Source organism: Segatella asaccharophila (assembly GCF_054687055.1).
Genome location: NZ_BAACAN010000017.1, coordinates 1 through 57,671, shown reverse-complemented (window position 1 = coordinate 57,671; position 57,671 = coordinate 1). Strand labels below are relative to the sequence as shown.

At 43.8% G+C, this 57,671-nt stretch carries 40 protein-coding genes and 2 pseudogenes (1 of these 42 running past the window's edge); 21 read left to right on the top strand and 21 right to left on the bottom strand.

Features of this window, described 5'->3' with window-relative positions:
- The 3 genes from ACYRYG_RS09915 to ACYRYG_RS09905 all read right to left on the bottom strand — a co-directional run.
- Positions 1 to 781, bottom strand: partial view of a glycoside hydrolase family 3 C-terminal domain-containing protein gene (locus tag ACYRYG_RS09915; RefSeq protein ID WP_460198065.1) — the 5' end (the start) only. 1,454 nt of this gene lie to the left of the window's left edge; 781 of the gene's 2,235 nt are visible here — the first part of the coding sequence; its start codon is at positions 779 to 781; its stop codon lies beyond the left edge, outside the window.
- A 155-nt stretch (positions 782 to 936) separates the two neighbouring features.
- Positions 937 to 2,076, bottom strand: a complete 1,140-nt coding sequence (locus ACYRYG_RS09910) for an aldose epimerase family protein (RefSeq protein ID WP_293424374.1) — start codon at positions 2,074 to 2,076, stop codon at positions 937 to 939.
- Between the two features lie 114 nt (positions 2,077 to 2,190).
- Positions 2,191 to 3,258 carry a glycoside hydrolase family 2 TIM barrel-domain containing protein gene (locus tag ACYRYG_RS09905; protein WP_460198064.1) on the bottom strand — a complete coding sequence of 356 codons (1,068 nt, stop codon included), beginning with the start codon at positions 3,256 to 3,258 and terminating at the stop codon, positions 2,191 to 2,193.
- 85 nt (positions 3,259 to 3,343) lie between these two features.
- Here ACYRYG_RS09905 and ACYRYG_RS09900 point away from each other — a divergent pair.
- Positions 3,344 to 3,619: pseudogene (locus tag ACYRYG_RS09900) on the top strand (transposase); the annotation flags it as partial.
- Positions 3,620 to 3,767: 148 nt separating this feature from the next.
- Here ACYRYG_RS09900 and ACYRYG_RS09895 read toward each other — a convergent pair.
- From ACYRYG_RS09895 to ACYRYG_RS09880, 4 genes are all read right to left on the bottom strand, one after another.
- Positions 3,768 to 4,535: a glycerophosphodiester phosphodiesterase family protein gene (locus tag ACYRYG_RS09895; RefSeq protein WP_293424372.1), complete on the bottom strand. Its 768-nt coding sequence runs from the start codon at positions 4,533 to 4,535 to the stop codon at positions 3,768 to 3,770.
- Positions 4,536 to 4,790: 255 nt separating this feature from the next.
- Entirely contained in the window at positions 4,791 to 6,695 is a 1,905-nt protein-coding gene (locus tag ACYRYG_RS09890) for a RagB/SusD family nutrient uptake outer membrane protein (RefSeq protein WP_293424370.1), read from the bottom strand.
- Between the two features lie 11 nt (positions 6,696 to 6,706).
- On the bottom strand, positions 6,707 to 9,865 hold the full coding sequence (locus ACYRYG_RS09885) for a SusC/RagA family TonB-linked outer membrane protein (RefSeq protein WP_293424368.1): 3,159 nt from the start codon (positions 9,863 to 9,865) through the stop codon (positions 6,707 to 6,709).
- A 93-nt stretch (positions 9,866 to 9,958) separates the two neighbouring features.
- Complete coding sequence (locus ACYRYG_RS09880) at positions 9,959 to 10,276, bottom strand: carboxypeptidase-like regulatory domain-containing protein (RefSeq protein WP_460198063.1); 318 nt, start codon at positions 10,274 to 10,276, stop codon at positions 9,959 to 9,961.
- Positions 10,277 to 10,800: 524 nt separating this feature from the next.
- Here ACYRYG_RS09880 and ACYRYG_RS09875 point away from each other — a divergent pair.
- The 4 genes from ACYRYG_RS09875 to ybeY all read left to right on the top strand — a co-directional run bounded on the left by ACYRYG_RS09875 (position 10,801) and on the right by ybeY (position 15,163).
- Positions 10,801 to 12,507 carry a DUF6377 domain-containing protein gene (locus ACYRYG_RS09875; RefSeq protein WP_460198062.1) on the top strand — a complete coding sequence of 569 codons (1,707 nt, stop codon included), beginning with the start codon at positions 10,801 to 10,803 and terminating at the stop codon, positions 12,505 to 12,507.
- A gap of 652 nt (positions 12,508 to 13,159) precedes the next feature.
- Complete coding sequence (gene ruvB / locus ACYRYG_RS09870; RefSeq protein ID WP_293416273.1) at positions 13,160 to 14,191, top strand: Holliday junction branch migration DNA helicase RuvB; 1,032 nt, start codon at positions 13,160 to 13,162, stop codon at positions 14,189 to 14,191.
- A 63-nt stretch (positions 14,192 to 14,254) separates the two neighbouring features.
- A complete protein-coding gene (gene coaD, locus ACYRYG_RS09865) occupies positions 14,255 to 14,710 on the top strand; it encodes a pantetheine-phosphate adenylyltransferase (RefSeq protein ID WP_293416275.1) in 456 nt (151 codons plus the stop codon).
- 42 nt (positions 14,711 to 14,752) lie between these two features.
- On the top strand, positions 14,753 to 15,163 hold the full coding sequence (ybeY, locus tag ACYRYG_RS09860; protein ID WP_293416277.1) for an rRNA maturation RNase YbeY: 411 nt from the start codon (positions 14,753 to 14,755) through the stop codon (positions 15,161 to 15,163).
- A gap of 246 nt (positions 15,164 to 15,409) precedes the next feature.
- Here the strand turns inward: ybeY and ACYRYG_RS09855 are convergent, their stop codons facing one another.
- The 7 genes from ACYRYG_RS09855 to ACYRYG_RS09825 form a co-directional block, all read right to left on the bottom strand.
- The gene (locus ACYRYG_RS09855; protein ID WP_293416279.1) at positions 15,410 to 17,002 is read right to left on the bottom strand and encodes a S41 family peptidase; all 1,593 of its coding nucleotides are present in this window, start codon (positions 17,000 to 17,002) and stop codon (positions 15,410 to 15,412) included.
- A 78-nt stretch (positions 17,003 to 17,080) separates the two neighbouring features.
- Positions 17,081 to 19,081, bottom strand: coding sequence for a DNA topoisomerase IV subunit B (locus ACYRYG_RS09850; RefSeq protein WP_293424362.1), 2,001 nt, complete (start codon positions 19,079 to 19,081; stop codon positions 17,081 to 17,083).
- Between the two features lie 196 nt (positions 19,082 to 19,277).
- On the bottom strand, positions 19,278 to 20,465 hold the full coding sequence (locus ACYRYG_RS09845; RefSeq protein WP_293416283.1) for an N-acetyltransferase: 1,188 nt from the start codon (positions 20,463 to 20,465) through the stop codon (positions 19,278 to 19,280).
- A 225-nt stretch (positions 20,466 to 20,690) separates the two neighbouring features.
- Entirely contained in the window at positions 20,691 to 21,473 is a 783-nt protein-coding gene (locus tag ACYRYG_RS09840; protein WP_293416285.1) for a M15 family metallopeptidase, read from the bottom strand.
- Between the two features lie 78 nt (positions 21,474 to 21,551).
- Positions 21,552 to 22,307, bottom strand: coding sequence for a succinate dehydrogenase/fumarate reductase iron-sulfur subunit (locus ACYRYG_RS09835; protein WP_293416287.1), 756 nt, complete (start codon positions 22,305 to 22,307; stop codon positions 21,552 to 21,554).
- A gap of 47 nt (positions 22,308 to 22,354) precedes the next feature.
- Complete coding sequence (locus tag ACYRYG_RS09830; protein WP_293416289.1) at positions 22,355 to 24,307, bottom strand: fumarate reductase/succinate dehydrogenase flavoprotein subunit; 1,953 nt, start codon at positions 24,305 to 24,307, stop codon at positions 22,355 to 22,357.
- Between the two features lie 37 nt (positions 24,308 to 24,344).
- The gene (locus tag ACYRYG_RS09825) at positions 24,345 to 25,025 is read right to left on the bottom strand and encodes a succinate dehydrogenase/fumarate reductase cytochrome b subunit (RefSeq protein ID WP_460198061.1); all 681 of its coding nucleotides are present in this window, start codon (positions 25,023 to 25,025) and stop codon (positions 24,345 to 24,347) included.
- A gap of 281 nt (positions 25,026 to 25,306) precedes the next feature.
- Here ACYRYG_RS09825 and mnmG point away from each other — a divergent pair, with 281 nt between their 5' ends.
- From mnmG to deoC, 6 genes are all read left to right on the top strand, one after another.
- Positions 25,307 to 27,178: a tRNA uridine-5-carboxymethylaminomethyl(34) synthesis enzyme MnmG gene (mnmG, locus tag ACYRYG_RS09820; protein WP_293425288.1), complete on the top strand. Its 1,872-nt coding sequence runs from the start codon at positions 25,307 to 25,309 to the stop codon at positions 27,176 to 27,178.
- Between the two features lie 315 nt (positions 27,179 to 27,493).
- Positions 27,494 to 28,024: an adenine phosphoribosyltransferase gene (locus ACYRYG_RS09815; protein ID WP_293416295.1), complete on the top strand. Its 531-nt coding sequence runs from the start codon at positions 27,494 to 27,496 to the stop codon at positions 28,022 to 28,024.
- Positions 28,025 to 28,412: 388 nt separating this feature from the next.
- The gene (gene uvrC / locus ACYRYG_RS09810) at positions 28,413 to 30,269 is read left to right on the top strand and encodes an excinuclease ABC subunit UvrC (RefSeq protein ID WP_293416297.1); all 1,857 of its coding nucleotides are present in this window, start codon (positions 28,413 to 28,415) and stop codon (positions 30,267 to 30,269) included.
- Positions 30,270 to 30,383: 114 nt separating this feature from the next.
- Complete coding sequence (gene dtd / locus ACYRYG_RS09805) at positions 30,384 to 30,836, top strand: D-aminoacyl-tRNA deacylase (protein WP_293416299.1); 453 nt, start codon at positions 30,384 to 30,386, stop codon at positions 30,834 to 30,836.
- A gap of 84 nt (positions 30,837 to 30,920) precedes the next feature.
- The gene (locus ACYRYG_RS09800) at positions 30,921 to 31,259 is read left to right on the top strand and encodes a nucleotide pyrophosphohydrolase (protein WP_293416301.1); all 339 of its coding nucleotides are present in this window, start codon (positions 30,921 to 30,923) and stop codon (positions 31,257 to 31,259) included.
- A 61-nt stretch (positions 31,260 to 31,320) separates the two neighbouring features.
- Entirely contained in the window at positions 31,321 to 32,286 is a 966-nt protein-coding gene (gene deoC / locus ACYRYG_RS09795; RefSeq protein ID WP_293416303.1) for a deoxyribose-phosphate aldolase, read from the top strand.
- 196 nt (positions 32,287 to 32,482) lie between these two features.
- On the opposite strand, the gene ACYRYG_RS09790 is transcribed toward deoC, so the two are convergent.
- Entirely contained in the window at positions 32,483 to 33,460 is a 978-nt protein-coding gene (locus tag ACYRYG_RS09790) for a polyprenyl synthetase family protein (protein ID WP_293416305.1), read from the bottom strand.
- 87 nt (positions 33,461 to 33,547) lie between these two features.
- On the opposite strand from ACYRYG_RS09790, the gene polA reads away from it, so the two are divergent.
- The 4 genes and pseudogenes from polA (at position 33,548) to lgt (ending at position 39,165) form a co-directional block, all read left to right on the top strand.
- Positions 33,548 to 36,310, top strand: coding sequence for a DNA polymerase I (polA, locus tag ACYRYG_RS09785; protein ID WP_294076535.1), 2,763 nt, complete (start codon positions 33,548 to 33,550; stop codon positions 36,308 to 36,310).
- Positions 36,311 to 36,321: 11 nt separating this feature from the next.
- A pseudogene (locus tag ACYRYG_RS09780) lies at positions 36,322 to 36,889 on the top strand (GrpB family protein).
- 104 nt (positions 36,890 to 36,993) lie between these two features.
- Positions 36,994 to 38,106, top strand: a complete 1,113-nt coding sequence (gene ychF / locus ACYRYG_RS09775) for a redox-regulated ATPase YchF (RefSeq protein WP_293416311.1) — start codon at positions 36,994 to 36,996, stop codon at positions 38,104 to 38,106.
- A 138-nt stretch (positions 38,107 to 38,244) separates the two neighbouring features.
- Entirely contained in the window at positions 38,245 to 39,165 is a 921-nt protein-coding gene (gene lgt, locus ACYRYG_RS09770) for a prolipoprotein diacylglyceryl transferase (RefSeq protein ID WP_293416313.1), read from the top strand.
- 14 nt (positions 39,166 to 39,179) lie between these two features.
- Here the strand turns inward: lgt and mutS are convergent, their stop codons facing one another.
- Both mutS and ACYRYG_RS09760 read right to left on the bottom strand, forming a co-directional pair.
- Complete coding sequence (gene mutS, locus ACYRYG_RS09765; RefSeq protein ID WP_293425290.1) at positions 39,180 to 41,855, bottom strand: DNA mismatch repair protein MutS; 2,676 nt, start codon at positions 41,853 to 41,855, stop codon at positions 39,180 to 39,182.
- Between the two features lie 186 nt (positions 41,856 to 42,041).
- Positions 42,042 to 44,138 (bottom strand): rhamnogalacturonan lyase, encoded by a 2,097-nt coding sequence (locus ACYRYG_RS09760; protein WP_293426932.1) that lies wholly within the window; start codon positions 44,136 to 44,138, stop codon positions 42,042 to 42,044.
- A 293-nt stretch (positions 44,139 to 44,431) separates the two neighbouring features.
- On the opposite strand from ACYRYG_RS09760, the gene ACYRYG_RS09755 reads away from it, so the two are divergent.
- A complete protein-coding gene (locus ACYRYG_RS09755; RefSeq protein WP_293416319.1) occupies positions 44,432 to 46,570 on the top strand; it encodes a Tex family protein in 2,139 nt (712 codons plus the stop codon).
- Positions 46,571 to 46,676: 106 nt separating this feature from the next.
- Positions 46,677 to 48,185, top strand: a complete 1,509-nt coding sequence (locus ACYRYG_RS09750) for an acetyl-CoA hydrolase/transferase C-terminal domain-containing protein (protein WP_293416321.1) — start codon at positions 46,677 to 46,679, stop codon at positions 48,183 to 48,185.
- 9 nt (positions 48,186 to 48,194) lie between these two features.
- Here ACYRYG_RS09750 and ACYRYG_RS09745 read toward each other — a convergent pair whose 3' ends face one another.
- The 3 genes from ACYRYG_RS09745 to ACYRYG_RS09735 are packed head-to-tail and all read right to left on the bottom strand — an operon-like array spanning position 48,195 to position 50,460.
- Positions 48,195 to 48,731 carry an RNA methyltransferase gene (locus ACYRYG_RS09745; protein WP_293416323.1) on the bottom strand — a complete coding sequence of 179 codons (537 nt, stop codon included), beginning with the start codon at positions 48,729 to 48,731 and terminating at the stop codon, positions 48,195 to 48,197.
- A 14-nt stretch (positions 48,732 to 48,745) separates the two neighbouring features.
- A complete protein-coding gene (locus tag ACYRYG_RS09740) occupies positions 48,746 to 49,195 on the bottom strand; it encodes a SufE family protein (RefSeq protein ID WP_293416325.1) in 450 nt (149 codons plus the stop codon).
- A complete protein-coding gene (locus ACYRYG_RS09735) occupies positions 49,192 to 50,460 on the bottom strand; it encodes a peptidase U32 family protein (RefSeq protein ID WP_293429126.1) in 1,269 nt (422 codons plus the stop codon). The genes ACYRYG_RS09740 and ACYRYG_RS09735 overlap by 4 nt, the downstream gene beginning before the upstream one ends.
- A gap of 215 nt (positions 50,461 to 50,675) precedes the next feature.
- Between ACYRYG_RS09735 and ACYRYG_RS09730 the strand changes: the two genes are divergently transcribed.
- Complete coding sequence (locus tag ACYRYG_RS09730) at positions 50,676 to 51,719, top strand: C1 family peptidase (RefSeq protein WP_293416329.1); 1,044 nt, start codon at positions 50,676 to 50,678, stop codon at positions 51,717 to 51,719.
- Between the two features lie 350 nt (positions 51,720 to 52,069).
- Here ACYRYG_RS09730 and ACYRYG_RS09725 read toward each other — a convergent pair whose 3' ends face one another.
- Positions 52,070 to 53,374, bottom strand: a complete 1,305-nt coding sequence (locus ACYRYG_RS09725) for a histidine-type phosphatase (RefSeq protein ID WP_293416331.1) — start codon at positions 53,372 to 53,374, stop codon at positions 52,070 to 52,072.
- Positions 53,375 to 54,437: 1,063 nt separating this feature from the next.
- On the opposite strand from ACYRYG_RS09725, the gene ACYRYG_RS09720 reads away from it, so the two are divergent.
- From ACYRYG_RS09720 to ACYRYG_RS09710, 3 genes are all read left to right on the top strand, one after another.
- Positions 54,438 to 55,085, top strand: coding sequence for a hypothetical protein (locus tag ACYRYG_RS09720; RefSeq protein WP_293416333.1), 648 nt, complete (start codon positions 54,438 to 54,440; stop codon positions 55,083 to 55,085).
- 5 nt (positions 55,086 to 55,090) lie between these two features.
- Positions 55,091 to 56,626, top strand: coding sequence for an RNA polymerase factor sigma-54 (gene rpoN, locus ACYRYG_RS09715; protein ID WP_293416335.1), 1,536 nt, complete (start codon positions 55,091 to 55,093; stop codon positions 56,624 to 56,626).
- 166 nt (positions 56,627 to 56,792) lie between these two features.
- Positions 56,793 to 57,401 carry a phosphatase PAP2 family protein gene (locus tag ACYRYG_RS09710; RefSeq protein WP_293416343.1) on the top strand — a complete coding sequence of 203 codons (609 nt, stop codon included), beginning with the start codon at positions 56,793 to 56,795 and terminating at the stop codon, positions 57,399 to 57,401.
- The last annotated feature ends 270 nt before the right edge of the window (positions 57,402 to 57,671 follow it).

The window sequence follows — 57,671 nt, the reverse complement described above, 5'->3', positions numbered from 1 at the left end:
TGACGACAACCCCATCAAAATGCCAGTCATGCTTCAAGATCTGATCCAAAAGATATTTGTTCTCACAGTTATGTTCATTCTTATAGAGATTATAAGAACCCATAACTGCCCAGGCATGTCCCTTCTTGACAGCCGCCTCAAAAGCAGGAAGATAAATCTCGTGTAGGGCTCGGTCACTGACGATAACATTCACATTGAAACGATTCTCCTCATCGTTGTTCAACACAAAGTGCTTGACACAAGCAGACACTCCATTAGACTGCAAACCCTGGATATAAGGGACATCCATGGAAGAAGCCAGATAAGGATCCTCACCCATAAATTCGAAATTCCGTCCTCCCAATGGTGTACGATAAATATTGACCCCTGGTCCCAAAATCATATCCTTACCCCGATACAACGCCTCTTCACCCAAGCTCTTCCCATACTGGCGAGACACCTCCGGATCCCATGTTGCTGCCAGGCAAGTCAAGGCTGGAAAAGCGACACAGGAATCATTACTCTGACCAGCCTGTTCCCACTCGTCCCAAAGCACATCAGGACGTACACCCATAGGGCCATCATCCGTCCAGAAATCAGGAAGTCCCAACCTAGGGACACCAGCTGAAGAGAATTTACTTTGAGCGTGGATAACCCGGATCTTCTCCCTAAGGGTCATCCGGGACAAGGCATCTTCCACTCTCTGTTCAATGGAGGCCGAAGTATCCAGATACACTGGAGTTTGAGCATACACCGATCCCCCAAAAAACAAAAAGATCACAATCAGTTTTTTTATTTTCATCATTTCATTATGTTAACGTTCCAGCCACCACCTTTATTTTTTAGTAACCATAACCACATCATTAGCACATCCATTCGTTAAATCCACCGTAAAGACATACGTATCATCTCCTTTCAGTCTTAATCCGTCCACTTCTCTGATCTATCAAGCTTCTTTCATTTCTCTACAGAAAATCTATAAAGGGAAGTCTGACGATAAACTTCTCCGGGTTTCAGCACGGTACTTGGGAAATTCTTATGATTCGGGCTATCCGGATACTTCTGGGGTTCAAAAGCAAAACTCTCCCTATATTTCATGAATTTTCCATTACTGCATTTCACCTTGCCATTCATAAAGTTGCCACTATAAAATTGCATACCAGGTTGATCTGTAAAGATCTCCATCACCCTTCCAGTAAGGGGATCAGCTACCCGTACCGCAAGTTCTATGGCTCCTTTTTTACGCTTATGCAAGACCCAGTTATGATCATATCCATGAGCAAACGTCAACTGCTGGTCAGACCGGTTAATATCTCGTCCGATCACTTTAGGCTTTCTGAAATCAAATACAGATCCGTCAACCGTCTGTATTTTTCCGGTCGGAATCATATATTGGTCGATAGGCGTAGTGGAATCAGCCCGGATCGTCAACAGGTTATCCAGAATCGTCCCGTTGCCTTCACCTTTCAGATTATACAGGACATGACTGCTTAAATTGACGACCGTAGGCTTATCTGTCGTTGCCCAATAGTTGATTGTCATCTCATCATCATTGACATCATACTTCACTCTCACCTTCAGATTGCCGGGGAACCCTTCTTCTCCGTCTTTAGAAAGATAAGACATCACGACAGAGCGGTCATTGACGGAATCCACATGCCAGACTACCAGATCCAGTCCTTTCAGCCCCCCGTGCAGGGTCTGGCCATTGTTGTTGATCGGCAAATGATAGGTCTTTCCATCCAGGGTAAAAGTCCCTTTGGCTATCCGGTTGGCATAACGCCCGACTATCGGCCCCAGGAATCTCTCGCCTTTATTATGGATATAGCTTTCGATATTGTCATATCCAAGCACGATGTCAGCGTATTTTCCGGCCTTATCGGAAGTCCATAGTGAAACAACCCTCGCGCCAAAATTGGTAATCTGAACATAGATCCCGGATTTTTCGGAATGCAGGGTATATAGCCCTACCTTTCTCCCCACCAGGGTTGTATCGAACTTGTTCTCACTGAATAACCCCACATCGTTTCTGTGCGTGCAAGAGTACTGGCCAAGCAGGATCGTCAATACGATCAAACCTCCTAATAGTTTCTTCATATCATTATCATTTATCTCTTATTTGTTTTCTACCTATCTGACTGACAAATTGAGATGACGCCATCAATCCGGTCCAAGCCGTTGAACCATTTCTGATCATACGTCAACACGATATCAACGGCGGGTCAGACTCTTGATCGCTTTTATCTCCCGAGGGTCAAAAGGCGTGCCATCCTGCCGGAAAATATCATGGAACCAGACCTTGGGTTCCTTGACATCTGGCAAAGGCGTGTTCCAGGCGAAAATGGTATTGGTCTTTCCGGAAACAAAGCCCCAGTTGATTGCGCCTACATGACTGTCTTTCAGCACCGGCATGTTCTTCTCAAAAGTACTGCCATTAGGCCGGGCCATATATTCAGTACATACCAGCGGACGCTTAAACTGGCGCAGGGTATCTATCACATGCTGGAGGACCGCAGGCTTCGCATAGCAATGGAAGGTGATTATATCTGAATGGGTACTGATGAAATGATTAATCTTCGGACTGTCAATCCATATCCCGGCTGTCAACGGCTGGGAGGGATTCACCTCACGGGCATACTCAAAGACTTTTTCCAGCCGGGGTAACGAACTGTCTCCATAACCCGAATTTCCTGGCTCATTGTACAGATCCCACATCAATACCCGCCTATCATTCTTGAAAGTTCTGAGGATGTCCTGGACGTATGCCTTCATAAAGGGATACAAGACGGTCGTATCTGCACGAAGGCTTTTCATGGGATCCTGGACCCATCCGGAATTGTGAACCCCGGGCTTAGGCGCCGGCTGGCGGCCATAACTGGAAACAGGATTCCAGCAATCATCAAAGAAAACAAAGAAAGGGCGGATCTTATGTTTCTTACAGATGTTCAGGAAATTATTCATGCGATGTTTCATTCCTGCAGGATCATGCTGCCATACCACACTGCTGAGAAATACCCGAAGCGTGTTGAAGCCAAGGCTTTGTGCCCATGTGAGTTCCTTATTGATCTGAGGAGCATCATACGTGTCTGCACTCCACATCTCTATCTGGTTAATGGCCGTTGCAGGAATATAGCAGCAACCCGCCAGCCAGGGTTGAGACGAGTACCATGTGTCAACCTTAGATACGGTCCATTGGCTGCCTGCTTGTGCACTGACAGTCACCGAGACACATAGTGAAAAGAAAGTCACAAGGAACAATAAAATTATTCTCTTTTTCATTTTGATAAATTATAAAATTATCTTAGCATTTAGAGTACTCTACTCCACTGATAATGCCAACCAAATTAAATAGGATTCGCTCCGATGTTTCAAGCGTATTATAGAAGTAAATACAGGCTCAACGAGTACAAACACAAAGCCCGTTCCGGAGAGGGAATCAGGTATCGAACCTGAGGTTGTCTTCGGGCAGATGAAATACGATATAGCATACACACGTTTTATACGCTTTGGAAGATACAAGGTCATAATAGACTTTGCTTTCTTTACCATAGCCTTCAATCTGAAGAAAATGTGTGTAGGAATAAGAGTAGGTATGAAAAATCCATCTTTCTTCATTTATCGCACAAAAAACCTATTTTAACTTGTTTAAGACAGATCATACTATAACCTCATGAACAATGGAAAAATCGCAGCTTGACAGTAAATAGCAAATATAACTGAAGGAGGGGGACAGAAAAGAGGATGTGTCTTTTGACATGCCCCTTAAAATTAAAAGTTAGTTGAGATTTCTATTTGCACAGTTTCAGTGCTTCTACAGGTTTGTTGGTCGTTATAAAATCAGCACCGGCCCTGATAAAATCCTCCATCTGGTTCAGGTCATCTACTGTCCATACATTCACGGTCATACCCAATTGATGTGCCCCGGATATATAGTCAGGATGTCCGGCATAAACCATTTCGTTGAAATCAATGCCGGTACATCCCATAGCCTTGCATTGCGCAGGGGTAAGGTCACCATCCAGGTATGAGATCTTTGTTCCGGCAGAAGTATGGCGGGCAAGGTATTGACAGGCATTCTTGCTGAAAGAAATGTATTCTACCTGTCTTTCCATTCCTTCCTGTTTTACCGAGCTGAGTACGGAATCGATACAACGGTCCTCTGCTTCATTAGTGATATGTGCCTTAATCTCACAAATCAGCTGTGTCCCGTTTAATTTTCTGCCAGCCTGGAGATACTGCCTGAAAGTAGGGAGTCTTTCTCCATTGGACAAGGTCTCCTTTTTAAGTTTTTTATAACTGGCCAGTTCTATATTCGTCCCGTCCGGGAGGACACGGTCATGGTTTACCATGACAACGCCGTCTTTTGTGATATGAACGTCAAATTCAGAACCGTAAACTCCCAGACGATTTGCTCCGTTAAGGGATGTGATCGAATTCTGTGCTGATCCGGCAGGTGTCCAATAGCCACGATGCGAGATTACCCGGGTCTGTGCGGAAGCTCCTGCTGCAAGCATCAGAGAAGCTGCCAGAAACATTAATTTCAATTTTCTATACATTATTTTTTGTTTATATAATATAAACTGTTGTTGTCAGATAGGGTTCGCTGAATGGCATTCATCAGATGGCTCTGATGATTTTTCCATTTCAAATTTACTGACTTCCTGTTGACCGGCCAAACATTACGTGGTATATCTTCTTGATAATCAGTGAAATAAACGTTAAAATATCTGTTCGGCGAACCCTGAATCAACTTTCCCGTCTGAAGTTTCAGATGGGAAAGTTTAAAGGCCTGTTCCTGATTAATGATAAAATCAATATCCCGGGTTCTGAACCAGATTTGGATCGATCTGGATCTGGTCCAGAGGGATAGCCAGCCAATAGTTTTTCGGAGCCTCGAAAACACGCGTCCCGCCTTCTTTCATGTCCTTCAGCTGGTAAAAGTCCTTAGCCGTTTTTCCTGCAAGGTTCCATGCCTTCTGGTAGCGCATCATCTCCTTATCGGCTATTTTCCATCTGCGTATGTCATGGAAACGGCGGCCTTCCATGGCAAGCTCTATCGAGCGCTCGTCATGCAGGACCTGACGGAGCTGGTCACCGGCCGGGATTCCCCCGGCTTTTGCCCAGGAGTCCTGGAATGTGGGAAGTCCGCAGCGGGCACGGATCTTGTTCAGGTAGATAAGGCTCTGGTTACTGAGCGTACCGTTGTATTCAAAGTCTGCTTCAGCATAATCCAGGTATACCTCGGCCAGGCGTATGATCGGGAATATGTAGGAGCTGTTGGTGTATGTCTTCTTGTTCCAGTCATAGGAATCGGCCTTGGAAACCCATTTCTGGCAGTAATAGCCGTTGTCCGACTGGTATTCGTGACTGACATTCCCATCGTTCTGCTGCATCTCGCCACGCCGGCATTTGAGGGTGACCGTCCCGCCCTGGATTTCATAGGTACCCCTGTCATAACCGATGGATGCGTAAAAACGCGGTTCCCGGTGCAGGTGAAAACAGGCCGTACTATCCCCGTTGGGAAGCCTTACGACAGAATAGGGATTCAGATTCTTCGTTTCCGGATCAACATTCCATGGCAGTCCGTTATCCGTATAATACCGGCTGATGCAATCCCATGTCGGTATGAGGTATCCGCGGAACCCTTCTCCGGAATAACTGTTTGTCCCTATTCTTGGAGCCATGTTCTTGATGTCATACGAGACCGTTCCCTGATCGGCTATGCCGAAAAGCGTTTCTTTCATGTTATCCAGATTGAATGTGCCGGAGGCCCCTACGAACGCATAATGGTAATTGTTCTTTCCGGTAGTGGCATCTGTTGCTGCCCCCCCGTAAAGCTGGTAGCCGTTAGATTCGCAATAGTCTATGGCGTCTTTGGCTGCATCCATCGCCTTTTTCCATTTCTCCTTGTCATATGTCTGGTTGATCAGGTTCGTGCCGTCAGGATTCTTGAAATTGGCATAATATTCACTGTTGCCGTTGACCAGAGGCGATGCGGCATATAGCAGGAGACGGGCCTTGAGGGCCAGGGCGGCAGCGGCGGTAGCGCGGTTCATGTTGCTGGGATCCCACTGGGCCGGAAGCAGCTTGGCGGCTTCAGTGTATTTGTCTGAGATGAAATCGACGCATTCGTCGTAGGTATTACGCGGCAGGTTCATTTCGGCAGGAGAGGTGTCTGCCGCCATTTCCTTTTTCACCAGGATGATTGGCCCGTAATATTCCAGCATGATCTGATGATAATAGGCAATTAAGAAGAGGGCCTCACCCTTATAGTGGTTCAGCGCATCCGGGTCAATGCCCGGTACCTTGCCGATGTTGTTCAGTACGTTATAGCAATAGCGGATTCCCTTCCAGATCAATTCGGTCTGCACTCCGGTAGGATAGGACGCGGCAGAATTGCTCCACAACGAGAAATAGGTTGAGGTGGGTGATTCCAGTCCGTAAAGCAGGCTCTTGAAGTGGAAATACCTTACGGATCCATACCACCCCGTCATCAGGTCATTGCCCGCAGTCCAGTCAGGGAAGGATTGTGGTTGAAAATAGTTTGGAATTTGAGAGTAACAGGAAAGTACCATCTTCTCCGCGGAGTTCTGCGTCTTGTAGATGTCGTCGATCGTAGCCGAACTTTTGGGTACTACGTCCAGAAAATCGCACGATGATAAGGTAGCGGACAGTAAAAGTGTAACCGTTAAAAATGTAATGTATTTATTTTTCATGACTCCAGTGATTAATAATGAAACTGAATACCGATCTGTACGGTGCGCTGCAGCGGATATAACAATCCGTTTCCGCTTCCCATCTCAGGATCCCACGTCTTGAACGGCGAGAAAGTGAGCAGGTTGGTTCCGGAAAGATATACGCGCAGCCATTTCGTAAAGGTATAGCCGACCTCAGCCGTTTTCAGGCGCAGGTAGGCGGCATCCCTTACATAATAGGTACTTGTCTGTACGTCGTTCTGCAGATAGACGGGAGACAGCCTGGGATATGCGGCATTTGCCACATTGTTGGATTCAGACCAGTGGTTCCGCACGATGTACCGGGCTATGTTGTATCCCTGATGGGCGGCGTCTGCGAAGGGCCATATATCGGACATCAGCAGGCTGACCTTTGCGTCGCCCTGGAAGAAGACCGACGCGTCCCATTTCTTGTATTTTATATTAGCGCCGAAGCCGTATATGATTTCCGGGATGGTCGGATTCCCGATGGTCGTGATATCGTTGCCGTCTATCTTTCCGTCCCCGTTCAGGTCCTTGTACTTGATGTCACCTATGGTATAGTTGGACAGGGTCTGCTTGGGGGAGTTGTCTATTTCATCCTGGGAGGTAAAGAGCCCTTCGGCCACGTATCCGCGGATGCTGTTGATGGGATGGCCGATTGCGGAATAATACGGAGCGACGTTGGCCGGCTCATCTTCGCCCGTAACTTCATTGTGGGCATAAGTGAAACTGCCGTTGGCGCCTACGATAAGGTCTTTGTTGACAGCCTTGTTGAAGGTTACTCCGATGTCCACGCCCTGATTCTTTACGGAACCGATGTTCGCATAGGGGAGGGCGTCCGCAAAACCCGATATGGCTGCCAGGGAGCGGCGCTGCATGAAGATCCCGGAGCGGTTTTCATGGAACAGGTCGACGGTGAGATCGATACAGTCCAGAAGGCTCATATCCATGCCGACGTTCAGTTTCCTGGATTTTTCCCATGTGGCATACTCGTTTCCGTATACACTGATTTGCGGACCCCGTGCCCGGCTGTAGTCCGAGCCGTACCACCACCCCAGGGCATTGTCCAGGCTGACTGACGTGATGTAAGGGAAGCGTGTCCCGAGGGCGTCATTTCCTACCAGCCCGTAGGTCCCCCTGAATTTCAGGTTGTTGATGACCTTTTTCAGAGGCCGGAAGAATTTCTCATTGGAAATGGTCCATCCCAGGGCAATGGCAGGGAAAAAGCCGAAGCGGTGATCCGGAGCGAAGTTTTCTGACCCGTTGTAGCCGAAGGTGGCTTCCATCAGGTACCGTTCGTCATAGTTGTAGGTGAGTCTCCCGGCAAGCCCCTGCTCACGGTAGGGCAGCAGGTCATATTCATTGCCGTTGCTCTTGTCATTGCGCGTTTCCTTCATGTGATAGACAAAGGTGCCTCCGACATTATGCTTTCCGAACGAGCGGGCATAGTCGACGGTTCCCTGCAGGGACCATACGCGGTTGGTGGGGTCCTGGCCGGAAGAAGACTTGATGGCGGTATTGCCTGCGGTTCCGATCGGGGCCTCCGTATACTGGTATTTTCCGTTGTTGCCAACCGTATAGTCATCGCTCACTTTGTAGTAATACGGCTGGATCCAGTGGTTCAGCCAGCTGAAGCTGTAATTGTAGAAGGATGCCAGTCCGCTTGCGCTCAGGCCCGGAGTGATGAACTTCAGGTCCTGGTTCACCGTGAATGCCGTCGTCATGTACACATAGCTCCGCTCCGTGTATCCGCTGCTCATCTTGGCATAAGGGTTGACGTCCACGTTGCCTACATCCCAGGAGGTGTTGTTGCCGTACCGCACGAATGTATCCCCGTCCTGCGCCGGGAGCGTGGCGGGGAAGCGGACGGGATTCCCTCTCATCACAAGGTAGAAAAAATCAGACAGCTGCATCTCGCCCCTTGAATCTCCGGCATCGGAACCTGAATACGGGGCATGGTATTGCGTGATCTGGGAGTTCATGTTCAGCCCCATCTTTGTGGTGGGAGTAATGTGGGCTGTAATATTGCTCTGGAAAAGGTATTTCTTGCTGTACATGCTTACATCCATCACCGCTGCTTTCGGCGCGCGGGTCATGCCGTTTTCATAGAATATGCCGGCATTCATGAAATAGCCTATCTTCTGGCTTCCGCCTTTGACCGATACGTTCAGGTTCTGGTCCATGCTGAGGTTCTTGAAGAGCTGCTTGTACCAGTTGTTGTTGGGGAAGAGGTAAGGATCCGCCCCCGCGCGGGTCTTGTCGATTTTATCCTGGCTGTAAAAGGGGGTATACGCCGTACCGTTCAGCGTGGCATCATTCTTTTTCGCCTCGTTGTACATCTCCATATAGGTGGGGCCGTCGGCCATCTTCTGGATGACGGTAGGCGTGGACAGGGTGTTGTCAAGCCGGATGTCCACGGACATCTTGTCGGACAACTGCCCGGTCTTGGTCGTAATGAGGATTACGCCGTTGGCTCCCCTTGAACCGTAGAGGGACGTGGCCGTGGCATCCTTGAGCACGGAGAACGATTCTATGGACTCCGGCGGGATATTGTTCAGCATCGTGGTGTTGATCTCGACCCCGTCAAGGAGTATCAGCGGGGAAGTGTTTGAGCCGAAAGTAGAAACGCCCCTGATATAGAACTGGGCCGCGTCATATCCGGGCTCTCCTTTGGTCTGGAAGGCGATGATGCCCGGTATCCTGCCGGCGAACGAGGTGGTCAGGCTGCTTGACGTCATCTTCAGGTCACTCGCCTTCACTGCGGTTACCGCCCCAACGAGCGATTCCTTCTTCTGCTTTCCGAAGCCTACGACGACTACCTCGTTCAGGACCTTATTATTAGGAATCAGGTTGAAGGAAATGAACTTCTTGTTCTTTACCGGTATTTCCTTATTGTTGTAGCCGATGACATGGGCCGTCAGCGTCTCTCCTTCATCAGAGACCGGAATGGAAAACAGCCCGTTCTCATCCGTGATGGTCTTGCTGCTTCCCTTGCCTTCCGTGATGACCGCACCCGGAACGGGATCATTGTTTTCATCACATACGAACCCCTTGATAATATGCTGCTGGGATTGCTGGATGACAGGTATGTTCTTTGACCGGGCTGTCCCGGGGCAATTAATTGCAATCGCGCCTAAAAAACATAACATTAAACATAATTGTTCTTTCATATTCACTCTTAATGTTTGTACTTAACGTTTATGACTGGAATTGATGATTACCTTGTTGTTCTTCGATTACTCTTATCGGATATTATACATACGTTATGTGTTTCCGGTCAGGTTCCCCTTTCCGGTTACAAAAGTAGTTGAAACTACATCGATAGAACGAAATCCAACGTATGAAACATGAAGCCGCATACCGGACTTCACTTCCAAAGAAAAATGACCGTTTAAATCAGTAACCGTACCGGTTTTGGTTCCTATTGCCTGAACGGTGGCACCAATTACAACTTCATTATTCTGATCTACTACCTGACCGGAAATCTTTCCTGTCTGCGCTAAGGCAGAAGTAGAAAGAAGACAAGCAAGGAAGAAAACTAGAAACAGTTGTACTTTCGATGATTGAAAGATTGTCTTCATTAAAAATAGGTTTAAGATGTTAATTACTCATACAGATAACAAGCTGCCTATATCAAGGAACTTGTTCTGAAAATTTTTACGTTTTTAGCTTTTCATGTTAATATTAATTGTCAATTGCAAAGTTAGTAAAAAATCGAATTCAAAAATCAGACTACAGAATTTTGGTAGTTATCATAGCCGGAAGAAAATACATAAAATACTGAATACCAACCATTTACAATATTATATAGCAAATCATTTAGTAGCTTCTGTATAATGCCTGTTCTTTACCCTATCAATTCTATTTTAATTTTCCGGACCCTAACCTTTCATGATTATTGAGCAGAAACACAACTTTTCCCACTCAATGACGCATAACTCAAAACTAATTTATATCTTTGTCTACAAATCAATGCATGATCATACACAGAAGACCACCATTCAATTCAGACACCTATGAATTATTTCTCAATAGTCCACTATCCGATGATCGGATAACTAATTATCTTTCCCTAATCATTGACACATTATTAAACACGCACAAAATGAAACGACTATTCTCCTTTCTATTCTTTTGCATCTTGGCACAAATCATCTCTGGGAAAAATTACTCCAATCAGATAATATATCACGATCTGGACTATACTATAAAACTTTCCCAACAATATATCAGGAAAAAAGAAGATCATATCAAATTTTTAAGGCTCAAAGCTCATAACTCTTTACGTCCTTCAAGCCAGTTCCGAATTTATTTCTCTCTCTACCAGAATTATGAAGCCTACCAAAATGATTCGGCTTTAAAATATCTGTCACGCTGTATTACTATAGCCAGAAAGATGAAAAACAAGAGCAAAGAGGCTGAATGTGGAGTTCTGTCTGCCCTTCAATGCTCAAAAACAGGTATGTATGCAGAAGCTCTCAATTACCTCCAAGATCTCCACAGACAGGATTTAAATCAAGACGGAATGAAAGACTATTATTATACGATGAGTCATCTCTACGGTGAAATGGCATCCTACAGCAGAATTCCATCTAAAAGGGACTCTTATTTTAGAATATCCGATATTTACCGAGACTCCATTTATCAAGTGTTCAGCGCTAACAGTGGGACTTTCTTAATGGAGAAAGCGATGGAACGGATAAGTGGTGGTCAATACGGCAAGGCTCTTCAATATAATAATAAAGAACTAAAAGAAGTACGGAAAGGTTCTCACGCATACGCTATAGTCAGTTATTACAGATATTTGATCCTCAAAGGTTTAGACCAACAGAAAAAAGCTTTATACTGGCTGACAGAATCTGCTATCTGTGATATCAAGAATGCGACCATGGATCAGGCATCCCTCTGGACGCTGGCTAATATTCTGAGTGAAGAAGGTGAATTGGATCGTTCTTATAAATATGTTACGATTGCCTGGAAAGACGCCAATACTTTTGGTGCCAGAGTGCGTAATTGGCAAATATCCCCGATTCTTGGTACAATCAGCAATAGCTATCAAAAAGAGATCCAACAGAGGAACAATATACTCATTCTCCTATTCGTCATCGTCAGCATTCTGGCTTTATCTCTCTTATTCCTCGTCTATTATGTCAAGAGACAAAACATGAAATTGAATGCTGTCCAGCAGGACCTGAAATATAAAAACGGGGAACTGGAAGAGATGAACAGTGAACTGGAAGAACTGAATCAGGAGCAAAGAAATTTACTCAATGAACTTTCGCTATCCAACAAGAAATTAAATGAATCAAATAGCGTCAAAGAGGAATACATTGGACAATTCCTTGAACTGTGTTCAGAAACCATCGATAAGATGGAGAAATTCAGGCATCAGGTTAATAAAATGTTAAGGAATCATCAGCGGGAGGAATTGATCAAGATGACCAACGGTGTGGAGATGGAAGATCAAGCATTAGACCAACTTTTCAGTAAATTTGATGCAGCCTTTCTGCACCTTTTCCCTAATTTTATTGAAGATTTAAACAAATTGATCATAAAAGAACACCGCTTCAGTTTGAATAATGGTAAAAAGTTTTCTACCCCTTTACGGATCCTTGCCTTGATTCGCCTGGGTATTGACGACAGTCCTAAAATTGCAGGATTCCTCCATCATTCTGTCACTACCGTATATAATTATAGGGTAAAATACAGAAACTGGGCTGTAGGGGACCGGGATGATTTCGAACGAAAGGTTAAGGAAATAGATATGCCCATTCCCTTTAAAGAGCAGGATAAAGGAAACCTTGACGCCTGATTCTGGGGGTATAGTCATTGAGGAACAATATGCACTATTTTGGGGAACCATTATGCACCATTTTGGGGTATCGAAATAGTGCATATTGGGGGGTCAAAATGCACCATTTTGGTCCTTGTGTTCTAAAGACTTGACTTCCATCAAACCTATAGATTCCTTTTTTATAATAATCTTTCCTTCCAAATCCTCTATGATAAAAGGGGGAAGTCGTTTTAGCAACGATTTCCCCCTTGTAAGACTATTACAGGATAAATTCCTAAAAATGGTTTTCAATATACTCAAACAACCAATCGTCAAAATCCTTAGCCTTTTTCTGATCACTGATTTTTTCTGTTTCCATTCTATAACTTTATTAATTTTTAGTCACAAAGATAAAAGAATCTTTCCTTTTATGAAAATGATCAGCATCTTTTTTTCACAGAATATTTGTGTAATCGTTTACTTCAGCGAATATTCCCCTCAAAAGAGGCTTTTTGTTTATAATGGATATTTACCATACTCCCTCCAAAAAAGCAACTGATAACCATAAATTTTGATTGTCTGTTTTACCAAATGGCCGGAATTTCTTTCCAGAAATCAAAAAAATACACCCGCCGATCCAGTATCGATTCTTTTTCGTATCTTTGCATACAAAGAAAATCAATCATAAGACATGGACGAAGATTTTAATATCCACCAAGAAAACGAGTCTTCGGCAGAGAAAGAGTTTGAAAAAGCACTACGTCCCCTGAAATTTGATGATTTCAGCGGAGAAGATAAGGTAGTGGAAAATCTCAGAATCTTTGTCGAAGCTGCGAAATTCCGGGGAGAACCACTCGACCATACATTACTTCACGGACCACCAGGACTTGGAAAGACAACACTAAGCAATATCATTGCCAATGAACTCGGTGTAGGATTCAAGGTGACCAGTGGACCCGTATTGGATAAACCCGGAGATTTGGCAGGTATTCTCACCTCATTGGAACCAAAGGATGTTCTCTTTATTGATGAGATCCATCGCCTTTCTCCTGTTGTAGAGGAATATCTGTATTCTGCAATGGAAGACTACCGCATCGATATTATGATCGACAAAGGGCCCTCAGCAAGAAGCATCCAAATAGATTTAAGTCCTTTTACACTTATCGGAGCCACAACACGAAGCGGATTACTCTCCGCTCCTCTACGCGCGCGTTTCGGCATTAATCTTCATTTGGAATACTACCAGCCAAAAACGCTGAAAAAAATCATTATGAGATCAGCCAAACTCCTGAAGGTAAAAATCGAAGATGATGCAGCTGAAGAAATCAGCCGGCGTTCACGTGGTACGCCCCGTATCGCCAACAGTTTATTACGCAGAATCCGTGATTTCGCCCAAGTAAAGGGAAATGGAACCATCACCGGAGATATTGCCCGTATGGGCCTGAAAGCTCTAAACATTGACCAATACGGACTTGATGAGATTGACAACAAGATACTGACAACTATTATTGATAAATTCCGAGGTGGTCCTGTAGGAGTATCAACTATCGCCACAGCTATCGGAGAAGACTCCGGAACCATAGAAGATGTTTATGAGCCTTATCTGATCATGGATGGCTTCATTAAACGTACCCCTCGCGGGCGGGTAGCAACCTTGCTAGCTTACGATCATCTGGGTAGGAACTACCCCAGCAGCAATCCCATGGAGCAAAGTTTTTTTTAGATCGAATCAGAATTAAAATAAAAAAGAAGTTAGGAAAAATAGTACAAGCATAATTAGAAAGCGATGAAAACAGGTTTATATACCGGAACTTTTGATCCTTTTACAACAGGACATCAAAATATCGTAATGCGGGCGCTACCTCTCTTCGACCGTCTGGTTATTGCCGTAGCTGTCAGTGAGCTCAAGCATACACAAGAGGAGATAGGCCAAAGGGTCAGGGACATACAAGCCCTCTATGCGGAAGAGCCAAAGATCAAGGTAGTCTCTTATCAAGATCTCACCATTGATCTGGCGCAGCGTGAACAAGCACAATATATTGTCCGCGGAGTCAGGAACCTGAGAGACTTCGAATATGAACGCGAACAGGCTGACATCAACAAGCAACTTGGCGGAGTGGAAACGCTACTGTTTTTTTCCGATCCCAAATTGGAAAGTGTCAGTTCTACACTGGTCCGCGAACTCCGGCATTTTGGTCATGATGCACATGAATTCCTGCCGGAAAAAGATAAGAATAAATAAAGGAAACCTCTTCGATCTCAATGGAGAGTCAAAACAAAGAATATGATTAGTTATCAAGCTGAAGGCATAGAAATGCCAAAAATCAGGAAAAGGGACACTACATCCTGGATCAAGAAAGTAGCTGCCGCACATGGACGGAAGATCGGTGAAATCGGCTATATGTTTGTCAATGACGAAAAAATGCTGGAAACGAACAAACAGTATCTCGGTCATGATTATTATACAGATATTATCACTTTTGATGATGATGAAGGAGATGTGCTTAATGGAGATATTGTTATTTCCCTGGATACGGTCAGATCAAACGCTAAAAAGTACAACAAAGCTTATGATAATGAACTCCACCGTGTCATCATTCATGGTATCCTGCACCTTTGTGGAATCAACGATAAGGGACCTGGAGAACGGGAAATCATGGAAGCTAATGAAAATGCTGCATTAGCAATGCTCTAACTTGTAAGAAGTGCTTTATTTCCCAGGAACTTTCAAATTCAGAATTATTTATGAACGAATCAACTCTTCATCCATCAAAGAGCAAGTAGTTTTCTCTCCTTTTATTAAGAAAGGAACCATATCATCATAAAACGGAGATGCCGTTCAGACTTTTCTTCAAGTCAGAACGGCATCTTTTTTAGATCATAGGATCAGCAGAAAATCCCAGTATATCCAGAAGATAGAAGATACGCTTATTTATTCACCTTACTTATTCTTTTCGGTCAATAATTGTAACGCCTTTTGTACCGTATGATTACTCTCATCCATAATTTCAAAATAAGCATCCATATTCCATAGATCGCGGGCAATCAAGGCCTTAAGTTGAACAGACATGGTCGGAATGGTTTTCTGAAGTTCATCATCATCCTTTGGCTTAATCTTCTGTCTGGCTCCATCTGCTACAATACTATCCATCAGCACCTGGGGAGTGACAAAGTTTTTGCGAAAGCTCTCGAATACAGGATATTTGGCCCTCAGTTCTTTCCGATGACTGTCAAGGTAAGAAAGTGTCTGCGTATAAATAGAATTACCGGCCAGCAGTTGGCGATAGAACGCCGTATATTGCAGTGTATCCAAAGGAACGAAGTAGTCAGGCATAATTCCCCCACCACCATAAACAAGACGATGCTTACGAAGGGTATAATATTTCTGGGAAGGATCAAAATGGATACTATCACGATTTGTAAACTCCCCATGCTTGAAGCGATGGTCCAGATCCATCTCATAGTCTTTCAGATCTCCCTTCTTATAAGGTTTCTGGATACAACGTCCACTTGGTGTATAATAATGAGCTACAGTGAGTCGGATCATGCTCCCGTCAGGGAAAGGTATAGGACGCTGTACCAGTCCTTTTCCAAAAGACCGGCGGCCAACGACAATAGCACGGTCCTGGTCCTGCAATGCTCCTGTCACGATCTCTGCAGCTGATGCAGAAAGTTCATCAATAAGAACAACGACCTTACCCTTGAGCATCTTACCTTTACCGTCTGAACGAAACTCCTCCCGAGGAGAATGACGGCCCTGCGTATACACGATCAAATCATGATCGGGCAAAAACTGCTGTGCGATCTGTACGGCAGATTGCAAATAGCCTCCTCCATTTTCCTGAAGGTCTAGGATCAAATCCTTCATCCCTTTATGCTGAAGAGAATCAATGGACTGGGAGACCTCATCAGGACTATGAAGGCCAAAACTCTCCAGTCGAATATAACCGATTCCCGGACGGATCATATAAGAAGCATCTACCGTTTTCAAAGGAATTCTATCACGAATAACCATAAAATGAAGTACCCCCGAAACTCCCTTCCTGACAATCGTTAAATCGACTTTCGTTCCTTTCGGTCCCCGAAGACGCTTCATAATCTGTTCCCGTGGCATTTTAACGCCTGCTATGGCCGTATCGTTGACCGCAACGATACGATCACCAGCAATGATGCCAACCTTCTCTGAAGGCCCGTTAACGACAGGCTGAATGACAATCAATGTATCATTCATCATGTTAAATTGTACTCCGATTCCATCGAAATCACCGTTTAAAGGTTCATTCAACTCTTTCGTTTCAGACGGAGTAGTATATGCAGAATGAGGATCCAACTTATCCAGCATTCCGCGAATGGCGTCTTCTACCAATTTATTTTCATCAACGGAATCAACGTAGAGATTTTCTATTGCCAATTCAGCAGCGCTGAGTTTCGCCAATGGAGAACGCCGTTCCAAATGAATCCGGAACTGTGCAGAAGCAGTGATCACACAACATAGCAACACTGCCAACAGAACTGTTTTCTTTTTATAAAACATAATTTGATATTATATGAATTACGACCTTTTTCTCATCCACCAGCAAATCCGAAAATATCTTTCACCCAGACAAGTACTCTATCCAACGGACTTTTCCTGGCCCTGTTCGTCCTTAACCACCGGAAGACTCTCTTCCTCAGGAAGATCCTCTTCGATCACCAAATTGTCAATGATGAAATTCTGTCTCTCCATCGTATTCTTCCCCATGTAATAAGCCAGCAACTTCTGCACCTGATCGTTTTTATGAAGCGTAACTTGTTCCAGCCTCATGTCAGGACCGATAAAATGGGCAAATTCATCCGGGGAGATCTCCCCAAGCCCCTTGAACCGCGTGATCTCAGGATCAGGTCCGAGATCATCAATCGCTTTGCGGCGCTCCTCATCCGAATAACAGTAAGAAGTAATAAAATCACTCTTCTTTCCATATTTAGTCTCATAAACTGAGATGCTTTTTTTATCCTTAATCTTCGTCTTCCGATTACGTACACGAAAGAGCGGTGTCTGGAGCACAAAAACATGCCCCTTCTTAATCAGTTCAGGATAGAACTGGAGAAAGAACGTAATCATCAGCAAACGGATATGCATGCCATCAACATCTGCATCCGTAGCCACAATCACCTTGTTATATCTCAAATCATCCAATCCATCTTCTATATCCAGAGCAGCCTGGAGAAGATTGAATTCTTCATTTTCATATACTACTTTCTTGGTCAGTCCAAAGCAATTCAGAGGTTTGCCTCGAAGCGAAAATACGGCCTGAGTATTCACGTCACGACTTTTTGTAATGCTTCCACTAGCAGAATCTCCTTCGGTAATGAAGATACAACTTTCTTCCTTCCGAGGATTTCTTTGATCACAATAATGAATCCGGCAGTCCCTCAACTTACGATTATGAAGGCTCGCCTTTTTTGCACGTTCACGGGCCAGTTTGGTAATTCCAGCCATAGACTTGCGTTCATGCTCACTCTCTTTGATTTTATTCTCGATCACTTCCGTCACATCCTGATGGATGTGGAGGAAATTATCTACATTCTGCTTGATAAAATCTCCTACATACTTATTAATTGACTCACCTCCAGGGGACATCTGAGTACTGCCTAATTTAATCTTAGTCTGACTTTCAAACACAGGTTCCTCAACATTAATGGCAATAGCTGCAACAATTCCATTACGGATATCCGTATAGTCATAGTTTTTATTGAAGAATTCCTTGATCGTCTTTGCAATATGTTCCTTAAACGCACTCTGATGGGTTCCTCCCTGAGTAGTATGCTGACCGTTCACAAAACTATAATATTCTTCTCCATACTGGTTCGTATGGGTAAAGGCTATTTCAATATCTTCTCCTTTGATATGGACTATCGGATATAGCCCGTCAACCGTCATGTTATCTGTCAACAGATCCTGTAGTCCATTGCGGCTATGAATACGCCGTTCATTATAAAGAATGCTCAGGCCAGAATTCAAATAAGTATAATTACGAAGCATCGTCTCCACGATATCGTCATGAAAGGTATAATTCCTGAACATAACTGGATCCGGCTCAAAGAAAATATAGGTACCCTTTTCCTCCGATGATGGTTCTGTCCTGTCACTCTTTTTAACACCCCGTTCAAAAATCAGCTCACGGACTTTCCCATCTCGGAAACTTCGTACAATAAATTTTGAACTTAAGGCATTGACCGCCTTTATGCCGACACCATTCAGTCCTACACTCTTCTTAAAAGCACGAGTATCATATTTACCTCCAGTATTCAGTTTTGCTACAGCTTCTTCCAGTTTCCCCTGAGGAATTCCACGGCCATAATCACGCACTGACACCCGCAAATGATCCTGAATATTCACCTCAATGCAATCGCCGGCATTCATCTTGAATTCATCAATAGAATTATCCACTACCTCTTTGAGGAGTACGTAAATCCCATCTTCCGGCAAAGAACCATCCCCCAAACGTCCAATATACATCCCCGGGCGCGTGCGGACATGCTCCATATCATTTAAATGACGAATGTTCGCATCAGTATAAGCGGACGTACCCTCCGTTTGATGATTCACATGACGATCATTATCTTCTGACATTTATACCCTTCCTTGTTCTTCTATTTGTGTTTTCCGAACCAGCAATACCAGTTTTATAATCACTTCATCCCGATATTGTTGCATAAATTCTGTCAGAACCTCAAGCGTCATGACTAAATCATGATATTAATCATGCTCTGACCTTCTATAATAGTTTTATTCCAAAAAGTTAACTTTTGTATGAAATCACTGGAAATCATTTCACTTCCACATTTTCATCCTTAGCATCAACAACTGGAGCAATGATCTTCTTAAAACAACGACGGCGCTTATGATTGATCGGATTCAATGGTCCCCACTGGCTCTGGACCCCTTCGTTGCTTTCCATTTCCACCTGGCTCTCTCCCCATTTAAAGCCATAAGCCTGATACCTAGGTATCAAATCAGCAAAAAGCAAAGAATTGGCTCCTTTCTTACGATACTCTGGAAGGAAACCCAAAAGGAGAAGATCCACACCTTCTGTCTTATGCCACTTAATGGCCCGGAGCACGTACCACCAGCCAAATGGCAACAGACGCCCACGATGGCATTTCTGCATAGCCCTAGATAGAGATGGCATCGTGATACCGATACCGGCAAGTTTATTGTCCGCACTGGCATCCTCTATAAGGGTAACCAAACTAAGATCAATAAATGGAAAATAGGATTGAATTAACTGGGTAATCTGGGCATCACTCAGTTCTGAATAACCATAAAGACCGGAATAGGTCTCATTAATCAGCTCAAAAATTTTGCGGCCATAACCACCCTTGAATATATCTTTCTTCGTAAGTTTTTTGATTCGAAGATGGTAACGATCTTCTACCACTTTAGCAATGCGGGTATACTTGTCCGGTATTTTTTCCGGCACTTTCAAATAATATTCCACATAATCATTATCCTTTACAAATCCTTCTATCTGCTCCATATATTCAGGATAATAAGGATAATTGTAAAGAGTAGGCATTGTTCCTAATTTATCGAAACCCCAGGTTAACATTCCTTCCGGATCCATATCTGTGAAACCTAAAGGTCCTACGATTTCCGTCATACCTTTGCTTATTCCATAAGTCTCTACAGCCTTCAGCAATGAGCAAAGGACAGCCTTGTCATCAATAAAGTCAAGCCATCCGAAACGTACCGATTTACGATTCCACTTTTTATTCGCTTTATGATTGATGATCGCTGCGATACGCCCCACAAGTTTCCCATCCTTATAAGCCATATAATATTCGGCTTCACAGAATTCGAAAGTGGCATTGTGGTTTTTATCCAGCGTATTGAATTCGTCACTGAATAGATTAGGTACATCGTATGGACTTCCCTTGTACAGGTCGTAATGAAAATCGATAAAATGTTTGAGATCTCTTTTGGTTTCGACCTTTCTGATTTCTATTGCTGACATATAATTTAATATAAATATTGCTTTAAACTTACAAAGTTAAGAAAATAAAAGGAAAAGAACAAAAGGTGAAGATTTTTTTGAAATATATTAGAGAGTTTTATACTCCATCATGCCTGTTTATGCGCATTTTTTATTATTATGTGCAAAGGATCAACCATTTAGATAAAAAAGAGGATCGCCTTTTCAAAAGAGGAGCGTTATTTTCAGCCAAGGATATTGACTGGATCAAGGAATAACCTTATAATATTTCCGGGCAACAGATCTCGAACAGAAATTAAAATGCCACCACTCCGTGGGAAGTGCTCTCCAACCGGCATGACGCATCACCCTGCGAAGAAGTAATCGATCAGCTTCAGCCTGACGTGAGATACGATGATGCCTGACCAGACTATTCTCCCGGTCTATATGTGCTGCGGGTCCCATAAAATCAATCTTGGTGCCCATATCCAGAGTATCCCCTTTTAAGTTACAAAGAGAAACATCTACTGCCAGGCCATAATTATGCAGCCCTCCTCCATGGGCAGGATTACTGACATAAAAAAATTCCGGTGTATTCTTTACGCGGTCCCACATCTCCTGTTGGATGTGCATAGGTCGTGCCGCATCAAAAACGATCAAACTCAAATCCGGACGAATCGACTTTAAATATGCCTGTGCCCGCTTCAGAGCCCGGGCTGCCTTCGGATGCAAGTAAGCTTCCCGCAAATCCCCATACAAGACAACTCCGCAAAAATTGTCCGGTCGGGAATACATCAAAGAAACACAGATTGTGGAATCTTCATCTTTTACATTCACATATCCCTGCCGGGCCAATGACTGTGCGGTCTTACTCAAGACAGGCTGTGAGGAAGATGAAGCTTTCGACAACCGGGCAGTAGTAAATGAACTTCTGACCGGTGGCTCCTTTGATACCTGCGGGACGAGCGTCCCTTCTGCTTTCTTCGGTGCATGTGCACATCCCATGAAACAGAATACAACAGCAGACAACAAAAAGCTTCCTCTCTTCATATCACCAATCGTAAAAACCCCCACGAAGAAAATAAACTGACTTCGTGGGGGGCAGTATGTAGATAAAATACTATTCTATTAGTCGTTCAATTTAGCTTTGATGAATTCACGATTCAGACGGGCGATATTTGCCACGGTCTCGTTCTTCGGACATTCTGCCTCACATGCACGCGTATTGGTACAGTTGCCAAAGCCCAATTCTTCCATCTTTGCAACCATTGATTTAGCTCGACGGGCAGCTTCAACACGTCCCTGAGGAAGTAAAGCAAACTGGCTTATCTTTGAGCTGACAAACAACATGGCGGAACCATTCTTGCAAGCAGCCACACAAGCGCCACAACCGATACAAGAAGCACAGTCCATTGCTTCATCCGCCTTATCCTTAGGAATAGGTATTGCATTTGCATCCTGAGCAGCTCCTGTCCGGACAGTGATATAACCACCGGCGGCCATGATCTCATCAAATGCAGAACGGTCTACCATACAGTCCTTGATAACAGGGAAAGCAGCAGAACGCCACGGCTCTACTGTAATCGTATCCCCATCATTGAAACTACGCATATACAACTGGCAGGTCGTACCCCCTTGTGCCGGTCCATGTGGATGACCGTTGATATAAAGTGAGCACATACCACATATTCCCTCTCGACAGTCATGATCGAATACGAACGGCTCCTTGTTAGCCTCTATCAACTGTTCGTTCAAGATATCCAACATCTCGAGGAAAGAGGTATCAGTAGGGATATCCTTCATCTGGAAGGAATCAAAATGACCTTCTGCCTGCGGTCCATCCTGACGCCAGACCTTCAGCGTGAAATTTATATTCTTATCCATTTTTTTTATCTGATTTAATTGATACATCAACAATCCTGTATGAAGGATTACTTCTTATAATTACGTACCTGAACCTTAATGTACTTATAGTCCAATGGTTCCTTGAGAAGCGTAGGAGCAGCATCATCAGAACCCTCGTATTTCCAGCAAGCTACATACATGTAATGTTCATCATCACGCTTAGCTTCACCTTCTTCTGTCTGCGATTCTTCACGGAAATGCCCGCCACAACTCTCGTTTCGATTCAAGGCATCGTATGCGATCAACTCACCCATGGTGATAAAATCACGAAGATGAATAGCCTTGTCAAGTTCTACATTCAGTCCTTCTTCCGGTCCAGGCACACGGACATGTGCATAGAATTCCTGACGCACATCTTTCAACATAGAAAGGGCCTTTTTCAAGCCTGCTTCATTACGAGCCATTCCTACATAATTCCACATAATATTATACAACTTTCTATGGATGGAATCAACGCTCTCATCACCTTTAATATTATAGATGCGGTCAATCTCAGCTTTGACGTTTTTCTCTGCCTCATCAAATTCAGGAGCATCAGTCTTGAAACGTGGAACAGAGATCTGGTCACTCAGATAATTCTGCATCGTGTAAGGAACGACGAAATAACCATCGCTCAATCCTTGCATCAATGCAGACGCACCCAAGCGGTTAGCACCATGGTCGGAGAAATTACACTCACCCAGGGCAAACAATCCTTTAATGGAAGTCTGAAGTTCATAGTCTACCCATAGACCTCCCATCGTATAGTGAATGGCCGGATAAATCATCATCGGATTCGTATAAGGATCTACATTGACAATCCGTTTGTACATATCGAACAAGTTCCCATAGCGTTGGGTAACGACATCTTTCCCCAGACGCCCGATTGCCTCCTTAAAGTCGAGGAACACAGCCAGTCCGGTAGAGTTAACCCCAAAACCTTTATCTGTACGTTCCTTAGCTGCACGAGAAGCAACATCACGGGGAACCAAATTACCGAATGCAGGATAGCGGCGTTCCAGATAATAATCACGGTCCTCTTCAGGAATATCCCTACCTTGAATTTCTCCGCTCTGGAGTTTTCTAGCATCTTCAAGTTTCTTAGGAACCCAGATACGTCCATCATTACGAAGAGATTCTGACATCAACGTCAACTTAGACTGCTTGTCCCCGTGTACAGGGATACAAGTCGGATGAATCTGCACGAAACAAGGATTTGCGAACCATGCACCTTTCCGATAGCACTGCATAGCTGCAGTACAATTGCAGCCCATAGCATTAGTAGAGAGGAAATAGGTGTTGCCATAACCACCGGTTGCGACACAAACGGCATGAGCAGCATAGCGTTCCAGTTTACCGGTAATCAGATTTTTAGCGATGATACCACGAGCACGACCATCAATAATGACAAGATCTTCCATTTCTGTACGGGTGTGGAGTTCCACGGTACCATTGTGTACCTCTTTCATCAATGCAGAATAGGCACCGAGCAGCAATTGCTGTCCTGTCTGCCCCTTAGCATAGAAAGTACGGCTCACCTGGACTCCGCCAAAAGAGCGGTTAGCCAGCAGTCCACCATATTCACGTGCAAAAGGCACACCTTCTGCCACACACTGGTCAATGATATCTGCACTTACCTCGGCCAGACGATAAACATTAGCCTCCCGAGAACGATAATCTCCACCTTTGATAGTATCATAAAACAGACGATAGACAGAGTCTGCATCGTTCTGATAGTTTTTTGCAGCATTGATACCTCCCTGTGCAGCAATTGAGTGAGCACGGCGCGGAGAATCCTGAATACAGAAATTAATAACGTGGAAGCCCTGCTCCCCTAAAGAAGCAGCAGCGGAAGCTCCAGCCAGTCCGGTACCAACGACGATAATGTCCAACTTACGCTTATTAGCCGGATTAACCAGTTTCTGATGGGCTTTGTAATTGGTCCATTTCTCAGCTAACGGACCTTCTGGAATCTTAGAATCAATCTTTATATCTGACATAATCTGATATTCTTTAAATGATAATATTAATCATGAATTAGTGAAGGCTGGGTGCAAAACCGAAAGCAAAAGACAAGACGATAATCGCAAAAGCAGCCATCAGAATGGTCACGTAGATGATGCCAATGGTCTGCCAGCGTTTCAACCAGATCTTTCCACTCCAGCCTAAAGTTTGTATTGAACTCCAGAAACCATGGGAAAGATGAAACCAGATAGCACCAAACCATACGAGATAAAGAACGACAAGTAAGGGATGAGAAAAGGTGTACTTGATCCAACCGAAGCCATCAGTAGGTCCGGCAATGGAAGAAGTTGTGCCAGCAAGATCGGCAAGCATCATGTGCGACCAGAAATTGACCAGATGAAGGACAATACCGCAAAGGATGATCAGCCCGAGCACCAGCATGTTCTGGGAAGACCAACTGACTTCCGGACGGCGGGCTGTCACTGCATAGCGCTCACTACCACGTGCACGACGGTTCTGAATGGTCAGAATAAAAGCATACACAATGTGGAAGCAGGCTAAAACAGCCAGAATGATAGTACCAAGGACGGCATACCAATTAGAACCCAAGAATGCGCAAACCTCATTGTAACCATTTCCGGAAAAAAAGGCTACAGTGTTCATGCAAACGTGGAATGTCAAAAATAGAATAAGGCAAATGCCTGTTACGGCCATTACCACCTTTCTACCAATAGGTGAATTGATTAACCACATAAATGATTGTAATTTAATTATTTAACTGTTTGAAAATATTTCACAATCCACAACACGATCCGTCTTTTATCGCCTCAAAAGCCCGACGACATCCCTTAGTCATCGTCCACTAAAAGCGTAATTGAGTTAAGACTTATCTTCAGAAGTTTTCAGCCCCCATATAAATAGGTAGGCGCCAAACCGCTCTTGCTGCAAATTTACCATTTTTTGATGATTAAACAAAGCGATTGCTATAAAATTTCGATTTAATTTCTTACTTTTGCCGAAAAAGGAAAACGGAGATGAATTTCAATTATGACGTAATTGTTATCGGCGGAGGGCATGCTGGATGTGAAGCAGCAACAGCTTCTGCCAATATGGGAGCTAAGACGTGTCTGATAACGATGGACATGAACAAGATCGGTCAGATGAGTTGTAATCCTGCCGTCGGTGGCATTGCAAAGGGACAGATCGTCCGTGAAATTGACGCTTTAGGAGGGCAAATGGCTCTGGTTACCGACCGGACTGCCATTCAGTTCCGAATGCTCAACATAGGAAAAGGACCGGCTGTATGGAGCCCAAGGGCTCAATGTGACCGGGGCAAATTCATCTGGGAATGGAGAACGGTACTTGATCATACTCCTAATCTTGACATCTGGCAAGATCAGGCAGACACCTTACTCGTCAAGAACAACGAGGCTGTTGGGGTCCGCACAATCTGGGGCATAGAATTTCATGCTAAGAGCGTAATTGTCACTGCAGGGACCTTTCTCAACGGACTTCTGCATATCGGACGTCACATGCTGGAAGGTGGAAGGATCGCAGAACCGGCCGTACATCATTTTACGGAAAGCATCACGCGCTGGGGCATCCGCACCGGCCGGATGAAAACAGGAACCCCTCCACGGATCGATAAACGCAGTGTCCACTTCGAGGATATGACAGAGCAAAAGGGAGATGCTGATTTTCACCAGTTTTCTTATATGGGCCCACATCGTGTTTTAAAACAACTCCCTTGTTGGACGACCTATACTAATAAAACTGTCCATGACATTCTGAGAAGCGGTCTCAAGGATTCTCCTCTTTTCGACGGTCAAATCAAGAGCAAAGGGCCACGATATTGCCCTTCCATTGAGACCAAACTGGTCACCTTTCCAGACAAAGATCAACATCCTCTATTCCTCGAACCAGAAGGAACCGACACTAATGAGATGTACTTGAACGGATTCTCCTCAAGTATGCCTACAGATATTCAACTCGAAGCCATTCATCATATTCCAGCCTTGAGAGATGCCCGAATCTACCGTCCTGGATATGCTATCGAATACGATTATTTCGACCCTGTTCAGCTCTATCATTCACTGGAATCAAAAATCATCAAGGGGCTGTTTCTTGCCGGACAGGTCAATGGCACTACCGGCTATGAAGAAGCAGGAGGACAGGGAACACTTGCTGGCATTAACGCAGCCATCCATTGTGGCGGAGGTGATCCATTTATATTAGGAAGAGACGAGAGTTATATAGGAGTACTGATTGACGATCTGACGACAAAAGGGGTGGATGAACCTTACCGGATGTTCACTTCTCGCGCTGAATACCGTATTCTTCTCCGGCAGGATGACGCAGATGCCAGACTGACTGAAAAAGCATATCAGTTGGGATTGGTAAAAAGAGACCGATATGAATGGTGGACGCAAAAGAAGGAGGCCCTGGACCGGCTCTTGAATTTCTGCAAAAACACTCCAATCAAGCCGAAAGAAATTAATTCTTATATGGAAGCATGGGGCTCCACTCCATTACGCGCTGGTTGCAAATTAGTAGATCTTATCGCTCGTCCACAACTTAACCTGAAAAAACTATCCGGAATCATACCTGGATTAAAAGAAATCCTGAATTCACCCGTTAATCGGAAAGAAGAGATTGCTGAAGCTGCTGAGATACGGATGAAATACAAAGGCTACATAGACCGAGAGAAAATTGTGGCTGACAAGATGCACCGACTTGAGAATATAAGAATCAGGGGACATTTCAAATATGAAGAACTGAAAGAGATCTCCACGGAAGGAAGGCAAAAATTAGCAAGGATCGATCCGGACACCCTCGCTCAGGCCAGCAGGATCCCCGGGGTTTCTCCGAGTGACATTAACGTGCTCCTCATCTTGATGGGAAGATAATTGTCCCCCTCGCGGCTTCAGTAGATCAACACTCCTACTTTATTCAATTGTCAACTAATGATCCATAGAACGTTTAATCAAGAAAAGCATGCCTTGCAAGAGCATGTTTCACGTGAAACCATATCAGCTATAAACTTCTGATATATTGCAACTTAACGATTAAAGTAAAACGAAAAAGATGAAGGCTCAAGCCACATAAAACAGTTTGGAAAGAGGGTAAAAATAAAAGAGCATATCGTATTTTGCTGGCAAGAGGAAAGAGCGGAGCACTTTATTTAAACGACAAATATAAAACAACCTTTAAAGATAAGTAGAATGAATAACCAAATGTTGATTGACAAATTGCGGACGGTACCGGATTGGCCGATTAAAGGAGTAAATTTTAGAGATATTACCACATTGTTGAAAGATCCAAAATGCCTGAAAGAAATCAGTGATGAAATGTATGACCTCTACAAGGACAAGGGAATCACCAAGATTGCCGGAATAGAAAGCCGCGGGTTCATCATGGCATCTGCCTTAGCTACACGTATCGGAGCAGGTGTTATCCTTTGCAGGAAACCAGGAAAATTACCCTGCCCGACCGTTCAGCAAAGTTATGCAAAAGAATATGGAATCGATACGATAGAAATGCATAAGGATTCCATTACTCCCGACGATGTTGTTCTTCTGCATGATGACCTCCTCGCCACTGGAGGGACCATGCAGGCAGCATACAAACTGGTAAAGAAATTTCATCCTAAAAAGATTTATTGTAACTTTATCATCGAACTGGTAAATGAAGGACTAAACGGACGCAGTAATTTTGACAAGGACCTGGAGGTTACTTCCCTTTTAAAATTATAACCACAGGAAAAAGACAAGAAGAAAGGGGAATGCCTTCCTGGCCTACACACATCGCCGGGAAGGCTTTTTAGTTACTACAATATTTAGAAGACAAGAGGTTGCCCCATCGGATAAAGTCCACTTACGGAGCAAAGAATCATACTGGTGGAAAGCACTATCTCCTACCAAAATAATTCCAGGCATAATAAGTAGTCCCCGGATTTGCAGCATAATAGAAAAAACATTATATTTGCGTGTATTCGTGACAACAAGGCATTTGAAGAATTAGAATTCTGAACAGACAGAACAGAAATTCATAACTGACTGGCAATATGATGAAGCAGGCAGAGTATAAAGTTTCACGTGAAACAACCTGCATCAAACTAACTGATAATAAAGGATATACGAAGTGACTAAAGAAGAAAACGAAAAGCGTATAGCATATTTAAAGAACATCGTTCTAAACATGCCTGAAAAGCCTGGCAGCTATCAGTTTTATGATCATCTGCACAAGATTATCTATGTTGGAAAAGCCAAGCATCTGAAGCGAAGGGTATCCTCATATTTCCATAGAGAAGTAGACCGGTTTAAGACAAAAGTGCTGGTCTCGAAAATTTACGATATTTCCTATACCGTAGTGAATACAGAAGAAGATGCCCTACTGTTGGAGAATTCTCTGATCAAAAAATACAACCCCCGATATAATGTTTTGCTAAAAGACGGGAAGACGTATCCCAGCATCGTCGTGACTCATGAATATTTTCCACGGATTTTCAAGACAAGACGCATCAACAAAAATTACGGAACATACTACGGCCCATTCCCACATCTGACAAGTATGTATAATGTGCTTGGACTCATCCATAAATTATATAAACCCCGTTCCTGTAGACAGCCCATTACAAAAGTCGGAGTGCAGGAAGGAAAATACAAGCCATGCCTGGAATACCATATTCATAATTGCTATGCTCCGTGTATCAACAAGATCCGTCATGAAGAATACATGGAAAACATGAAACAGGCAGAAGAGATCCTGAAGGGAAATACGCGTGAGATAAGTTCTCTGCTCTATCAGCTCATGATGAAAAATGCAAAAATTCTGAAATTTGAGGAAGCTGAAGAACTCAAGAATCGTTATCTCCTGCTACAGGAATTCGTCTCTAAAAGTGAAGTAGTAAGCCATACCATAACGGATGTAGACGTTTTCACCATCACGGATGAAGAGAACCGGAAAAACGCTTATATCAATTATATCCACGTTAAGAACGGAGCTATCAATCAAAGTTTCACGTATGAATATAAGCGCAAACTGGACGAGACTGATGAAGACCTTCTGAATACTGCCATTCCAGAGATCAGAAGCCGATTTGACAGTCATGCCAAAGAAATAATTGTCCCCTTTAAAATGGATTGGAAAATAAAGGATGCAGAATTCTTTATTCCACAGAGAGGAGACAAGAAACATCTTCTGGACCTTTCTGAAATGAATGGAAAAGAATACCGCTTTGACCGGTTAAAACAAGCAGAGAAGTTGAATCCAGAACAGAAACACACTCGTCTGATGAAAGAACTGCAAGACAAACTCAAACTGTCTAGACTACCTTATACAATCGAATGTTTCGACAATTCCAACATCTCTGGTACAGATGCAGTAGCAGGATGCATCGTCTACAAGGGAATGAAACCTTCCCGAAAGGACTATCGGAAATACAATATCAAAACAGTCATTGGACCTGATGATTATGCTTCCATGCAAGAAGTCGTCCGCCGCCGGTATAAAAGGATGATGGAAGAGAAGCATCCCCTGCCCGACTTGATTATCACCGACGGAGGAAAAGGTCAAATGGATGTGGTACGAGAAGTCGTTGAAGGTGAATTACACCTTAATATCCCGATAGCCGGACTGGCAAAGGACGACCGCCACAGGACTAACGAACTCCTGTTCGGCTTTCCTCCACAAACAGTTGGACTGGATGTGAAAAGCGAACTTTTCAAACTATTGACTCAGATCCAGGATGAAGTACACCGTTTTGCCATCTCCTTTCACCGTGACAAACGCTCTAAGAATGCCTTGCACAGCGAACTTGATGATATTAAAGGGATCGGAGAAAAAAGTAAAAATGCCCTCTATAAAGAACTCAAAAGTGCCAAAATGATTAAAAGTGCAGACCTTCAAACGCTCACTAAGATATTAGGTTACAGCAAATCTAAAATAATATATGACCATTTCCATCCAACAGTGCAGGCCAACAAAAAATCACAATAAATCAACAGGACCTGAATTTTGATGGAAAAGTAAAATCATGAACATATACAGATTTCTATGATAATTTTAAAAACTAAAGCATCAGAAGCCAAATAAAATTAGTATATTTGTAACATGAGAATTGTAATACAAAGAGTCAGCAGGGCCTCCGTATCCATCAAAGGAACGAGAAAATCTTCTATTGGCAAGGGCTATCTGATTCTAGTAGGAATTGAAAACAGCGACCAAAAGGATGATGTAGACTGGCTGGTCAGAAAAATCATAGGATTAAGAGTTTTTGATGACGAAAACGGCGTTATGAATCGCTCTATACAAGAAATAAACGGAGACATTCTTATCGTCAGTCAGTTTACCCTTTTCGCAAGTTACAAGAAGGGAAACCGCCCAAGTTGGCTGAGGGCTGCACGACATGACATCTCCATTCCTCTCTATGAAAACTTCTGCAAGCGGCTCTCAACTGCTCTTGGCAAACCGGTTGGAACCGGAGAATTCGGTGCCGACATGCAAGTCGAATTACTCAATGATGGTCCTGTAACGATTATCATGGATACTCATAACAAGGAATAGCTTACAGACGCGCTTCATCACCCATAAAGAGTGTCATAACAGGAACTTATGAAAGTTTGTCCTGGAGGCAAAAAACATATAGATATGACTATTAAAGAGGCTCAAGTAGCAGTTGATCAATGGATCAGAACTTATGGCGTCCGATATTTCAGTGAACTCACCAATATGGCATGTCTGACCGAGGAAGTAGGAGAATTAGCTAAAGTAATGGCCCGCACCTACGGTGACCAGAGTTTTAAAAAAGGAGAAAAAGCTAATCTGGGAGAAGAAATGGCAGATGTACTGTGGGTACTCCTCTGTCTGGCAAACCAAACCGGTGTAGACCTTACCGACGAACTCAGGAAGAGTTTTGAGAAGAAGACTAAGCGGGATGGTACGAGACATCTTAGTAATCCGAAGCTGAAAGAAAAACCCCGGCAATAGACAACCGCAAAGGTGTCTGCCGGAAAGGACAGAAATAAGAAACAATTAAAATTAAATTATAATGGCATACAGAAGTAACATCCAACCAACCATTGACCCCAAAAAGTTGAATGAACTGGAAAAGAAAAGGAAAGAAAAGCCTGAAAAAAGCAAGTACGATCAGGCCCTGGAAAAGTATGACACTCACCTCAATGAGGAGGAGATCAATAAGACCGTGAAGAAATTAATAGCTGAAAAAGTAGCTGATAATGATACGAAAGAGGTTAAGAAATTTCTTTTAGGAAGTGTCGAACTAACCTCATTGCACACCACAGATACCGAGGAAAAAATACTTGCGATGACAGAGAAGGTCAACAATTTCTATGGAGATTATCCGGGACTCCCTCATGTAGCAGCTATCTGCATATATCCTGTATTTACGGAACTAGTAGCCAAAAGCCTGGAAGTAGATGGTGTAGAGATCACGAATGTCTGTGGTAATTTCCCCTCTTCCCAAGCCCGTATGGAAGTAAAAATTGCCGAAACATCATTAGCGATTGCTGACGGTGCCACCAATATAGACATTGTGATGCCCGTAGGAAAATTCCTCAGTAATGATTATGAAGGCGTTTGTGATGATATAGATGAACTGAAAGAAGTCTGTAAGGATGTCCCTTTGAAGGTTATCCTGGAAACAGGGGATCTGGGCAGTTACAGCAACATCAAGAAAGCCGCCATATTGGCGATGTATGCAGGTGCCAACTACATCAAGACGTCTACAGGTAAAGAGAAAATCGGAGCTACACCTGAAAGCGTCTATATCATGTGCCAAGCCATAAAAGAATATTATGATGAAACAGGGATACAGATTGGCCTCAAACCTGCTGGTGGAATGAAAACCGTCATGGATGCTGTCATCTATTACACTATTGTCAAGGAAGTTCTCGGTAATAAATGGTTGACTAATAAATGGTTCAGGCTGGGTACAAGCAGTCTGGCTAATCTATTACTCAGCGAGATTCTGGAAAGGGATATTAAGTATTTCTAAGTGACATGATGAAACATGCTGCCTCTATCTGGTCAGAATATAAGTGAACCCATAAATAGTTTATAAATATTTATAATCGTAAAATTATAACTAAAAATCATGAATCCGGGGAAATCTTCTCCGGATTCCTTGTTTCAGACTACACAGTAACAGTTATTACCCTATACCCACTTCCTCTCAGAAAGATTCAGTTTACTCAATTGTCTCTTTTGATAATAAAGTCCAAATACGCCTTCAATGAAGTCCGAATATCTCCTTCTTTCACATAATCATCCAAGAACCTGACGCAGTCAGCATGAAATTCCCACATTCTCTTCTCAGCATACTCAATACCACCATTTGCTTTAGTAAAATTCACCAAAGTAGTAATCTCATTTGGCTGAATCGTACGAGCCTTAACTTTTTTAGCTAAGGTCATCATCTCCTCATTATGAGTTGAATTCAATGCATAAATGACCGGCAGGGTCAGTTTACCTTCTGCAAGGTCATTACCTGTAGGTTTTCCTATGATTTTAGAATCCGAATAATCAAAAATATCATCCTTTATCTGAAAGATGATACCCAGATTTTGACCGAAAGAATGTGCCGCCTCCACCTCATCATGGGTAGCATGGGCAGATTCTGCTCCAATAGCTGCACAAGCAGCAAAAAGAGCAGCGGTCTTTTGCTTAATCACCTGATAATAAACTTCTTCAGAGATAGCTTCATTCTGAATATTTGTCAACTGAAGAATTTCTCCATTAGACAAGGTCTGACCCAACTCGGAAAGATAGCGGACGATCACTTCTGAATGGGTATAAGAAACATGGAGCAAGGCAGTAGAGAGGATATAATCCCCAACCAGTACGGCTACCTTATTATCATATACCGCATTAACAGATGCCTGGCCGCGACGCTCCGAACTCTCATCCACCACGTCATCGTGAACCAGTGAGGCTGTATGCAGTAACTCAAGCCCTACAGCAGCATTCAAAGTAATATCGTTGATCTTGCCAAAATTACGTGCGATCAAAAGGATCAATATAGGACGCATCCGTTTGCCCTCTCGCTGCCGGATATGATCCAGTACTTGAGAAAGCAGACCGTTACTATGTGAAAGAGCCTTATTGAACAACGCAATAAAGTCATCCAACTCCTTTTGAATCGGTTGTCTGATAACAGATAGATAGTCCATGGAAATCTAAATCTGCTACAAAAATAATGATTTTATCGCATTTACAGCAATTTTTTTGTAAATTTACACCATTAAATAGAAAATATTATGGGGAAACTGTTTCTTTTAGATGCTTACGCACTTATATATCGTTCTTATTACGCCTTTCTCAAAAACCCGAGGATCAACTCTAAAGGATTGAATACATCTGCTATTCTGGGCTTTTACAATACCCTTAACGAGGTTCTCACCAAAGAAAAACCGGAATATATCGGAGTAGCCTTTGATCATGGAAAGACCTTTCGAAACGAAGTATTTCCAGAATATAAAGCGCAACGTGAAGAAACTCCGGAAGTGATCAAACGCTCTGTACCCATCATCAAGGAAATCTTGGAGGCCTATCACATACCCATTCTGCAAAAAGATGGATTTGAGGCCGATGATGTAATCGGAACCGTTGCCTCACAAACTGGAAAAATGGGAATAGAGACCTATATGCTGACTCCTGACAAAGACTATGGACAGATCGTAGGTCCTAATATTTATATGTTCCGGCCTCGCCATGGAGGCGGATATGACAAGATGGGAGAACAGGAAGTAAAAGAAAAATATGGTATCTCTTCCACTAAACAGGTCATTGATCTTCTCGCACTCATGGGTGACTCCGCTGATAATTATCCTGGTTGCCCCGGTATCGGAGAAAAGACAGCCATAAAACTTATCCAACAGTTTGGAGGCGTTGATGCTCTCCTCTCCCATACCTGTCAACTAAAGGGAAAAATGAAGGAAAAAGTTGAAGGGGCTATCGATGACATTAAAATGTCAAAATATCTGGCTACGATCAAAACGGACATCCCGATGGACATCACACTTGAAAAACTGAAGGTGGAAAATCCTGATGAGAAAAAACTTGAAGAAATCTTCACCCGTCTTGAATTCAACACCTTGAAAAACAAAGCTCTAAAAAAACGTGAAAATAAGGCAAAAAAAGTAAACACTCAGTTAAGTCTCTTTTCTGATGAATCGAATGACCGGGAAGAAATTCCCGAACGAACGGATCTAAAGAGCCTAAAAATAACACCTCATGATTATCAACTTATTGATAATCAAGAAAATATGAAAGAACTTTGTGATTTTTTCAGGACAAAATCAATTCTCAGTTTAGATACAGAAACTACTTCCACTCATGCCATAGATGCAGAATTAGTCGGTTTGAGTTTTTCTATCAAGGAAAATCAAGCCTTTTATATTCCAATTCCCGCAAATCGTGAAGAAGCTCAAAAAATAGTTAATATATTCAAAACAGTATATGAAGACCCGAATATTCTGAAAGTCGGTCAAAATATTAAATATGATTATGAAGTTCTCAAAAATTACGGTATCGAAATAAAGGGCAGTATGTTCGATGACATGATCGCCCATTATCTCATTCAACCGGAATTGAGACACAATATGGATTACATGGCAGAAATCTATCTGCATTATCAGACCGTGCACATTGAAGAACTGATCGGACCAAAAGGAAAAGGCCAAAAAAATATGCGTGATCTGGAACCGGAGGCCGTATATGAATATGCTGCTGAAGATGCAGACATCACTCTGAAACTGAAAAATGTCCTCGAACCAAAACTCAAAGAACTGAATCTGGAAGAACTGTTTCAGAAAATTGAGATGCCTCTCGTGCCAGTCCTTGCCGATATGGAAATGACTGGAGTCCGACTGGACACAAAAGCTTTACAGGAAACATCTGATAGTTTTACCCATCGGATGCAGGAAATAGAAAAACATATCTATGAACTTGCAGGGGAAGGATTCAACATCTCCTCACCCAAACAGGTAGGGGAAATCCTTTTCAACAAAATGAAAATCATAGACAAACCGAAAAAGACACGGACAGGACAGTTCGTTACCAGTGAGGAAGTCCTCCAACAGTTGCGTTCTAAAAATCCAATCGTAGATGAGATTTTAAACTACAGGGGGTTGAAAAAATTATTGACAACCTATATTGATTCTTTACCCAAACTGATCAATCCCCGCACCGGACATATTCATACCTCCTTTAACCAAACCATTACTGCCACGGGCCGCCTCAGTTCGAGTGACCCAAACCTGCAGAATATACCTGTCAGGAACGATGACGGAAAGGAGATCCGAAAATGCTTTATTCCAGAACCCGGTTGCTTGTTCTTCTCTGCTGACTATAGCCAAATAGAACTGCGTATTATGGCTCACCTTTCTGGAGATGAAAACATGATCAATGCCTTCAAGGACGGGCTGGATATTCATGCGGCTACTGCCGCCAAGATCTGGCACAAAGAGATGAAGGATGTAACGCCTCAGGAAAGGAAAAAAGCCAAACAAGCCAATTTCGGTATCATCTACGGCATTACCCCTTATGGACTTGCCCAACGGATGGATATTCCAAACGGAGAAGCCAGGGACCTGATCAGAGATTATTTCATAACCTTCCCAAAGGTAAAGGATTATATGGAAAAAGCTAAGGAAATTGCCCGCCAGCAGGGATACGTCGAGACCCTCTTCCACCGCCGCCGTTATCTGCCGGACATCAAAAGTCACAATGGTACTGTCCGCGGTTTCGCAGAACGCAATGCCATCAATGCCCCAATACAAGGTAGCGAAGCTGATATTATCAAAGTGGCAATGGTCCATATCTGGCAGCGTTTCAGGAAAGAAGGAATCCGCTCGAAAATGATTCTCCAGGTACATGACGAACTCAACTTTTCTGTTTTTCCAGAGGAACGGAACGCAGTCGAGAAGATTGTCATGGAAGAAATGCAAGGCGCTTACAAACTCAGAGTTCCTTTGATTGCGGATGCTGGCTGGGGAAAGAACTGGCTGGAAGCTCATTGAAACAGGGAAAAATGAAAAAAAGATTATCAGACATGACTTTGGAAGAACTATGGCAACTCTTTCCAATTATCTTGACAGAACATAATAATGAATGGGGAAAATGGTACGAAGAAGAACTGACATACTTAAAAAAATATCTGCCTGCAAATATGATTATACATATCAATCATATAGGAAGTACTTCCATTGACAATATATGGGCTAAACCAACTATTGATATACTTGTTGAAATAAGAAAAGAATATGCTATTCAAAGTATCAAGAAATATGTTCTAGACGCAGGATATTTATTGATGCATGAAGATCAAAAAAAGATTATCGTTTAATAAGGGATACACCATACAAGGATTTTCAAAAAAAGTTTTCCATCTGCATGTCCATTATGAAGGCGATAATGATGAACTCTATTTCCGGGACTACTTAAGGGATCATGCAGATATTGCAAAAAAATACGAACGGCTGAAACTGTCTTTATGGAAACCTTACGAACACGACAGAGATGCTTATACTGAAAAGAAAACCGATTTTGTAAAGCATTATAGCGATATTGCCCGAAAAGCATACCCTGATAGGTATTAAAAAGAAATGCAATAATTGACAATAGATCAATAAAAAAAGCTATTTTTTTTGATTTTCGTTCAAGTTATGCTACCTTTGCATAGTATAGATTTAAAAATTAAGAAATGGCATTAAAATGTGGCATTGTAGGCCTTCCAAATGTGGGAAAGTCTACTCTTTTCAACTGCCTGTCAAGTGCTAAAGCTCAGGCAGCAAATTTTCCTTTTTGCACGATCGAACCAAACCTCGGCGTGATTACCGTACCGGACGAACGACTAAACAAACTCGCCGAAATCGTACACCCGGGCCGTATCGTACCTGCCACGTGTGAGATTGTGGATATTGCAGGACTGGTCAAAGGTGCCAGTAAGGGTGAAGGACTGGGGAACAAGTTCCTCGGAAATATCCGTGAATGTGATGCAATCATTCATGTCATCCGTTGTTTTGACGATGATAATATCATCCGTGAAGGTGGTGCTCCTATAGATCCGGAAGAAGATAAGAGCATTATAGATACAGAACTCCAGTTGAAGGATCTCGAGACCATTGAATCTCAGCTCAAGAAGCAAGAGAAAATAGCCGGCAGCGGTAATAAAGAAGCTAAAGAATCTGTCGAAGTTCTCAACGCTTACAAGACTGCGTTGGAACAAGGCAGGAACGCACGTACGGTTACCTTCGATGACAAAGAACTTCAGAAAACGGCCCATGACTTGTTCCTCCTGACGACAAAACCTGTACTCTATGTTGCCAATGTGGATGAAACGGCTGCTAAAGACGGCAATGATTACAGCAGAAAAGTGGAAAAAATGGCAGCTGATGAAGGTGCCGAATCCATGATCATTGCAGCCAAGACAGAAGAGGACATTGCGGCCCTGGATACTTATGAGGACAAAAAAATGTTCCTGGATGAACTGGGACTGAAAGAAAGTGGAGTGGATCGCCTGATTAAAAAAGCATATCAACTGCTCAACCTGCAGACCTTCATTACGGCAGGTCCGATGGAAGTGAAAGCATGGACCTTTCACAAAGGCTGGAAGGCTCCGCAATGCGCAGGCGTCATACACACCGACTTCGAAAAGGGTTTCATCCGTGCCGAGGTGATCAAATATGAAGATTATCTCAACTATGGATCCGAGACGGCTGTCCGGGACGCCGGAAAGATGGGCATTGAAGGAAAAGACTATATCGTCCAGGATGGAGACATCATGCACTTCCGTTTTAATGTATCCAAAAACTAACGGCAGTTACTTCCTGGAGGATGGAAAAATCCTCCAGAGAAAAGATTTTTATAAAAAATAAACCCTTCCCGGTAGACACAGGATTTTGCTGACAGACATTCATCAAAGCCTTTTACTGGAAATCAAATTTTCTGAACTATGACCGATTTATTGAATTATATCGTCTGGAATCCGAATCCTATCATAGGACATCTCGGACCTGTCACACTCCGGTGGTACTCAATGTGCTGGCTAGTAGGACTCATCTTAGGCTACCTGCTGATGAAGAAATTATATCAACAACAGCACATTCCAGAGGAAAAATTCGATCCACTGATTATCTATATCTTCGTAGGCATACTTATCGGTGCACGCTTAGGCCACTGCCTGTTCTATCAACCGGATTACTTTCTGAGCAGCTGGGATCATGTCGTCGAGATGATCCTGCCTATCCGCCACATGACTGACGGAAGTTGGAAACTTACCGGATATGAAGGACTCGCTTCACATGGAGGGGTTATCGGTATGTTTATCGGTATCTATCTTTACTGCCGCAGGAACAAGGTCGGCTGGTGGGTCGTCCTGGACGATATGGGCATCTGTGCCGGGGTAACTGCGATGTTCATCCGGCTGGGAAACCTGATGAATTCAGAAATTATCGGTCGTGTCACTAATGTGCCATGGGCTTTTATATTCGTACAAGATGACGGTTACCCTCGCCATCCGGGCCAACTCTACGAGGCCATCGCCTATGGTATTATCTTCCTGATTATTTATGCCTTCTATCATAAGAAAGGTCCTAAGACCATAGGATCAGGATTCTATTTCGGTCTTTGTCTGGCTCTTATCTTTACGTTCCGTTTTCTAATTGAATATACGAAAGAAGTCCAGGAACCCTTTGAAGTAGGACTGCCGCTCGACATGGGTCAGGTTCTTTCCATTCCACTTATCATCATTGGTATCTGGAGTATTTGTACCAGTAAAAAACGCAATGAGAAACTGGCCATCAAAAAGGAAAGGGAAATGTCACAAGAAAAGGAAGAACCTTCCAAAAACAAGAAGAAGGGGAACCGGAAATAAGCGGGAAATAAGGATTATCTGCCCGTAACGATCTTCTTGATGTCACTGAGTTTATCAAGTGCTTCTACCGGCGTCAAATGATTGATGTCCAGTCCCCGGATCTCGTCCCTGATCTGACAGAGAACAGGGTCATCAAGTTGAAAGAAGCTCAGTTGTACACCGTCTTTTTGCTGTTTCTCACCCGTTTGCTTGCTATTCAAAGGCCCGGATTCTGACCCTACAGTAGCATTATCCTCTTCCAACTGCTTTAGCACTTCCTCAGCCCGCTTGACAATACTTTTCGGCATTCCAGCTATTTCGGCCACATGAATACCGAAGGAATGCTCGGCACCTCCAGGAACAAGTTTCCTGAGAAAAATGACTTTCCCATCCACTTCCTTCACGCTCACATTATAGTTCTTGATACGTGGAAAATATTTCTCCATCTCATTAAGTTCATGATAATGTGTCGCAAAGAGTGTGCGTGCGTGCGCCTTCGGCTGTTCATGCAGATATTCCACAATCGCCCAGGCAATGGATATTCCGTCATACGTGGAAGTTCCCCGTCCCAGCTCATCAAAAAGAACCAGCGAACGGGAAGTAACATTGTTGAGAATATTGGCAGCTTCTGTCATTTCTACCATAAACGTTGATTCACCAAGCGAGATATTGTCTGAAGCTCCCACCCTAGTGAAGATCTTATCCACCAGACCTATTCTCGCGCTCTGTGCGGGCACAAAGCAACCCATTTGGGACAGGACTACAATAAGTGCCGTCTGACGTAACAGAGCTGATTTACCGGCCATATTCGGACCGGTAATCATCATGATCTGTTGCTTCCGGGTATCCAAATACACATCATTCGGAACATATTTCTCTCCTAAAGGCAATTGGGTCTCAATTACGGCATGGCGGCCACTCTTGATATCTATTACATCCGTATCGTCTACCACAGGGCGTACATAGCGGTTTTCGGCTGAAACTTTTGCGAAAGACAAAAGACAATCCAGATGGGCTATGAGATTGGCATCCAGTTGGATCTGAGGAATATAAGCTTGCATAGAAACGATCAATTGCAGGTAGAGATCATTTTCCATCACCTGTATCCGTTCATCAGCACCAAGAATCTTCTCCTCATATTCTTTCAGTTCCTGAGTAATATAGCGTTCAGCATTGACCAGGGTCTGCTTCCGTATCCAGTCTTCCGGCACCTTGTCCTTAAATGTGTTACGCACCTCAAGATAGTAACCAAAAACATTATTATACCCCACTTTCAGAGAACTGATGCCAGTTCTCTCTATTTCCCGCTCCTGAATTTTCAACAGGTAACCCTTTCCGTTGTCCCGGATATTACGTAATTCATCCAGTTCCGGAGAATACTTAGGCGCAATCACCCCTCCTCGGCTCAACAATTGAGGCGGATCCGGCTGAACTTCTTTTCCTATCCGGTCACGAAGTTGCCCACAGCAATCCAATTTCTCCCCGATATGATTTAAGGTGGATTCATCTGCTTCGAGGCAAGCTTTCTTTACCGGTTCTAAAGCCTGTAAAGCCACTTTCAATTGTACAACTTCACGAGGAGAGACACGCCCTACAGCTACCTTGGAAATGATACGCTCTACATCCCCCATCGTCTGTAACTGCTCATCAATAACCTGTCTGAACACCGGATCCTTGAAGAATTGTTCTACAATATCCAGCCGCTCCTGTATAGGTTTCAACTCTTTTAAGGGGAAGACTATCCACCGGCGGAGCATACGCCCTCCCATTGGAGTAACTGTATGATCTATCACGTCCAGCAATGAACTGCCACCCTCTTGCATCGGCTGCAGGAGCTCAAGGCTGCGGATCGTAAAACTGTCAAGTCGCACATAGCGGTCAGCCTCTATGCGGGACAAAGAGGTAATATGTGAAACCTGGGTATGCTGGGTGAGGATCAGGTACTGCATGATAGCTCCACTGGCAATAATGCCATTCTGCAAATGCTCCACCCCGAAGCCTTTCAGATTCTGAGTACCGAAATGACTGAGCAGCCGCTCACGGGCATTTTGTTCCGTAAACACCCAGTCATCAAGTTCATACGTACAATATCTTGTCCCGAAATATTTTTCAAAATCAGCCTTCCTCGAACGGTCAAACAACACTTCTTTTGGAGAAAAATTACCTAATAGTTTTTCCACATAATCATAAGACCCCTCACCGGTTAAAAACTCACCGGTAGAGATATCCAGAAAACTGATCCCACAGGATTTCTTCCCAAAATGCACCGCCGCAAGAAAGTTATTCTCCTTATAATTGAGCACGTTATCGCTCATGGCCACCCCCGGTGTAACAAGTTCAGTTATCCCTCGCTTCACCATCTTATCCATGGCAGTAAGCCCCTTCTTCCCTTTGATCTCTTCGCGTTTTTTCTTTGGATCCTCAAGCTGGTCACAAATAGCCACACGCTTACCTGCACGAATCAATTTCGGAAGGTAGGTATCAAGGGCATGATGAGGGAATCCGGCCATTTCCGCCGAGCCATGGTTGCCACCGTTATTTCTCCTGGTCAGCGTAATTCCGAGAATCTTAGAAGCCTCTATGGCATCCTGGCAATAAGTCTCATAGAAATCTCCACAGCGGAACAGCATCAGGGCATCAGGATGCTTAGCCTTCAGCGAGAAAAACTGTTTCATCATAGGAGTTAAGGCCTTATTATTATTATTTGTCATGATTTCCTCCGTGTTTAAACATCATGCAAAGATAATAAAAAACATTGAGTCAGACAAAACAAAGTAATTTTGCACTGCAGACGGAGGAAGAAAAACAACAGTAACCAAAAAGGGCAACCCTTTCGATTACCCTTTCCTGATCAACAAACCTGATTCAATCAGCCCTTTCTTCCGGAATCTTCCTCTTCAGTGACCTGCATCCACCTTCTGGGTTGCCGAAGAAACAGACTTGACATAATCCGGCAGATAGAAACCCAGATGAGGCGGCTGGTTATACCCCACATTCTGCCAGGCAATCCCCATCCGGTAGACATGATCATGCATCAGAGTAGGTATACGATAATCGGTCGGAATATTCGTAGAGAACACATTAATCGAAGCACTGTTGGAAGCATCCCAGAAGATTACTTCTTCACGCCAGTCTCCAAAAAGATCAGCCATAAGACAGGGTGTGGATTTCGAGCCATTACAAGCCGTGGAGTTACCATATTTATAAAAAGTCATCAACCTGGAAGTGCCCTCTCCATTCCATTGATCTAATTTGGTACCATCCAGGAGTTGATCCTGAAGGCCTCCATTCCAGTACATTCTGAAGTTGATACTGACCCCTTTCGTCGAAACGACCTGATTGGATTTATTACGGATCTGCCCGTCATTGGCTGACCAGAACTGATACCCGCGTTGTGAACTGATCAAGTCAGCAGCCATCCCGCGGCCGTTATCACTTGCTCCCAGCCCTCTATAAAGGATCTTGCCTGTCGCAGCATCATGCAGATCCCATCCGTAACCCGCAGGTTGTGTCTCATGAACTTCAAAGACCTCCAGTCCGGGCCGGTCCGGATCAATGTCGGCCAGGTGGATTGCATCTCCATGCCCGAAACCTGTGGCATAAAGTAAAGAGCCGTCATGATTCACTGCTGAAGAACCGTAGATGACTTCATCACAGCCATCTCCATTCACATCGGCAACAGAGAGATTATGGTTTCCTTCGCTATACACGGTATTACTTGTATTCAGTCCACTTGTGTTATGAGTATAATTGTTGGTTGTCACCTTACCTTGTGCATCCGTAACCTGTACTTGAGATTTTGAGACGGAAGCATGCAGCCATTTCGTTTTCAAATGCCGGCCGTCAAAATCAACAGCCCACAGGTAAGCATAGGTATAGTAACCACGGCACATCACCGCAGATGGATTTTTATCAGGGCCGTCAAGGTAGGCAACACATGCCAGATAGCGTTGACCACGATTGGCATAATCGGCATCAACCATGCCAGGACGATCGTCCCAGTTGGCCCAGCCTGGAGCACCTCCGTAAGTACGGGCACGGTTAGGATCATAGAAGATGGTATTGATAGCCGCACCTGTCTCTCCATTGAAAACCGTGAGATATTCTTGTCCGCCGACCACCTTTCCATCTGAATTACGCCAGTCCTTTGTATTGTCAACCTTTAGAATAGAAGGGTCATCAGCTGCCTGCGAAACATATTTCCCTGTTCCGTCTATTGTCCCCGGAGCCGTTTTGCAGATCACTTCCGCTTTCCCATCCCCATCGAAATCATATACAAGGAACTGGGTATAATGGGCCCCCGCACGGATATTTTTACCCAAATCGATTCGCCAAAGCCTGGCAGCTGTTCCCTGACTATTATCCAGTTTGTAAGCATCCAGATAGACATTCCCGGTATAGCCACCCTGAGAATTGTCATGAGAATCCGAGGGGTCCCATTTCACAATCAACTCATATTTCCCATCCCCATCTACATCTCCTACAGAGCAGTCATTAGGGGTATAACTGTAATGCTCTCCGGAAGGTGTTACGCCGTCAGCAGGACGGTCAAGGGTAAAGGACTGATATACATTCTTCCAGGGCTTGACCTGGTCGCTGCGATCAAATTCCTTTCCATTCAACTTTGCCACAACCTGATATTGATCCGATGTAGTGCCTAAGGAATCCACCAGATTGGTAATGCTCAAGTCTTTTTTGAGAAGGACGTGGTTCCGGTAGACATCAAAGGTGGTCTGAAGATCATCTGTACCCAGCAACCGCCAGCTCAGAAAGATACCTTTCTCGTCCTGAGCCGGTAGCGCCACCAGACCACGGTCTAATTTCTCCATTTCCGAAACTGGAGTACTCCAAAACTTCGACGGACTAGTATTCGTTGGTGGGGCAACTGGTTTAGGAGAGGGATTCGGAGCATCACTACTGCTACTGCAAGATAAGAATAAGAACTCTGCGATCAATCCTAACAACACAAAATAGATTTTGTTTAATTTGCTCATTGATTATTAAGTTTTAAGTAAGTTGTAAATTAATGATTGTTTTTTCTTCCCCATTGTTTCAAGAAGGGAATTTTGATGGTAAAAGTACGAGATTATTCTTTCTTGAAAAATATCATTTTGTCCGAAAAGTAGCCTTTTTATTCAATCTTTATCATTATCTGTCTCTTCGTACTTGACAGAACAGAGAAGAAGATGCCTGTTCTCCAGTCACCAAAAGTCAAATTCATCTTTCTCATCACCCTTTTCAGGGATTTTTTTGTAAGTTTGCAGACCATATTTTAACCCAAACTATAATGAATGCATTTACCCAACAGATAGCTCAAGAACTAAACTTGAACATAAACAGTGTAGAGAACACTTTACAACTCTTGAATGCAGGAGGAACGATTCCGTTTATCAGCCGCTACAGGAAAGAGCGTACCGGAAACCTTGACGAGGTGGCCATCGGACATATTCAGGAAAGATTTCAACAACTCGGAGATTTCCAGAAACGCAAGGAAAGTATCCTTCATTCCATTGACCAGCAGGGACAGTTAACCCCTCAACTGAAATCACGTATTGACCATTGCCAGGAACCTACAGAACTGGAAGATCTCTATCTGCCCTATAAGCCGAAACATCGTACTCGGGCACAGATTGCCCGCGAACAGGGACTTGAGCCATTGGCTTCTTTGATCTTCCTGCAACGGGAACCTCATCCTGAGGGGAAAGCCCGCGCATTTGTTAAGGGAAAGATAACGGATAACGACACGGCTATCAGAGGTGCACAGGATATTATCGCCGAAACCATCAATGAAGATGAACAGGCACGAAAGGAGATCAGAAACATCTACAGGCACGGAGCAATCATCACTTCAAAAGTTCTTTCCAAGGAAAAAGATGAAGAGAAAGCACAAAAATTTGCCGATTATTTCAACTATTCAGAACCTTTGAAACACTGTAGCAGTTTTCGACTCCTGGCAATGCGCCGGGGAGAGTCTGAGGGCATTCTGAAAGTGTCTGTTTCGGCAGATGACGAAGATTGCCTCAGCCACCTCAACCGCCTCTTCATCAAGGGACAAGGAGCATGTCCGAACCTCGTCCACGGAGCTGTTGAAGATGCGTTCAAACGACTCCTCAAACCTTCTATGGAAACTGAATTCAGCAGTTTGAGCAAGGAACAGGCTTGTGAAAGGGCTATTGATGTTTTTGCTGACAATCTCCGCCAGTTACTTCTGGCTCCTCCCCTGGGTCCAAAACGTGTGTTAGGAGTGGACCCGGGATTTCGTACCGGATGCAAGGTTGTGTGCCTGGATGCACAGGGTAATCTCCTTCACCATGAGGTGATCAAGCCTCATCCTCCGGTCAACGATTACTCCGGTGCCGCCAAACAAGTCGAGAAGATGGTCAAGGACTATCAGATCGAGGCCATTGCGATTGGAAACGGTACAGCCAGCAGAGAAACCTCAGACTTCATCCATGGACTGCAGTTTGATCATCCTGTACAAACCTTTGTGGTCAGCGAGGACGGAGCCTCCGTCTATTCAGCTTCAGAAACTGCCAGGGAAGAATTCCCTCACGAGGATGTTACCGTTCGTGGAGCCGTCAGTATCGGGAGACGATTGATGGATCCATTGGCGGAACTGGTAAAGATTGACCCCAAGAGTATAGGAGTAGGACAATATCAGCATGATGTTGACCAGAACGAATTGAAAAAACGACTCGACCAAACGGTCATCTCTTGCGTGAATGCAGTAGGGGTCAACCTGAATACAGCCAGTAAGCATCTGCTTTCGTATGTCAGTGGGTTAGGACCTGTTCTCTCTCAGAATATAGTAGACTACCGTAAGGAAAACGGAGCTTTTACCTCTCGTTCACAATTGCTAAAAGTCCCTCGCCTCGGTCCTTCAGCCTATAGACAATGTGCGGCTTTCCTGCGTATTCCGAACGCCAGGAACCCTCTTGATAATAGTGCCGTACATCCAGAAAGTTATCCAGTGGTCAGAAGGATGGCTGAAGATTGTGGCTGTACCGTCAATGACCTGATCAGAGAGCCTGAAGAACGCAGAAAGATCCAACTCTCTCATTATGTCACGGATACCGTCGGCATGCCGACCCTTACTGATATTATGAGGGAACTGGAAAAACCGGGACGTGACCCGAGAAATCAGATAGAAGTATTCGAATTCGATCCGAATGTAAAAAACCTGGACGATCTGGAAGTGGGAATGATCCTTCCAGGTATCGTCACAAATATCACTGAGTTCGGGGCTTTCGTGGACATCGGTGTACACCAGGACGGCCTCATACATATTTCCCAACTGGCTGATCATTTCGTGAAAAATCCAGGAGAGGTGGTAAAACTCCACCAGCAAGTGACCGTCCGGGTTTTGGAATTAGACCACACACGGCATCGAATAGCACTTTCCATGCGGGGAATAGTGAAAAGATAATTTATAAATATTCATTATTACAGCTTTTTTTCAATTATTATCCACAAAATGAGCTGATTTATGAAATTTTATGTAACTTTGCGGTCTGAATTGAAACGATCAGACCATGGCTTATAATAGAATAACAGCTGCCGAGGGGGCAGCAATGATTAAAGACGGTGACTACATCGCATTGAGTGGATTTACCCCAAACGGCGTTCCTAAAGCTGTCTTCCGCGAACTTTCCAAACGCGCAGTAAAGGATCATGCATCAGGAAAACCTTTTCAGGTGGGAATTCTGACCGGAGCATCCTCTCTGCAAAGTGTGGAAGGAGATATGGCTAATGCGCATGCTATCAAGTTCAGAGCTCCTTTCTCTACAAACAAAGATTTTCGTACTCACGTAAACCTGGGAGAAATTGACTACGAGGACACACACCTTGGGAACATGGCAGAACGTCTCCGTCATGGTTTCTATGGCACTGTCGACTGGGCTATCATTGAGGTCAGTGATCTTGAAGAGGGCGAGACGGAATGCAAGGCCTATCTCTCTTCAGCTGGCGGGATCTCAACAACAATAGCCCGACTGGCCAAAAAGGTGATCATCGAATTTAACCATTTCCATAATCCGAATTCAAAATGCCTTCAGGATACCTATGAACCGGGAGAGTGTGGATTCGAACGTCAGCCGATCCCGATCATTCATGTCATCGATAAGATTGGAAAAAATTATGTTCCTATCGATCCGAAGAAAATCGCAGGTGTCGTAGACTGTAATATTCCAGAGGAAGCCAGGGTGTTCAAGCCACTGACTCCGGAGACGAAGCAGATGGGCTATAATGTAGCAGAATTCCTGGTAAATGATATGAAGAGAGGGCATATCCCTCCTCAATTCCTGCCTTTACAAAGTGGCGTGGGCGCTACTGGTAACGCAGTGTTACAGGCCTTGGGACAGAATCCGCATATCCCTCACTTTAAAGTTTACTCTGAGGTTGTCCAGGAATCTGCCATTGACCTTATTCAGAAAGGCATCATCACAGCAGCATCAGCTACAGCGATGACGGTCACCAATGAATGTTTGCAGAAAATCTATGACAATATGGATTTTTTCAAGAAACACCTGGTTATCCGTCAAAGCGAGATCGCCAACTCTCCCGAGGTGATCCGCCGCCTGGGAGTAATTGCCATCAATACCGCCATAGAATGTGACCTTTACGGCAACGAAAATTCCAGCCATATCTGCGGATCCAGATTAATGAACGGGATCGGTGGATCATGCGATTACGAAAGGAATGGCTATATCAGTATTTTTACAACTGCCAGTACGGCTAAACACGGTTGTATCTCTGCCATCGTCCCAATGTGTACCCACGTGGATTCCACGGAACATGATGTAGATGTAATCATCACTGAACAGGGGGTGGCAGACTTACGGGGAAAAGGGCCTCTGCGTCGTGCTCATGAGATCATCGAAAACTGTGTACACCCGGACTATAAACCTATCCTCCGTGAATACCTGAAAATTTCCGACCAGGGACACGAGCCTCAAAGTCTGAGGGCTGCTTTCGCCATGCATGATACGTTTATGAGAAAAGGGGATATGAGACTGGTTGATTTTGGGGAGTATTTGAAATAAAGCCAAAAATCAGCGTGCCAGAGCTAAGTTCTTGGCAAATTCCCAGACAACTATTCCTGCTGTCACGGATACATTCAGGGAATGCTTGGTGCCAAACTGGGGAATCTCCAGGCATCCGTCAGAAGCATCTACGACAGCCTGCTTGACCCCTTTCACCTCATTGCCGAAAATAACGGCATACTTCGTATCAGGGGTTAGTTGTATATCCTGAAGTTTTGTAGACCCTTCAACTTGTTCAATACTGTAAATGAAATAACCTTTATCATGCAGCTCTCTCACTGCATCTTCAGTATGAGAAAAATACTCCCAGCTGACACTCTCCTCCCCTCCCAGGGCAGTCTTATGGATCTGCGGGTCCGGTGGACAGGCTGTAATTCCACAGAGATAGATGGCTTCAACACGGAAAGCATCGGAAGACCGGAACACACTTCCTACATTATAAAGGGACCGGATATCATCGAGTACAACAATCAATGGGAGTTTTTCGGCTTTCTTGAATTGTGTCACCGATAACCGGTGCATCTCTATCGTTCTTAATTTTCGCATAATGAAAATGGCCTTCAGAATTCACTTCTGGGAGTGTCTGCTTCTTTTTCCTTGGCAGCATAAGCAACGGCATACATCCGGATTTGCTTGATCATGGCCACAAGTCCATTACTGCGGGTAGGGGATAAATGTTCCTTTAATCCGAGTCGATCTATAAAATAGAGTTTAGCCTCCATTATTTCCTTGGGGGTATGGCCACTAAGGACTCGTATCAGCAAGGCAATGATTCCCTTGACAATCAAAGCATCACTGTCAGCCGTAAAAAACAGTTTCCCATCCCTATAGTCGCATTGTAACCATACACGGCTCTGACATCCGTCAATCAGATTGCTATCATTCTTATATTGATCCTTCAAAGACTCCAGTTCACTGCCCATATCAATGAGCATCTGATATTTGTCCATCCAGTCTGTCAGATCAGCAAATTCCTCCAAGACCTCATCCTGAGCTTCATTAATTGTCATGATTCTATCTCCTTCATTTCTTGTACTTTCACCAGTTTAAATATTTTATCATGCGGACGGACTTTACCCTCCACCGGAATAGAGATTCTCCAGCCCTTCTCTGCCTTCTGGACAGGTTTAAGATCATAGCGGATCTCTTTACAGTCCAGACACATCACACCTGTCGTAGGACCTGTGATCAGCAACCGGTCTCCTAACCCGATCTCGGAAGCCTCGACGGCCACCTCAGCTACATTGAGTTTTGAGAAATACTTGGTGATCTTTCCTACCAACACCCTCTTTTCTGTGGCGACTGAACCATAATACTTGTTCCATTCACCTAATTTCTGACCCAGATAATAGCCATCCCAGAATCCTCGGTTGAAAACCGTGCCCAACTGCTGATCCCATCTCTTCTTCTTTACTTCGGTAAAAGTGCCGTCAAGCACGCTCTGAACGGCTTCCTTGTAACATCTTACCACCGTATAAACGTATTCTGGGCCTCGCGCACGCCCTTCGATCTTAAAGACCCTGACTCCTGCATCCATCATCTGGTCCATAAAACGGATGGTTTTCAGATCTTTCGGACTCATGATATACTTATTGTCAATATCCAGTTGGTTTCCTGTCTGGTCATCCGTTACGGTATAAGAATGCCGGCATATCTGTACACACTCCCCACGATTGGCACTCCGATTAGCAAGTCCCAAACTCATATAGCATTTCCCGCTCACCGCCATACATAGTGCCCCATGACAGAACATTTCGATACGTACCTGCTTTCCGCCCGGACCGCAGATATTACGCCTGATAATCTCCTCATGGATGCGCTTCACCTGTTCGAGCTTCAGCTCCCGAGCCAGTACAGCAACATCAGCAAACTGGCTATAGAACTGTAATGCTTCCGTATTAGAAATATTCAGTTGGGTAGACAGATGAACTTCTTCACCTACACTGTTGCAATAACTCATCACGGCCACATCACTGGCTATAACAGCACTGACTCCAGCGGCCTTGGCTGCATCAACAATGGACTTCATCGTTTCCACATCCTCATCATAAATCACTGTATTGACCGTAAGATAGGTCTTCATTCCGTGCATCCGGCAGGTAGTGGCAATATCCTGCAAATCACTAAGATCAAAATGATTGGCTGAATGTGACCGCATATTCAATCTGCCAACACCAAAATATACGGAATCCGCCCCAGCCTGAATAGCCGCAGCCAGGCTTTCCCGAGAGCCCACAGGGGCCATGATTTCGAAATCTTCTGCTTTTGCGTTCATGCCTGCAAAGATACAAAATATCCTCGGAATTCCTCACGGGAAGGCTAAGATTTAAAACTAATACAAAGTGGAAATTAGGGGCTGATACCAGCAGAAATGCTCTTCCTGCCTTGCCAAAGGAAAAGGATTATATTCTTTTTCTGAAAAGAATTCCGCATTTTTATCGCAGAACACATCCCCTGTTGTTTTAATTTTTTGTATTTTTGCCAATACTTATGAGGAAATCCTTTTTTATCATCATCTTGGCTGCAGGGCTTGTCGTAACCGGCTGCCACAACCGGCAGCAAGTACTTCCTGCCGAATATCTCCAGACAGAAGTTCTTATTCCTACCGCTCATTCGAAAACGACCTGTAAAGACAGTCCGTCATGGGCTTATGCCATGCTGGCGACAATTGAATCAGAGCACTTGATAGAAGGTGACTCCGTCAATCTTTCCATATCTTTTCCCTTACGAATGCTGCTCTTGGAAGAGGCTCAGAAAAGTTATTTTACAAAGGGGCATTTTGAACCGTCCGTCCAGGGTATGGGTCCGATGGTGATCCATCTGATAGAAAAATACGGAACCGTACCGTATGATTCTTACCCTGATGAACAAAATCTCAATTACACCGTCATCTGCCGGTCTTTAGCAAATATTGCAAGGGAATGTGCCGGAAGACATACCGGCCTGAACCATATCCATCACTCTTTTAGTGAATCTCTTGACCGGTATATGGGCTTTCTTCCCGGCAAGGATGTATTCTTCCTCGGAGCTGAATATACAAAAGGCGAATTTGCACGGAGTGTATGTGCACCGGGGGAGTATATCTCGCTGACGAGTTTTACACACCATCCTTATCGGAAGCCCTTTACTCTTGAGATACCGGACAATGTCATGCAGGACAAGTTTTATAATCTCCCCATCCGTCAGTTACTCTCATCCATAGAGAAGGCTCTCCGGCATGGCCATCCCGTTTGCTGGGAAGGAGACATTACTAATCCGGACTTTAATGAAAAAGTGGGGATTTCGGGACAGGATATTTCTAAATCGGCCTGCACGCCACGCAACCGGCAGAGAATGTTCGAACAACTCTTCACAACTGATGACCACGCCTTTGAACTCATCGGCATAGCCCATGATCCTGCCCGCCATGAATATTTTATTGCACGAGATCCACAGAGCCCGTATGCCAGTTCCCGGCCGGTCTATCTCAGCAGGAACTACCTGTATCTGTATACCATCGCCGTAACCATGAGCAAAACTGCATGCGGAATCTGACTTGATCCAAGTCAAACACTTGACAAAAATCAAAAAAACAACAGATAAATTCATTTTATGACTTAATTGTTATCGCACACAAAAAAGATTCCTTACCTTTGCAACTGTTAAAAGAAACGTAATAAGTATATTGAATACAGCACGAGCTGTAGAATTAGAAAGATTGAAGAAAGGATAAAAGATTATGGTAACATTATTTGCATTCGCTGTTGTAGCAATCATGATTGCACAGGCAATTAACACAAACCGCAAAATTGAAGCAAACAAGTAATTGCGGTTTTCTGGTAGAAAATTCATTTTTAAAGATAATAAAAGGCGGATTGATTTGATCCGCCTTTTTTGTTTCTCTTTCAATTGGCCTCTTTGATCTTTTGATCATAGGCATTCAACTTTTTCAGATAATATGCTCTGAAATCTTTCCAGTGATAATAGGGTGCTCTATCTGTCTTGATCGGCAGAGTAGCCTCATTTTCATTGAAAAGGACCTTAAACAAGATATCCTTGTCTCCCACATAGCGGCGATAGAAAACAAACTGAATATTGCAAGCCATCGGGAAGATCTTGTAATCACACCAGCCTTCTTCAGGAAGTTTCTCCAGATCAGATTCCTGAAGGCCAAAACCATCAAGGTCAAGGAGGCAAGTCAGCGGCATTACCATGGTATCATGGCCGAAACGCAGGGTTACTCCAGGATGTCTCAGCACGATACAACTATCAGCCTGATGAATAATATTCCGCAAGAGATTACGCTGCGAATAAGGCTGATTGCCGCCGTTCAGGGGACAAGCACCATAATTGATGTAATAGTAGGCATTGTTCAGCAACCAGTCATTGTAAATTTCATCATCATTGAAAAGATCATATAATGAAATGCTGTTGCGCAGGTCCGTGTCTTGAATGATCCCTGCAAGAGAGAACAGGTTCCGGTTCAAGCGTGAAGCATCTACGTGATGCTGCCAATAGTCATCATCCTTGAAAATCTCACGCATCACACGGTCATAGTGATCATGCTTCTTCTGGAAGGCCTCCCAGACGGATTTAGTGTTTCCTGAATACCTCTGTTTGAATAAAGCCTCATCCGAAAAATTCATGTAATACATGTCATGCATACTGGCATCATGCCGTATCTGCAGCTGTGGATTCTCTATCAGGAGTTGCTGTAGCGCATTTTCCATAGAGAGAATGCAACGGATAACTATGGTGCTCTTCGCATCTACATTTGTCTTACCGGCAAAGATCTGTGGAAAGTTCTCATACATCCTCCGGGCTATATTCTTGTGCTGCTGGGCGCCTAATAAGGTAAGTTCACCTTCTCGATTTCTGGCTTCATTACGAATGATTCCAAGTTTCTTCAGCAGTTCTTCGCCCTTAGGAGTCAGTTCATTCAGACTATCCGCCTTCAACAAAGTGAAGTATGGCCAGTCATAAGCTGCGTCACCTATCAGATAACGGCTGCCGTGCCGGCCATAATGACTGAGATAAAAGGGCTTATAGCCTGCCGGAGCCGGCGTGTAGGTCTTCTGCCGGGGCCCTGGATAGTCATAATAATTACTGGCCGACATACACCGGTTAATTTTCAAATCCTTCCGTGCCTGCTGCGCATTCAGCGTCAAGGCAAAGCAAAGGACTAACATGAATGATGCAAATTTCTTCATAAAATAAAATATATAAAACAGTATTACTGATCAATCACTACCTTAAATGTTCCCCGAAATTGCTTCTTTCCTGATCAGAAGCTGATTACTTCTCGATTTTCATTACTTTGAAAATCGGGCTTGATATAACTGTCTTATGGTCAAGTCACCCTGAATTTACAAGTCAGATGATCATGAATAGAACTGCAACTTCCCTACTCCTGACAAAGTTAATAATTTCTATTCAGAATTCTGAGTTTAATCCTTTAATTTCTATCAATTTCATGCTGAAAAGCATATTGTGCACGTACACATAGCATTTGATATAGGTCAAGAAAGAACTCTTTAACCTGTTTTTATCCTCCCAATTCTTGCTGGAGATGTAAAATCACACTATATTTGCAACGTCGTTCAGAAACAAGAACATTAAGATAAGAAGGTAAAAGATTGTATGACAGGTCAAGAGGTGTTGGCAAAGGTAAGAGAGATTGCATAGAAGGACGACAGGTAGAAAGTTAAGGTAGAAAAGATTAAAGGATAAGTGAGAGAAAAAGGGTATTAGTAAGGTAAATGAAAGAGATTGTAAGCAAGGAAGAAGAAGGTATTAGTAAGGTAATGAAGAAAGATTGTGAGTAAGGTCAAAGGTATTGGTTAAGGTAATAAAGAAGGTTGCGAGTAAGGTAACATGGTCGTCGGTGGAAAAGAAACGACAAGAAAAGGATAACAGAATTTCTCAATAGGTTACTAGGAAAGGTAAGAGAAAGGATTGTACAATGAGTATGACAGTAATGATTGCCTGGGCTGCAGCAATTGCAACCACAGGCTACGTGATGGAGAACTTGAAAAAATAGTTCCAGTCATTCGTAAGTTATGAAAAATTTGAGATACAGTATAAGTAACGCGCGACGCTTGCCGCGCGTTTTTCGTTTCTATCTCCATAGTGAATCTTAAAGGGTATAAAAAATGATCTTTTCTCCTTGAAAAAGTCATTTTTATTTTGCTATTCATCGTCTTTTTACTATTTTTGCAATAGACAACAATCGGTCTGAAGGACGATTCCAGTTGAACATTAATCGATAAAAATATGGCAAAAAATCCTTTATGGTCTGACGAATACTGGCTGTTGCTGATGCAACTCTATCTCAAGAAACCAGTAGGCATAAAACCTCTCTATTCAAAAGGACTGGTAGACTTGAGCCTGGATTTACATATTCCTCCCCGCTATCTCCATGAACAGATGACCCGCCTGCAACTGCTGGATATACCTCATATCGAGAAGTTGTGGAAAATCTATGGGAAAAATCCCAGAAAACTCTCACATGAGACAAAACTCCTCAGGGAAATGGATGGTTTCAATCATGCTGAAAAATTCTACCAAGGCGTAGAAGTCAGGGAATCATTCGAAAAACTTTTCAAGCCTCTGGAGGAAAATGCGGATCTCACCCCGGTCAAACTGATCCTTATCCTCAATCTCTATTTCCACCTCACGCCTTTTACTATGGTAGCGGAAACACCAGAAATCATCGAACTCGGCAAACTTATACAAGTTTCGCCAAGATTCGTCGTAGAGGTCATGAACATCTTTCAATATTGTGATCCCTGCCTCAAGAATGAGGGCGCCATCACTGATCCTCTTGTCGGACCTTGCCAGAAAATATGGCAGCACTATGGCAACGGAGAAATGAAAATGCTCTCTGGTCTGGCAGAACAACTAACATCTTATTTTCAGTAAAATATATGACCCAGAAATTAATTCAGACACAGACACAGAAGATGCAACAAGTCCAGAAGCTCTCTGCACAGCAGATGCTTCAGGTGAAATTGTTCGAGATGCCTCTGAATGAACTCGAAGAGAATGTCAATGCGGAACTGGATGATAACCCGGCCTTGGAAAGAAGTCAGGACGATGATGGCGAGATCAGAAATAACAATAATGATCCTCAGGATAATGATAATCATGAAACCGACAACGATACGGATGAAACTGATTATACAGAAAGTAATGAACGGAACGAACGGGAGGATGCACTGGACTCTGCGCTGAAGACCATAGGCGCTGACGACGAGATGCCTGAACCAAACTATAATACAGGAAGAGGCGGACTGTCTAATGATGCCGATTATCCGAATATGGTTTACGGAGACACCCTTTCTTTCTATGACCGGTTGAAAGAGCAAATGGATATGCTTCATCTTTCTCCTACTGAACATGACATCATGGAATATCTCATCGGCTCAATGGATGATGACGGACTGCTCAGAAAGGACATCGGGACCATCAGCGATGAACTTGCTATCTATCATAATATAGACGCGCCGGAAGAGAAAATAAAAGCGGTATTACACCTCCTCCAGCAGTTTGATCCTGCCGGAATAGGAGCACAAAATCTTCAGCAATGCCTTCTCCTCCAGATAGACCGGATGAAGGATAGTAAGTTGAAAAAGGCTATGCATACGGTCATCCACGACTATTTCGATGACTTTATCAAGAAGCACTGGGACAAAATACGGGAAGGAATGTCTCTGGATGACTTTCAGATACAGGCTCTCCCGAAAGAAATCAGGAAATTGAATCCTAAACCTGGTTCTTCTCTGGGAGAGACAGAAGGCAGAAACCTCCAGCAGATCACACCTGATTATATCATTGATACAGCCGATGACGGAAGCATTACTTTCTCTATCAACCGCGGGAATATACCTGAACTTACGGTTTCACCATCCTTTCAAGATATGATCGACAGCTACAGGAATCATAAAGCCAGCATGAACCGGCAGGAAAAAGAGGCTCTGCTCTATGCAAAGGAAAAGGTGGAAAAAGCCAGAGGATTCATTGATGCTGTAAAGCAAAGACGGCATACGATGTTTATCGTCATGAAGTCCATCATCAACTGGCAAAAAAAATTCTTTGAGGATGGAGATGAGGCTGATCTTCGTCCTATGATCCTTAAAGATATTGCAGATCAGACCCGCCTGGACATCTCTACCATTTCCAGAATAGCCAGCATGAAATATGCACAGACAAAATGGGGCACCTTCCCTCTCAAATTCTTCTTCAGTGATGGCTATACGACCGAAAACGGTGAGGAAATGTCTACACGGAAGATCAAAATGGCCTTGAAAGGCATCGTAGAACGGGAGGATAAGAAAAAACCGATGAGTGACGATACCTTAGCTGCCCTGATGAAAGAAAAGGGGTTCCCGATTGCTCGCAGGACAGTGGCAAAATATCGCGAACAACTCGGAATACCGGTTGCCAGACTTCGCCGGGAATGAGACTTGACAGTAACTTCTGGCCAAAATGACATGGAATATAATTTGATTCACAAAAGTCAAAAGGGTAAATCCTGAGGTTGATACCTCAGAAAGGATTACCAAAAGAAAGGAAATTCAAATGACTTTAAATAAAACAGTATCAGAGGATAGGACAAATGGAAATGTCTTGAAAGACCGGCAGATTATCAAGGGAGCGAGGGTGATGAGCATGATCTTCACGCCTTTTTACCTGCCCTTGCTGGGACTCGTCATCCTCTTTCTTTTCAGCTATATGAGTTTACTGCCTTTGTCCTATAAATTAACAGTACTCCTGTTCGTTTACCTGCTGACGATCCTGGTCCCTACCCTTCTAATCCATCTCTACAGAAAGCACCGGGGATGGAAACCGATTGATCTTGGAAGGAAAGAGCGGCGTATCGTTCCTTATATCATCTCTATCCTCTGCTATTTCATCTGTATCTACACCATGAACAGGCTGCATGTCCCCAGGTTCATCAGCATCATTGTCGTAGCTGCCCTGGTCGTACAGATGGTCTGTGCTCTGATCAATATCTGGTGGAAAATCTCCACACATTCAGCAGCCATAGGAGGTGTGGCCGGAGCAGTGCTGGCCTTCGCAGAGATATTCGCTTATGACCCTACCTGGTGGCTGTGCCTGGTCCTGATCCTTTCAGGAATGGTATGCTCCAGCAGAATGATACTCCGGCAACACAGTTTGGCACAAGTGACGGCAGGTTTTCTGGTGGGATTGTTCTGTGCCTTCGTCATCATCTGACACCAGCCGGAACATCGCTCGTCCTGCTCTGGGAACAGACCGGAATGGATCCTGTCAATACGCAAAGACAGACAGATAAAAAAGGCCAGCAGGAAACTGCAAGCCGTAAAGTTCTTTTCGAGGATACTAAATCATAACAAAGTAATATGAAACGTACATGATTGTCTTTCGCCAAAGGGAATGAAAAGGGATTTTTTGTATCTTTGCCACAGTATAAATCCTTTAATCCTTTAGATATGGCGAATCAGAAGCAAGAAGTCTCCTTTTCAG

Excerpts from the sequence above, each read along its gene's own strand:
- ACYRYG_RS09910 (WP_293424374.1), bottom strand. The coding sequence starts at position 2,076 with ATGAAGAAACTATTAGGAGGTTTGATCGTATTGACGATCCTGCTTGGC.
- ACYRYG_RS09905 (WP_460198064.1), bottom strand. The coding sequence starts at position 3,258 with ATGAAAAAGAGAATAATTTTATTGTTCCTTGTGACTTTCTTTTCACTA.
- ACYRYG_RS09895 (WP_293424372.1), bottom strand. The coding sequence starts at position 4,535 with ATGTATAGAAAATTGAAATTAATGTTTCTGGCAGCTTCTCTGATGCTT.
- ACYRYG_RS09890 (WP_293424370.1), bottom strand. The coding sequence starts at position 6,695 with ATGAAAAATAAATACATTACATTTTTAACGGTTACACTTTTACTGTCC.
- ACYRYG_RS09885 (WP_293424368.1), bottom strand. The coding sequence starts at position 9,865 with ATGAAAGAACAATTATGTTTAATGTTATGTTTTTTAGGCGCGATTGCA.
- ACYRYG_RS09880 (WP_460198063.1), bottom strand. The coding sequence starts at position 10,276 with ATGAAGACAATCTTTCAATCATCGAAAGTACAACTGTTTCTAGTTTTC.
- ACYRYG_RS09875 (WP_460198062.1), top strand. The coding sequence starts at position 10,801 with ATGAAACGACTATTCTCCTTTCTATTCTTTTGCATCTTGGCACAAATC.
- ruvB (WP_293416273.1), top strand. The coding sequence starts at position 13,160 with ATGGACGAAGATTTTAATATCCACCAAGAAAACGAGTCTTCGGCAGAG.
- coaD (WP_293416275.1), top strand. The coding sequence starts at position 14,255 with ATGAAAACAGGTTTATATACCGGAACTTTTGATCCTTTTACAACAGGA.
- ybeY (WP_293416277.1), top strand. The coding sequence starts at position 14,753 with ATGATTAGTTATCAAGCTGAAGGCATAGAAATGCCAAAAATCAGGAAA.
- ACYRYG_RS09855 (WP_293416279.1), bottom strand. The coding sequence starts at position 17,002 with ATGTTTTATAAAAAGAAAACAGTTCTGTTGGCAGTGTTGCTATGTTGT.
- ACYRYG_RS09850 (WP_293424362.1), bottom strand. The coding sequence starts at position 19,081 with ATGTCAGAAGATAATGATCGTCATGTGAATCATCAAACGGAGGGTACG.
- ACYRYG_RS09845 (WP_293416283.1), bottom strand. The coding sequence starts at position 20,465 with ATGTCAGCAATAGAAATCAGAAAGGTCGAAACCAAAAGAGATCTCAAA.
- ACYRYG_RS09840 (WP_293416285.1), bottom strand. The coding sequence starts at position 21,473 with ATGAAGAGAGGAAGCTTTTTGTTGTCTGCTGTTGTATTCTGTTTCATG.
- ACYRYG_RS09835 (WP_293416287.1), bottom strand. The coding sequence starts at position 22,307 with ATGGATAAGAATATAAATTTCACGCTGAAGGTCTGGCGTCAGGATGGA.
- ACYRYG_RS09830 (WP_293416289.1), bottom strand. The coding sequence starts at position 24,307 with ATGTCAGATATAAAGATTGATTCTAAGATTCCAGAAGGTCCGTTAGCT.
- ACYRYG_RS09825 (WP_460198061.1), bottom strand. The coding sequence starts at position 25,025 with ATGTGGTTAATCAATTCACCTATTGGTAGAAAGGTGGTAATGGCCGTA.
- mnmG (WP_293425288.1), top strand. The coding sequence starts at position 25,307 with ATGAATTTCAATTATGACGTAATTGTTATCGGCGGAGGGCATGCTGGA.
- ACYRYG_RS09815 (WP_293416295.1), top strand. The coding sequence starts at position 27,494 with ATGAATAACCAAATGTTGATTGACAAATTGCGGACGGTACCGGATTGG.
- dtd (WP_293416299.1), top strand. The coding sequence starts at position 30,384 with ATGAGAATTGTAATACAAAGAGTCAGCAGGGCCTCCGTATCCATCAAA.
- ACYRYG_RS09800 (WP_293416301.1), top strand. The coding sequence starts at position 30,921 with ATGACTATTAAAGAGGCTCAAGTAGCAGTTGATCAATGGATCAGAACT.
- deoC (WP_293416303.1), top strand. The coding sequence starts at position 31,321 with ATGGCATACAGAAGTAACATCCAACCAACCATTGACCCCAAAAAGTTG.
- ACYRYG_RS09790 (WP_293416305.1), bottom strand. The coding sequence starts at position 33,460 with ATGGACTATCTATCTGTTATCAGACAACCGATTCAAAAGGAGTTGGAT.
- polA (WP_294076535.1), top strand. The coding sequence starts at position 33,548 with ATGGGGAAACTGTTTCTTTTAGATGCTTACGCACTTATATATCGTTCT.
- ychF (WP_293416311.1), top strand. The coding sequence starts at position 36,994 with ATGGCATTAAAATGTGGCATTGTAGGCCTTCCAAATGTGGGAAAGTCT.
- lgt (WP_293416313.1), top strand. The coding sequence starts at position 38,245 with ATGACCGATTTATTGAATTATATCGTCTGGAATCCGAATCCTATCATA.
- mutS (WP_293425290.1), bottom strand. The coding sequence starts at position 41,855 with ATGACAAATAATAATAATAAGGCCTTAACTCCTATGATGAAACAGTTT.
- ACYRYG_RS09760 (WP_293426932.1), bottom strand. The coding sequence starts at position 44,138 with ATGAGCAAATTAAACAAAATCTATTTTGTGTTGTTAGGATTGATCGCA.
- ACYRYG_RS09755 (WP_293416319.1), top strand. The coding sequence starts at position 44,432 with ATGAATGCATTTACCCAACAGATAGCTCAAGAACTAAACTTGAACATA.
- ACYRYG_RS09750 (WP_293416321.1), top strand. The coding sequence starts at position 46,677 with ATGGCTTATAATAGAATAACAGCTGCCGAGGGGGCAGCAATGATTAAA.
- ACYRYG_RS09745 (WP_293416323.1), bottom strand. The coding sequence starts at position 48,731 with ATGCGAAAATTAAGAACGATAGAGATGCACCGGTTATCGGTGACACAA.
- ACYRYG_RS09740 (WP_293416325.1), bottom strand. The coding sequence starts at position 49,195 with ATGACAATTAATGAAGCTCAGGATGAGGTCTTGGAGGAATTTGCTGAT.
- ACYRYG_RS09735 (WP_293429126.1), bottom strand. The coding sequence starts at position 50,460 with ATGAACGCAAAAGCAGAAGATTTCGAAATCATGGCCCCTGTGGGCTCT.
- ACYRYG_RS09730 (WP_293416329.1), top strand. The coding sequence starts at position 50,676 with ATGAGGAAATCCTTTTTTATCATCATCTTGGCTGCAGGGCTTGTCGTA.
- ACYRYG_RS09725 (WP_293416331.1), bottom strand. The coding sequence starts at position 53,374 with ATGAAGAAATTTGCATCATTCATGTTAGTCCTTTGCTTTGCCTTGACG.
- ACYRYG_RS09720 (WP_293416333.1), top strand. The coding sequence starts at position 54,438 with ATGGCAAAAAATCCTTTATGGTCTGACGAATACTGGCTGTTGCTGATG.
- rpoN (WP_293416335.1), top strand. The coding sequence starts at position 55,091 with ATGACCCAGAAATTAATTCAGACACAGACACAGAAGATGCAACAAGTC.